59 protein-coding genes (1 of these 59 cut by a window edge) are annotated in these 55693 nt (G+C 56.3%); 32 read left to right on the forward strand and 27 right to left on the reverse strand.

Annotated elements, in window-relative coordinates; all coding sequences use genetic code 11:
• The 3 genes from carB to FOM92_RS03415 all read left to right on the forward strand — a co-directional run.
• A protein-coding gene (gene carB / locus FOM92_RS03405) for a carbamoyl-phosphate synthase large subunit (protein ID WP_143775371.1) crosses the window boundary here: on the forward strand, positions 1 to 485 show its final stretch. 2836 nt of this gene lie to the left of the window's left edge; 485 of the gene's 3321 nt are visible here — the last part of the coding sequence; the start codon falls outside the window, past its left edge; its stop codon occupies positions 483 to 485.
• Positions 486 to 581: 96 nt separating this feature from the next.
• Positions 582 to 1058, forward strand: coding sequence for a transcription elongation factor GreA (gene greA / locus FOM92_RS03410; protein WP_143775372.1), 477 nt, complete (start codon positions 582 to 584; stop codon positions 1056 to 1058).
• A gap of 114 nt (positions 1059 to 1172) precedes the next feature.
• On the forward strand, positions 1173 to 1835 hold the full coding sequence (locus tag FOM92_RS03415; RefSeq protein ID WP_143775373.1) for a rhomboid family intramembrane serine protease: 663 nt from the start codon (positions 1173 to 1175) through the stop codon (positions 1833 to 1835).
• Positions 1836 to 1880: 45 nt separating this feature from the next.
• On the opposite strand, the gene FOM92_RS03420 is transcribed toward FOM92_RS03415, so the two are convergent.
• Genes FOM92_RS03420 through FOM92_RS15905 form a run of 5 tightly spaced genes read right to left on the reverse strand, consistent with a single transcriptional unit; the run spans position 1881 to position 3936 of the window.
• Complete coding sequence (locus FOM92_RS03420) at positions 1881 to 2099, reverse strand: DUF4170 domain-containing protein (RefSeq protein WP_143775374.1); 219 nt, start codon at positions 2097 to 2099, stop codon at positions 1881 to 1883.
• A gap of 11 nt (positions 2100 to 2110) precedes the next feature.
• Positions 2111 to 2617 carry a hypothetical protein gene (locus tag FOM92_RS03425; RefSeq protein ID WP_143775375.1) on the reverse strand — a complete coding sequence of 169 codons (507 nt, stop codon included), beginning with the start codon at positions 2615 to 2617 and terminating at the stop codon, positions 2111 to 2113.
• A 14-nt stretch (positions 2618 to 2631) separates the two neighbouring features.
• Positions 2632 to 2937 (reverse strand): hypothetical protein, encoded by a 306-nt coding sequence (locus tag FOM92_RS03430; protein ID WP_143775376.1) that lies wholly within the window; start codon positions 2935 to 2937, stop codon positions 2632 to 2634.
• Between the two features lie 10 nt (positions 2938 to 2947).
• On the reverse strand, positions 2948 to 3343 hold the full coding sequence (locus FOM92_RS03435) for a phage holin family protein (RefSeq protein ID WP_143775377.1): 396 nt from the start codon (positions 3341 to 3343) through the stop codon (positions 2948 to 2950).
• A 53-nt stretch (positions 3344 to 3396) separates the two neighbouring features.
• Positions 3397 to 3936: a hypothetical protein gene (locus FOM92_RS15905; RefSeq protein ID WP_170226778.1), complete on the reverse strand. Its 540-nt coding sequence runs from the start codon at positions 3934 to 3936 to the stop codon at positions 3397 to 3399.
• Positions 3937 to 4121: 185 nt separating this feature from the next.
• Here FOM92_RS15905 and eno point away from each other — a divergent pair, with 185 nt between their 5' ends.
• The 4 genes from eno to FOM92_RS03465 all read left to right on the forward strand — a co-directional run bounded on the left by eno (position 4122) and on the right by FOM92_RS03465 (position 8313).
• Positions 4122 to 5396: a phosphopyruvate hydratase gene (gene eno, locus FOM92_RS03450; protein WP_143775379.1), complete on the forward strand. Its 1275-nt coding sequence runs from the start codon at positions 4122 to 4124 to the stop codon at positions 5394 to 5396.
• A 44-nt stretch (positions 5397 to 5440) separates the two neighbouring features.
• Complete coding sequence (locus FOM92_RS03455) at positions 5441 to 5752, forward strand: FtsB family cell division protein (RefSeq protein WP_143775380.1); 312 nt, start codon at positions 5441 to 5443, stop codon at positions 5750 to 5752.
• Positions 5753 to 5878: 126 nt separating this feature from the next.
• A complete protein-coding gene (gene pdhA / locus FOM92_RS03460; RefSeq protein WP_143775381.1) occupies positions 5879 to 6949 on the forward strand; it encodes a pyruvate dehydrogenase (acetyl-transferring) E1 component subunit alpha in 1071 nt (356 codons plus the stop codon).
• Positions 6949 to 8313, forward strand: a complete 1365-nt coding sequence (locus FOM92_RS03465; protein WP_143775382.1) for a pyruvate dehydrogenase complex E1 component subunit beta — start codon at positions 6949 to 6951, stop codon at positions 8311 to 8313. Before pdhA ends, FOM92_RS03465 begins: the two co-directional genes overlap by 1 nt.
• Positions 8314 to 8335: 22 nt before the next feature.
• Here the strand turns inward: FOM92_RS03465 and FOM92_RS03470 are convergent, their stop codons facing one another.
• The 3 genes from FOM92_RS03470 to FOM92_RS03480 are packed head-to-tail and all read right to left on the reverse strand — an operon-like array spanning position 8336 to position 12016.
• Complete coding sequence (locus FOM92_RS03470; protein ID WP_170226779.1) at positions 8336 to 9040, reverse strand: TadE/TadG family type IV pilus assembly protein; 705 nt, start codon at positions 9038 to 9040, stop codon at positions 8336 to 8338.
• On the reverse strand, positions 9033 to 9662 hold the full coding sequence (locus tag FOM92_RS03475; RefSeq protein WP_143775384.1) for a TadE/TadG family type IV pilus assembly protein: 630 nt from the start codon (positions 9660 to 9662) through the stop codon (positions 9033 to 9035). Before FOM92_RS03475 ends, FOM92_RS03470 begins: the two co-directional genes overlap by 8 nt.
• Before the next feature lie 2 nt (positions 9663 to 9664).
• Positions 9665 to 12016, reverse strand: coding sequence for a TadE/TadG family type IV pilus assembly protein (locus FOM92_RS03480; protein WP_143775385.1), 2352 nt, complete (start codon positions 12014 to 12016; stop codon positions 9665 to 9667).
• Positions 12017 to 12151: 135 nt separating this feature from the next.
• Between FOM92_RS03480 and FOM92_RS03485 the strand changes: the two genes are divergently transcribed.
• Together FOM92_RS03485 and FOM92_RS03490 are read left to right on the forward strand one after the other, a co-directional pair.
• On the forward strand, positions 12152 to 12751 hold the full coding sequence (locus tag FOM92_RS03485; protein ID WP_170226780.1) for a squalene/phytoene synthase family protein: 600 nt from the start codon (positions 12152 to 12154) through the stop codon (positions 12749 to 12751).
• A gap of 40 nt (positions 12752 to 12791) precedes the next feature.
• Positions 12792 to 13259 carry an EF-hand domain-containing protein gene (locus FOM92_RS03490; RefSeq protein ID WP_143775387.1) on the forward strand — a complete coding sequence of 156 codons (468 nt, stop codon included), beginning with the start codon at positions 12792 to 12794 and terminating at the stop codon, positions 13257 to 13259.
• Positions 13260 to 13269: 10 nt separating this feature from the next.
• On the opposite strand, the gene FOM92_RS03495 is transcribed toward FOM92_RS03490, so the two are convergent.
• Positions 13270 to 13749, reverse strand: coding sequence for a GNAT family N-acetyltransferase (locus FOM92_RS03495; protein ID WP_143775388.1), 480 nt, complete (start codon positions 13747 to 13749; stop codon positions 13270 to 13272).
• 5 nt (positions 13750 to 13754) lie between these two features.
• Positions 13755 to 14990, reverse strand: coding sequence for a TCR/Tet family MFS transporter (locus tag FOM92_RS03500; RefSeq protein ID WP_143775389.1), 1236 nt, complete (start codon positions 14988 to 14990; stop codon positions 13755 to 13757).
• 140 nt (positions 14991 to 15130) lie between these two features.
• On the opposite strand from FOM92_RS03500, the gene FOM92_RS03505 reads away from it, so the two are divergent.
• Positions 15131 to 15988, forward strand: coding sequence for a DUF1499 domain-containing protein (locus tag FOM92_RS03505; protein WP_170226781.1), 858 nt, complete (start codon positions 15131 to 15133; stop codon positions 15986 to 15988).
• A gap of 20 nt (positions 15989 to 16008) precedes the next feature.
• Here FOM92_RS03505 and FOM92_RS03510 read toward each other — a convergent pair whose 3' ends face one another.
• Positions 16009 to 17148 (reverse strand): PQQ-dependent sugar dehydrogenase, encoded by a 1140-nt coding sequence (locus tag FOM92_RS03510; protein WP_143775391.1) that lies wholly within the window; start codon positions 17146 to 17148, stop codon positions 16009 to 16011.
• Positions 17149 to 17329: 181 nt separating this feature from the next.
• Here FOM92_RS03510 and rimP point away from each other — a divergent pair, with 181 nt between their 5' ends.
• The 15 genes from rimP (at position 17330) to FOM92_RS03585 (ending at position 36017) form a co-directional block, all read left to right on the forward strand.
• Entirely contained in the window at positions 17330 to 17908 is a 579-nt protein-coding gene (gene rimP / locus FOM92_RS03515) for a ribosome maturation protein RimP (RefSeq protein WP_425473363.1), read from the forward strand.
• A complete protein-coding gene (gene nusA / locus FOM92_RS03520; RefSeq protein ID WP_143775392.1) occupies positions 17901 to 19511 on the forward strand; it encodes a transcription termination factor NusA in 1611 nt (536 codons plus the stop codon). Before rimP ends, nusA begins: the two co-directional genes overlap by 8 nt.
• Positions 19489 to 20199 carry a DUF448 domain-containing protein gene (locus FOM92_RS03525; protein ID WP_246087135.1) on the forward strand — a complete coding sequence of 237 codons (711 nt, stop codon included), beginning with the start codon at positions 19489 to 19491 and terminating at the stop codon, positions 20197 to 20199. The genes nusA and FOM92_RS03525 overlap by 23 nt, the downstream gene beginning before the upstream one ends.
• Positions 20200 to 20220: 21 nt before the next feature.
• Positions 20221 to 22746: a translation initiation factor IF-2 gene (infB, locus tag FOM92_RS03530; protein ID WP_143775394.1), complete on the forward strand. Its 2526-nt coding sequence runs from the start codon at positions 20221 to 20223 to the stop codon at positions 22744 to 22746.
• 28 nt (positions 22747 to 22774) lie between these two features.
• Positions 22775 to 23179: a 30S ribosome-binding factor RbfA gene (gene rbfA / locus FOM92_RS03535; RefSeq protein ID WP_143775395.1), complete on the forward strand. Its 405-nt coding sequence runs from the start codon at positions 22775 to 22777 to the stop codon at positions 23177 to 23179.
• Positions 23179 to 23760, forward strand: coding sequence for a thymidine kinase (locus tag FOM92_RS03540; RefSeq protein ID WP_143775396.1), 582 nt, complete (start codon positions 23179 to 23181; stop codon positions 23758 to 23760). Before rbfA ends, FOM92_RS03540 begins: the two co-directional genes overlap by 1 nt.
• A gap of 41 nt (positions 23761 to 23801) precedes the next feature.
• The gene (locus FOM92_RS03545; protein ID WP_246087136.1) at positions 23802 to 24230 is read left to right on the forward strand and encodes a DUF6491 family protein; all 429 of its coding nucleotides are present in this window, start codon (positions 23802 to 23804) and stop codon (positions 24228 to 24230) included.
• A gap of 45 nt (positions 24231 to 24275) precedes the next feature.
• Entirely contained in the window at positions 24276 to 25190 is a 915-nt protein-coding gene (truB, locus tag FOM92_RS03550; RefSeq protein ID WP_143775397.1) for a tRNA pseudouridine(55) synthase TruB, read from the forward strand.
• A 24-nt stretch (positions 25191 to 25214) separates the two neighbouring features.
• Positions 25215 to 25484 (forward strand): 30S ribosomal protein S15, encoded by a 270-nt coding sequence (gene rpsO / locus FOM92_RS03555; protein ID WP_143775398.1) that lies wholly within the window; start codon positions 25215 to 25217, stop codon positions 25482 to 25484.
• Between the two features lie 170 nt (positions 25485 to 25654).
• Positions 25655 to 27967 (forward strand): polyribonucleotide nucleotidyltransferase, encoded by a 2313-nt coding sequence (pnp, locus tag FOM92_RS03560; protein WP_143775399.1) that lies wholly within the window; start codon positions 25655 to 25657, stop codon positions 27965 to 27967.
• Positions 27968 to 28300: 333 nt separating this feature from the next.
• On the forward strand, positions 28301 to 30517 hold the full coding sequence (locus FOM92_RS03565; RefSeq protein ID WP_143775400.1) for a M20/M25/M40 family metallo-hydrolase: 2217 nt from the start codon (positions 28301 to 28303) through the stop codon (positions 30515 to 30517).
• Between the two features lie 97 nt (positions 30518 to 30614).
• Complete coding sequence (locus FOM92_RS03570) at positions 30615 to 31409, forward strand: outer membrane protein assembly factor BamD (protein WP_143775401.1); 795 nt, start codon at positions 30615 to 30617, stop codon at positions 31407 to 31409.
• A 4-nt stretch (positions 31410 to 31413) separates the two neighbouring features.
• Complete coding sequence (recN, locus tag FOM92_RS03575; RefSeq protein ID WP_143775402.1) at positions 31414 to 33069, forward strand: DNA repair protein RecN; 1656 nt, start codon at positions 31414 to 31416, stop codon at positions 33067 to 33069.
• 35 nt (positions 33070 to 33104) lie between these two features.
• Positions 33105 to 35120, forward strand: a complete 2016-nt coding sequence (ligA, locus tag FOM92_RS03580; RefSeq protein ID WP_143776299.1) for an NAD-dependent DNA ligase LigA — start codon at positions 33105 to 33107, stop codon at positions 35118 to 35120.
• 39 nt (positions 35121 to 35159) lie between these two features.
• The gene (locus tag FOM92_RS03585; RefSeq protein WP_143775403.1) at positions 35160 to 36017 is read left to right on the forward strand and encodes a Crp/Fnr family transcriptional regulator; all 858 of its coding nucleotides are present in this window, start codon (positions 35160 to 35162) and stop codon (positions 36015 to 36017) included.
• Between the two features lie 12 nt (positions 36018 to 36029).
• On the opposite strand, the gene FOM92_RS03590 is transcribed toward FOM92_RS03585, so the two are convergent.
• The gene (locus FOM92_RS03590) at positions 36030 to 36710 is read right to left on the reverse strand and encodes a DUF2459 domain-containing protein (protein ID WP_143775404.1); all 681 of its coding nucleotides are present in this window, start codon (positions 36708 to 36710) and stop codon (positions 36030 to 36032) included.
• A gap of 16 nt (positions 36711 to 36726) precedes the next feature.
• Here FOM92_RS03590 and phhA point away from each other — a divergent pair, with 16 nt between their 5' ends.
• A complete protein-coding gene (gene phhA, locus FOM92_RS03595) occupies positions 36727 to 37596 on the forward strand; it encodes a phenylalanine 4-monooxygenase (RefSeq protein ID WP_143775405.1) in 870 nt (289 codons plus the stop codon).
• 42 nt (positions 37597 to 37638) lie between these two features.
• Here the strand turns inward: phhA and FOM92_RS03600 are convergent, their stop codons facing one another.
• From FOM92_RS03600 to FOM92_RS16185, 7 genes are all read right to left on the reverse strand, one after another.
• Positions 37639 to 38208: a fasciclin domain-containing protein gene (locus FOM92_RS03600; RefSeq protein ID WP_211347344.1), complete on the reverse strand. Its 570-nt coding sequence runs from the start codon at positions 38206 to 38208 to the stop codon at positions 37639 to 37641.
• A 98-nt stretch (positions 38209 to 38306) separates the two neighbouring features.
• Complete coding sequence (locus FOM92_RS03605) at positions 38307 to 38993, reverse strand: anti-sigma factor (protein WP_143775406.1); 687 nt, start codon at positions 38991 to 38993, stop codon at positions 38307 to 38309.
• Complete coding sequence (locus FOM92_RS03610) at positions 38990 to 39574, reverse strand: sigma-70 family RNA polymerase sigma factor (RefSeq protein WP_143775407.1); 585 nt, start codon at positions 39572 to 39574, stop codon at positions 38990 to 38992. The genes FOM92_RS03605 and FOM92_RS03610 overlap by 4 nt, the downstream gene beginning before the upstream one ends.
• Positions 39575 to 39623: 49 nt before the next feature.
• Positions 39624 to 40541: a 50S ribosomal protein L11 methyltransferase gene (locus FOM92_RS03615; RefSeq protein ID WP_143776301.1), complete on the reverse strand. Its 918-nt coding sequence runs from the start codon at positions 40539 to 40541 to the stop codon at positions 39624 to 39626.
• Positions 40542 to 40594: 53 nt separating this feature from the next.
• The gene (gene bla, locus FOM92_RS03620; protein WP_143775408.1) at positions 40595 to 41497 is read right to left on the reverse strand and encodes a subclass B3 metallo-beta-lactamase; all 903 of its coding nucleotides are present in this window, start codon (positions 41495 to 41497) and stop codon (positions 40595 to 40597) included.
• Positions 41487 to 42179 carry an SDR family NAD(P)-dependent oxidoreductase gene (locus FOM92_RS03625; RefSeq protein WP_143775409.1) on the reverse strand — a complete coding sequence of 231 codons (693 nt, stop codon included), beginning with the start codon at positions 42177 to 42179 and terminating at the stop codon, positions 41487 to 41489. The genes bla and FOM92_RS03625 overlap by 11 nt, the downstream gene beginning before the upstream one ends.
• A gap of 67 nt (positions 42180 to 42246) precedes the next feature.
• Positions 42247 to 43584, reverse strand: a complete 1338-nt coding sequence (locus tag FOM92_RS16185; protein WP_211347345.1) for a methyl-accepting chemotaxis protein — start codon at positions 43582 to 43584, stop codon at positions 42247 to 42249.
• A 195-nt stretch (positions 43585 to 43779) separates the two neighbouring features.
• Here FOM92_RS16185 and sdhC point away from each other — a divergent pair, with 195 nt between their 5' ends.
• From sdhC to sdhA, 3 genes are read left to right on the forward strand one after another with little or no spacing between them, the layout of a single operon-like run.
• Entirely contained in the window at positions 43780 to 44220 is a 441-nt protein-coding gene (sdhC, locus tag FOM92_RS03635) for a succinate dehydrogenase, cytochrome b556 subunit (protein ID WP_143775410.1), read from the forward strand.
• 3 nt (positions 44221 to 44223) lie between these two features.
• Positions 44224 to 44613, forward strand: coding sequence for a succinate dehydrogenase, hydrophobic membrane anchor protein (gene sdhD, locus FOM92_RS03640; RefSeq protein ID WP_143775411.1), 390 nt, complete (start codon positions 44224 to 44226; stop codon positions 44611 to 44613).
• On the forward strand, positions 44613 to 46415 hold the full coding sequence (sdhA, locus tag FOM92_RS03645; protein ID WP_143775412.1) for a succinate dehydrogenase flavoprotein subunit: 1803 nt from the start codon (positions 44613 to 44615) through the stop codon (positions 46413 to 46415). Before sdhD ends, sdhA begins: the two co-directional genes overlap by 1 nt.
• Before the next feature lie 45 nt (positions 46416 to 46460).
• On the opposite strand, the gene FOM92_RS16220 is transcribed toward sdhA, so the two are convergent.
• The 3 genes from FOM92_RS16220 to FOM92_RS03660 are packed head-to-tail and all read right to left on the reverse strand — an operon-like array spanning position 46461 to position 48039.
• Entirely contained in the window at positions 46461 to 46781 is a 321-nt protein-coding gene (locus tag FOM92_RS16220) for a type II toxin-antitoxin system RelE/ParE family toxin (protein WP_143775413.1), read from the reverse strand.
• Entirely contained in the window at positions 46778 to 47020 is a 243-nt protein-coding gene (locus FOM92_RS03655) for a type II toxin-antitoxin system ParD family antitoxin (protein ID WP_143775414.1), read from the reverse strand. The genes FOM92_RS16220 and FOM92_RS03655 overlap by 4 nt, the downstream gene beginning before the upstream one ends.
• 29 nt (positions 47021 to 47049) lie before the next feature.
• Positions 47050 to 48039, reverse strand: coding sequence for an LLM class flavin-dependent oxidoreductase (locus tag FOM92_RS03660; protein WP_143775415.1), 990 nt, complete (start codon positions 48037 to 48039; stop codon positions 47050 to 47052).
• 76 nt (positions 48040 to 48115) lie between these two features.
• Here FOM92_RS03660 and FOM92_RS03665 point away from each other — a divergent pair, with 76 nt between their 5' ends.
• Both FOM92_RS03665 and creD read left to right on the forward strand, forming a co-directional pair.
• Complete coding sequence (locus tag FOM92_RS03665) at positions 48116 to 48730, forward strand: LysE family translocator (protein WP_143775416.1); 615 nt, start codon at positions 48116 to 48118, stop codon at positions 48728 to 48730.
• 107 nt (positions 48731 to 48837) lie between these two features.
• Complete coding sequence (gene creD / locus FOM92_RS03670; RefSeq protein ID WP_143775417.1) at positions 48838 to 50247, forward strand: cell envelope integrity protein CreD; 1410 nt, start codon at positions 48838 to 48840, stop codon at positions 50245 to 50247.
• On the opposite strand, the gene FOM92_RS03675 is transcribed toward creD, so the two are convergent.
• Positions 50228 to 51376, reverse strand: a complete 1149-nt coding sequence (locus FOM92_RS03675) for an alpha-hydroxy acid oxidase (protein ID WP_143775418.1) — start codon at positions 51374 to 51376, stop codon at positions 50228 to 50230. The two genes, creD and FOM92_RS03675, sit on opposite strands and share 20 nt — an antisense overlap.
• Before the next feature lie 5 nt (positions 51377 to 51381).
• Complete coding sequence (gene ypfJ, locus FOM92_RS03680) at positions 51382 to 52269, reverse strand: KPN_02809 family neutral zinc metallopeptidase (RefSeq protein ID WP_143775419.1); 888 nt, start codon at positions 52267 to 52269, stop codon at positions 51382 to 51384.
• A gap of 89 nt (positions 52270 to 52358) precedes the next feature.
• Here ypfJ and FOM92_RS03685 point away from each other — a divergent pair, with 89 nt between their 5' ends.
• Positions 52359 to 53144, forward strand: coding sequence for a 3-hydroxybutyrate dehydrogenase (locus FOM92_RS03685; RefSeq protein WP_143775420.1), 786 nt, complete (start codon positions 52359 to 52361; stop codon positions 53142 to 53144).
• 39 nt (positions 53145 to 53183) lie between these two features.
• Here the strand turns inward: FOM92_RS03685 and FOM92_RS03690 are convergent, their stop codons facing one another.
• From FOM92_RS03690 to FOM92_RS03695, 3 genes are all read right to left on the reverse strand, one after another.
• Complete coding sequence (locus FOM92_RS03690) at positions 53184 to 53618, reverse strand: hypothetical protein (RefSeq protein ID WP_143775421.1); 435 nt, start codon at positions 53616 to 53618, stop codon at positions 53184 to 53186.
• Positions 53619 to 53777: 159 nt separating this feature from the next.
• The gene (locus FOM92_RS15910; protein WP_170226782.1) at positions 53778 to 53936 is read right to left on the reverse strand and encodes a hypothetical protein; all 159 of its coding nucleotides are present in this window, start codon (positions 53934 to 53936) and stop codon (positions 53778 to 53780) included.
• 16 nt (positions 53937 to 53952) lie between these two features.
• Positions 53953 to 55554 (reverse strand): isocitrate lyase, encoded by a 1602-nt coding sequence (locus FOM92_RS03695; protein ID WP_143775422.1) that lies wholly within the window; start codon positions 55552 to 55554, stop codon positions 53953 to 53955.
• Positions 55555 to 55693 lie beyond the last annotated feature (139 nt).

Here is a 55693-nt window from a genome sequence, read left to right on the forward strand (position 1 = left end):
TGAAATCAACCGGCGAAGTCATGGGTATCGACAAGGATTTTGCGACGGCCTTTGCGAAATCGCAGATCGGCGCGAGGATGCCGCCGCCTATGGGCGGAAAATTGTTTGTATCGGTGAAGGACAGTGACAAGCCGGTGATCGTACCGGCGGTCAAACAGGCTATCGAATGCGGATTTTCCGTCTGTGCTACCGGCGGGACTGCCGACTATCTGCGAGCACAGGGAATCGAGGTCGAGCGGGTGAACAAGGTTGCCCAGGGCCGACCCCATATTGTCGACAAGATCAAGGATGGGGAGATCCACCTGATTTTCAACACGACCGAAGGTTGGCAGAGCCTGAAAGACAGCGAAGAAATCCGCCGTTCCGCGCTTGTGAACAAGGTTTCGCAATATACGACAGCCGCAGGAAGTGTCGCCGTGGCACAGGCGATTGCGTCCTTGCAGCAACGGCAACTTGAAGTTCGGCCACTTCAGGACTATTATTAACGGAAGCAGTATCTCTCCTCTAAATTTGAAACTGCATATCGGATGGGTTTGACCGCTCCTCCGATTGGGAAGTTTTTGTGACGAAGGGCAGCCAAAATGGCGAGTTTTGAAAAATATCCGATGTTGGCCGAAGGCTATGAAAAGCTGATGACCGACCTGAAGCGCCTCCGTGACGAGCGCCCGATGATTGTGGATGCAATCGAGGAAGCACGTGCGCATGGCGATTTATCGGAAAATGCCGAATATCACGCTGCCAAGGAACGTCAGGGCCAGGTCGAAGCCGCGATTTCCGAAATCGAGGACAAGATCGGCCGCGCGCAGATTATCGATCCGTCGACACTGTCGGGTGACAAGATTGTCTTTGGTGCCACCGTCACCTTGCTGGATGACGATGACAAGCCCGTGCGTTACCAGTTGGTGGGCGAAACGGAGGCCGATGCCAAGGCTGGCCGGATTTCCTATAATTCGCCGCTGGGCCGGGCCCTGATTGGCCGCGTGGTCGATGACGAAATCGAGCTGACCGTGCCGTCGGGCGACAAATATTATCTCGTGTCGAAGATCGAGTTTATCTGAATTGACCCCGGAAGATCAAAATCATGCCGCCCAATCCGTTGAAGAGCGGATGGGGGTGATTTTGTGCGAAATGTCCGGAACGCTCCGCACTAACTTCCCTATGGGAGGTAAGTGATGCAGTTCCCGCGCGGTCCTGTCACCAACGCACTTGTCGTCATCAATCTGGTGATAGCACTGATCTTGCTAGTCCCCCAATGGTGGGAATATGCTGTCATTTCCGGCGGGCTGTGGCCGATACGGCTCAGCGGTGACAGTTCCCAGTTTGAGGCTATCGGCTTTCTCGTTCCTGCCTTTCTGACACCACTTACCGCTGCATTTCTGCATGGCGGGCTGATGCATGCAATTTTGAACATGGTCATGTTGCTGCTGATCGGCAAAATGGTGGAACGCGTTCTGGGTGGCGGTATCTATCTCTTCCTCTATCTGGTCGGGGCCTATGCGGCCGCAGGTACGGAATGGCTGGCGGCGGTGATGCAATGGCCAATGTCGGCCGATATGATGGCGCCCGCCATCGGTGCAAGCGGCGCGATCTCCGCGATTATCGGTGCCTATGTCCTGCTGTTCCCGAACGCGCAGCCGAAGGCATGGGGACCAATCCCTGCGAACATCGCCAGACCGTTACATCTGACCCTTGCCTGGGTGGCGCTTAATCTTGCTTTGGGATTTGTGGGACCCGGTCTTGGTATCGGCATTGCCATCTGGTCGCATATCGGCGGTTTTGTAGCAGGCCTGTTTCTGGCAAGGCCCTTGCTTTTGTGGCGTTACCGCAAAGCCTGACATACCGCAGGCGGAGCGCCGCATGAAGCGGCGCCCGGCACAGCATTATTCCTGTGGCTGCAGCAACTTGTGCAGATGCACGACCACATATTTCATTTCGGCATCGTCCACCGTCTTTTGCGCTGCCCCGCGCCATGCCTCTTCAGCCGAGGCATAGTCTGGAAACATGCCGACGATGTCGAGCTTGTCGAGATCCGTAAATTCCAGTGTCTGCGGGTCTTTGACCCGGCCCCCGAACACCAGATGCAATTTTGCTTCGGTCAAATTCTTGCCCCTTAATCCTTCTTTTTGGCCGCTTCCGTAGCTGCCGCGCCCGCGGCCTTTACCGCTTCTGCTGCTTTGCTGACAAGGTCCCTAAATTGGTCACGGACTGCATCGCCGTTTAGGCCCAGGCTATCCACCTTTTCCTTGCCGGCCGACTTTGCGGCCTTCGCCATTTCCTTGGCCTTTTTATTCAGCTTCTTGCCCGTCTTGCCCATCAATTTGGTTTCCCGCTCTGTGCGGGGCAGGAGAGCGCCGATAATCGCGCCAATGGCGACACCGCCGAGCACGATGGCAAGCGGATTTTTGTCGATGCCCTGTGATGTTTTCTGGGCTGCCTTCTGCGCATAGTCGCGTGATTGCTTTACGCCGCGGGCGGCGGCTTCGCGGCCCTTTTCATAAGCGTCTGCGGCCTTTTCACGGGCAACCGCGCTTTTCTTGCTTGTCGTGGCCTTGGCCGTTGCCAGACCTTCTTTCGCGTTCTGGGTCGCGGTCTTTATGCTGTCGCCGATCTTGCTCATGGTTCGTTCCTGTTTCAGTTGCCGTCAGGCAAGTTGTTTTTACTCTTTCGCAGCTTTGAAAGCCAATTGGAAATAGGTCGGCGGGCCGCAAATAAAATTGCCCCCAAACCGACTGCACCGATTAGCGGTGCATTTTTGCGGGCAAGTTGCGCGGCGTCTTCGGATACCTTCACCGCTTGCGTTTTTTTCCGGTGCAAAAAGCGCCGGATCTGGTTGCGCGGGTGAAGAATATCCTGCGCAACCTCAACGGTTCCACGCAGCTTGCGCCTCAGATTGCGGCGTTCCGCGTCGGATAATATCACCGACTTCCGGTCAGTCACCTCAGGGTCCTTAGGTAATAGGGTCGTCATCGCGTTCAATCTCCGGGAAGTAAACCTTCCTCAGCCATTTTCGTGCCTTCAACCCGCATATTATTCCGATAAGGATGAACGTCGCCGTAACCGACAAAGTCGCCCATCCCGGACCAATCAGGGGCGACACTGTCAGGACCAGCCCGATGACGAGCGCAATGGCGGCGCCGCTAAATGCGAAGGCCGCTATGGCGCCGAAACGGAAGGACCATCGCAGGACATGGCGGCTATAGTCCAGCCGGGACTGGTAATAATTGACCTCGGCCCGGACAAGTGCACGCAGATCGTCAAGGACCAGCGTGACCTGTTCCACGGGCGATGGTTCGGACTCGATGTCCGAATTGTCCCTGTCTGTGTTCTGATGCTCGTCCGTCATTCCACCCGCTTAACGGCGAATGGCCGTCTATGGCAATGCCACTGTTATGGAAATCAGGTGTTGTCGCTACCTGAACGGAACAGTCGGGCCAGAACAAAGCCGACCGCTGCAGCCGCACCGATCGCAACGGCAGGGCTCTTGCGGACGAACTGGCGTGCATCCTCGGCAAGGGCGTCGACATCCTTGGCGTCGAGCTTGCTGGCGAAACCGTCAACCGCGTCGGCCGCGCCACGGGCGTAATCGCCATATTGCTTGCCCACATTTTCATCGATGGTGGCGGCGCTGTCGCGGATCAGTTTGCCGATGCTGCCAACGGCTTCCGTCGCGCGCTCCTTGCCCTTTTCAGCCGCAGCCTTTGCGCTGCCCGCTGCTTTCGCCTTGAAATCATTCATGTCGGATTTAACCTTCGCGGTTACATTTTCGGTCTTGCCCTTGGGCGGTGCCGCCTTTGCAATCGCCTTGGTCGTCGCGACAGGCTTCTTTGCGGCAGCTGGCTTTGCAGTGGCAGCAGGCTTTGCAGTTGTCTTCTTAGGCGCCGCCTTGGGTTTCGCCGCCGGCTTTGCAGCAGCTTTCGGTTTTGCGGTTTCGGCCATTTCGGAACTCCTTGGGGTTAGGGGTGGGGCGTTACACAGTACAGATATTTGTATTCAAGGTGCCTTAGTCAACTATAGCACCACAAAATAGATTATAAATCTTTATCTCTGCGCAACATTGCCAAATCAAAGGCAGAACGATAGAGGCGCGCATACGTTCCCTCAGCCACCAATTGGAGCCTTTCATGACCGGAATTATCGACATTCACGCCCGCGAGATACTGGACAGCCGGGGCAACCCGACGGTGGAAGTCGATGTACTGCTCGAAGATGGCAGCTTCGGCCGTGCGGCGGTTCCCTCGGGCGCCTCGACCGGTGCTTATGAAGCGGTGGAAAAGCGCGATGGCGACAAGGCGCGCTACATGGGCAAAGGCGTGCTGCAGGCCGTTGAGTCCGTCAACGGACCAATTTCCGAAGCGCTGCTCGACCTGGATGCCGAAGATCAGGAAGATATCGATGCGGTGATGATCGACCTTGATGGCACCGACAACAAGTCCAACCTGGGCGCAAATGCGATTCTGGGTGTGAGCCTTGCGGTGGCGAAGGCCGCTGCGGATGCGCGCGGTTTGCCGCTCTACCGCTATGTCGGCGGTGTGAACGCACATGTGCTGCCCGTGCCGATGATGAACATCATCAACGGCGGCGAACATGCCGACAATCCCATCGATTTTCAGGAATTCATGGTCATGCCGGTAGGCGCCAGCTCCATTGCCGAGGCCGTGCGCTGGGGTTCCGAGATTTTCCACACCTTGAAAAAGGGCCTGCATGAAAAGGGTCTTGCCACGGCGGTCGGCGATGAAGGCGGTTTCGCGCCCAATCTGGCATCGACCCGCGATGCGCTCGATTTCATCATGGCCTCGATTGAAAAGGCTGGCTTCAAGGTTGGCGACGAAGTCGTCCTCGCGCTTGACTGCGCGGCGACCGAATTCTTCAAAAATGGCAAATATGAAATTTCGGGCGAGGGGCTTTCGCTCAGCCCGCATGAAATGGCCGATTATTTGGCCGCCCTGTGCAAGGACTATCCCATTCGTTCGATCGAAGACGGCATGAGCGAAGATGATTTTGAAGGCTGGAAGGCGCTGACCGACAAGATCGGTCATGAGGTACAGCTTGTCGGCGACGACCTTTTTGTGACCAACCCGGATCGCCTGTCGATGGGCATCGGCAAGGGCCTCGCCAATTCTCTGCTGGTGAAGGTCAACCAGATCGGCACATTGACCGAAACGCTCGCCGCCGTATCGATGGCGCATCGCGCGTCCTATACCGCGGTAATGTCGCACCGTTCCGGCGAGACGGAAGACGCAACGATTGCCGACCTCGCCGTTGCAACCAATTGCGGACAGATCAAAACCGGAAGCCTTGCCCGGTCGGACCGGTTGGCAAAGTACAACCAGCTGATCCGTATCGAGGAAGAGCTGGGCGCCGCTGCGCAGTTCGCCGGACGCAGCATTTTCCGCTAATCCACATTCTTGCCTTGGCGCGGAAAATGGTGTTCTAATCCGGCATGGCACAGGGCAAGAAGAATCCGCAATATGTCAAAACGGTCATTGGACCGGGACTGGCGCTTGTCGCTTTGCTGGGGATCGCTTCCTACGCGTTGCTGGGGCCGACGGGCATCATCGCCTGGACCGATTATCGCGCGGCATTGAGCGAGCGGAAAATTGAACTGGCCCAATTGAAAAAGGAACGCGACGCGCTGCGCAACCGGCAACTTTTGCTGGACCGTGATAATGTCGATCCCGATCTTGCCGGCGAATTGATGCGCAAGGAACTTAACGTTGTTGCGCCGGACGAGGTCGTTGTTCCGTTAAAGTAATAGGCCGGAACGCATAATGAATAGCTATGCACCCTGTTTCGTAGCGGAAAACCGCTTTTCACCTCGCGTGAATTTGACTAGGCGGGAAACACTTAAAGCCCGAATATAACAGCAGAGGATTACGCTTTGGCCAAGACCCCCGCGAAGAAATCCGCCCCCAAGAAAGCGAGTGTCAGCGAGGATCTTTCCCGCGCAAACCGGGAGCGTCCTGCAGAGCCTGTTCCTTATAAGGCAACCAAGGAAGAGCTGCTCAAATTCTACCGCGACATGCTGTTGATCCGGCGGTTCGAGGAAAAGGCGGGCCAGCTTTACGGGCTGGGGCTCATCGGAGGCTTCTGCCATTTGTATATCGGTCAGGAAGCGGTTGCCATCGGGCTGCAGTCTGCGCTGACACCCGGCAAGGACAGCGTCATTACCGGATATCGCGATCATGGTCACATGTTGGCCTATGGCATTGATCCCAATATCATCATGGCCGAACTCACCGGCCGGGCCGCGGGCATATCGCGCGGCAAGGGCGGGTCGATGCACATGTTTTCCACCGAACATAAATTTTATGGTGGTCACGGCATCGTCGGTGCGCAGGTGTCGCTCGGCGCGGGGCTTGCCTTCGGGCACAAATATTCGGGCGATGGCGGCGTTTGCCTCGCCTATTTTGGTGATGGTGCCGCCAATCAGGGGCAGGTCTATGAGAGCTTCAACATGGCCGAGTTGTGGAAGTTGCCGATCATTTTCGTGATCGAAAACAACCAATATGCCATGGGCACCAGCGTCAACCGCGCTTCATCGGAAGACCAGTTGTACCGTCGCGGCGAAAGTTTCCGTATTCCGGGTATCCAGGTGGACGGAATGGATGTGCTTGCCGTACGCGGCGCGGCAGAGGTCGCACTGGATTGGGTGCGCGGCGGCAATGGTCCGGTCTTGCTGGAAATGAAAACCTATCGGTATCGCGGCCATTCCATGTCCGATCCGGCCAAATACCGCAGCCGGGACGAAGTGCAATCTGTCCGCGACAACAGCGATCCTATCGAAGGCTGCAAGGCCTATCTCGCAGAAATGGGCGTAGGTGAGGACGAATTGAAAGCGCTGGAAAAGGAAATCCGGACCATCGTGAATGAGTCAGCCGATTTTGCGGAAAGCTCGCCCGAGCCTGAATTGAACGAACTATATACCGACGTACTGGTGGAGCAATATTGATGGCAATCGAACTTAAAATGCCTGCGCTTTCGCCGACGATGGAAGAAGGCACCCTGGCCAAATGGCTCGTGAAAGAAGGCGATAGCGTCAAGTCAGGCGATATCCTGGCCGAGATCGAGACGGACAAGGCGACGATGGAATTTGAGGCTGTCGATGAAGGCGTCATCTCCTCCATCACCGTTCCCGAAGGGACGGATGGTGTGAAGGTTGGTACGGTCATCGCGCTGATTGCTGGTGATGGCGAAGCGGCCGCGCCGCCGCCACCGCCACCGCCCGCGGCGGCTCCGGTTGCTGCAGCACCTGCAGAGGCACCGGCTGCTGCTGTAGCCGCGCCTGTCGCTGTTGTTGCCAAAGCCGACCCTGCGGTGCCTGAGGGAACCGCAATGATTTCACTCACCCTGCGCGAGGCTTTGCGCGACGCGATGGCGGAAGAAATGCGCCGTGACGACCGCGTTTTTGTGATGGGTGAAGAGGTCGCCGAATATCAGGGTGCCTATAAGGTTACCCAAGGTCTGCTCGCCGAATTTGGTGCGCGCCGCGTTATCGACACGCCGATTACCGAATATGGCTTTGCCGGTATCGGCACGGGCGCGGCAATGGGCGGATTGCGGCCTGTTATCGAGTTCATGACCTTCAACTTTGCAATGCAAGCCATTGACCATATTATCAACTCGGCCGCCAAGACCAATTATATGTCGGGTGGCCAGATGCGGTGCCCGATTGTGTTCCGTGGTCCGAATGGCGCCGCGGCGCGTGTCGGGGCGCAGCATAGCCAGAACTACGCCCCTTGGTATGCGAGCGTCCCCGGTCTGATCGTCATCAGTCCCTATGATGCTGCCGATGCCAAAGGTCTTCTGAAGGCCGCAATCCGGTGCGAGGATCCGGTTGTCTTCCTCGAAAATGAACTGCTTTACGGGCGTACATTCGACATCCCCGATCTCGACGACCATGTCCTGCCCATCGGCAAGGCGCGTGTCATGCGGGAAGGGACGGACGTCACCGTCGTCAGCTATTCCATTGGTGTGGGCATGTCCCTGGAAGCGGCGGAAAAGCTTGCTGGCGAAGGCATCAGTGTTGAAGTTATCGACTTGCGCACAATTCGCCCGCTTGACAAGGCGACAATCCTTGCCAGCCTTGCAAAAACCAACCGTCTCGTCATCGCTGAAGAAGGATGGCCGGTCTGCTCGGTCGGCAGCGAAGTGATCGCGATTTGCATGGAGGATGGTTTTGACGACCTCGATGCACCCGTCATCCGCGTCACGAATGAAGATGTGCCGATGCCCTATGCAGCAAATCTGGAAAAGGCGGCGCTCGTCAATGCCGACAAGATTGCCGCAGGGGTTCGCAAGGTGCTGGGTCGTTAAGACCCAGCAGTCCGTCCTTTAATCAGGTGCAGGTTGCCGCAGCGGCACCTTCGGTATTGTAGACCTGTGTCAGGTCACGTGCGTCGCGCACCATCATCGCGGCAATCGCGTTGATATTTTCATAGTCCTTGATGGCAAAGCCGTTCAGGAACAGCGGCTGATAGCGATAATGCACTTCGGCAAACATCACCGGCGTTCCGGCAGGTGCGGTAACCTGACGTCCCGGAGGTCCCATCGCGTCCATATTCTGGCCACTGGGCTGGCCGGCAACACCATATTGCGGCGTATAGCTGGTGGCGAGGCCGCGGCAACGTTGCCAGGCAATTTTGAGCTTTCCGGTCGGATTGGGGTTAGCGACCGTTTCCAAGCTGGAAAGAATGATGCGCCCATTCGGAATGGTGTCTCCATCCTCAGTATGGCTGCCGAAGATGTCGAGATCACCGGCGTGAATTTCGGCACCGGTGAACAGGTCGTTGATCTGGGTTTCGGTAATCTTCTTGTTCGCAAGAGGATCGCCTTCGCCGATACGCGCCGCGTTATCCGCCACCTGTAACGCCAATTGCGAAACCTGCGTCGAGTCATTGGCATAATTGGCCAGTTCCGCCCCGGACGCCACGAACACCATGAACACAGGTGCGATGAAAGCGAACTCGATCAGTGCAAGACCGCTTTCATTTTTGACAATGGAGGGCGAACCGCCCAAAAATTTTCTGAGTTTCTTACGCATCTTCACACTTCCGCGTAATGGCCGCGGCCTTTTGTCCATAGGGCTGGTTCGCAATAACGGTCGATGCCGTCAGCGTTACCCGGTCGCTGACGCCCAGCAATCCGGCCAGCGGAAACAGGCGGTCATAGCTGATCGTCGCCGAATATTTCACCGCGTCGCGGGTGTAACCCTGACCATCGGCGATACCGTCGGCATCGAACGAACTGTTGTTGTTTTCGTCAATGTAATTTTCGTCATTATTACATTCGCCATCGCCGTTGGTATCGTCCCAAACTTCGCTTTCCGGAAAGGCTGCATCGGTGAAGGTGCGGAAATAGGTGCGGCTAAAGCTGTCGGCGTTGAACTCGGCAGTGCGATGGACGGCAGTGACCTGATCGATCACCTTCTGGTCCACAGCCGCCTGGATCTCGGCAACGGTACCGGTTTCAAGTGCGGAGTCGCGTGCTGCCTTGTTGACCGAACCCTGCAACACGGATTGCATGTACAGGGTATGGCCGAAGTCGAAGCCGCCAAATAGCAGCGTGAACATTACCGGTGAAATAACCGCGAACTCGACGATGGACGTGCCTTCGCGGTCATTTACGAACTTCAAAAATGGCTTGTGCAATTTGGTAAGCATCATGATTACCCCGTCAGCTTGAGTTCGGAAATGGATTCAGCGATCTTGTTGAAGGATTCGATCAGCAACTGCGTGTTTGACGCCTGGAAGAAGTGGTTGTTGCGCGATGTTGCGCAGTTCTTCATCCGCTCGGTCGTCGCAAAGTCGGTGGTTCCGTAATAGACAACCCACAAGGTCACACCGTTATTACCCAGATTTTTGATGGCCGTGCAGAGCGCGGTCGTCCGGGCATTCGTAGCGTCGTTCAAATCCCCGAGGTCGGGATTGGTGCCGGCCGGCGTGCGGCGGCGATCCCATCCTTCGATACCATAGGGCGTATAGTTGTTGCCCATGTTGTAGGTTTCGCCGTCGGTCATGAAGATCATGTGCCGCTGGATTTCCTGCCCATCAGGGGTTGTCGCATTTTCATCTGCGTACAGCCCCGTCGGGGATAAAAGACGAGCACCCCAGATCAGGCCGATGTCATGATAGGTGTTTCCACCGGGGGTGAGCGCGTTTACATAGTTTTTGTAATTGGTTGAGCCTGTTGCGTCACGGTAGGTGGCAAGCTTTCGCGCCATAGCCGAAGGGCAGCCAGGGCTGGTATTGCGCGACATGCCCGACGGGTTGGACGTGCTTGTCGATGCACGCCAGACATCGGCAAGTACCGGTTCATAATAGTCGGTACCACCACCGTCGGCGTCAAAACCAACCCAGTTATGGCGTCCCCAGACAGCGTTCTGCAGCTGGAAACCCCAACGGGTTGCTTCATCGCCCGTATCCGGAATCATATCGATGTCGAGGTCGTAAGCCTCATCGGGGATGGGATTGAATTCGTCGCTCGGGTCGCCGTCTTCGTTACGAACGGTCTGCCGTTCTTCGATGCAGCCGCTCCATGCGACAGTGGCATTCGATACGACCTTGATGGTTGACGATGAAGAGTTGCCCGACAGGTTTACCGTCAGGTTGGACTCATTCAAAGGCAGGGCAATTGAGGCATTATATGCAGTGCTCGTATTATCGCCGCCACCCGCTTTCAGTGAAGACACGTTAAACGTGACTGGCTTGTATACCCATCCGGTGATGCGCTGACGTTCCACCCATGTAATCGGACGGCTCGAGGTGCCGCCAGTCTGCGTTTTTGTGTAGGTCGTTGTATGGGCGCGACGCTCCAAAAAACAACTCGTGGTGCCGCTACGGCTTTCCCAGACGTAACGATATTGGGTCACCGTGAACGGACGTGTCTGTTGGTAGGATGTGACTTGTTCCGTCGCCGGATAAACGGGCGGGTTGTTTGTCGTACCGACCGCCGTAGTTGTGGTGCTTCCGCCGCTTTCCGTAAGCCCGGTCAGGTTGTTTCCACTACCCGAAAGGTTATTGAACGCGTTGCAGCTTGTGCTGTTGGTCGCCGAGGTCTGACGGAACGGTTTCGAGCCTTGAAGCGTGGTTACACTGCCCGACGTGATGTCGGTCCAGCCGCTGGTGCTTTGGCGGGTGTTGTAGGGGCTTGATGGCGGGGATGCGGGCGTCCAGTCGTTCAGCCAGCCGGTCGTGGCACTCGCGGTTCCCAAGGTCCACGTCCAGACATCCTCCAGTTCGGCTTCGCGCGACTGGAATGTTTGCGTGTCCTTATAATAGCCGTTTTGCAGGATGTTGCCGATGTTCACCTGCTCGTCAAAAGGCACAAAGCCGAAGCGGAGCTGGGTCAGGGTCGAAAGATCCCCGATCGGGTTAGCCGTCTTGTAGCATTCGGCGGGGGTAACATCGTCGATATTCTGGCGGGCAAGCGCTTCGTAAAAGCATTTTGTCGCACGTTTCAGACCATTGATTTTGGTCAGGCCCGTGGGGTCACCGGGGATGGCGCTGGACATTGAACCGGTGACGTCGAACACGAACATCACATCGGTATGGGGAATTTTCATCTGGCTAGTGCAGGTCACGGTGACGGTGCGCTCTTCTTCGCCCAAAATGCGCATGAGCGTCATGGGAACAACGGCCGATGCCGTGCCCGTTACGGTACCGTTGGCTTCGACAAAATTGCGTGTCCGGTTTTCGGAACCCAGATAGCCATTTTCAAAGTTGAAATCGAACATCTGCAGACCCGACAGATAGGTCGCGTCGTTGGTGCGGTTGCCGTCGTTATTGACGTCCCAGCGGCCATTGCCCATGACCTTGCGCGATGCCAGTGATCCTGCGTCGCAGCCCGCCTGGAGCCGGTTTTTAACGGAATAGAGGCGCGCCATGTCCACCGCGCCACCCACCAAACCGGCCATTGGAAACAGCGCCGCGGCGAAGATCGCAACGGTATTGCCAGACTGGTCTTTGCGCAGACGTGCGAGAAATCCGGTACGCTTTTCAGCGTCGGTCTTTGCAGTCATTGTGGCGTTCCCCTGTTCCACAGATTAAAATTCAATGTTAGTAATTACCAAATCAGAGTAAGTGCTTCTTAAATTTAAATGGTTAGTGGCCCGTTAACTTTGATTTGCCCCGCAGATCTCTTGGGTTTTGGGAAAATGACCGCATCTTTCGAGCAACTTTCACCGCCCCAGCGACTCGCTGTCGTTTATGCGCCTGCAATGGTTAGGAATGCGTTTGCGTTGCTCCTGCAATTTGACGAGCGGCTTTCGGACATTGTCAGCCGGGTGAGCGAGCCCATGATTGGGCAACTCAAACTGGCCTGGTGGCGGGATGCATTGAGGGCGGAGCAGGGGCAGAGGCCGAAAGGGGAGCCGCTGCTTTCGATGCTGGCGGAATGGGAGCAACCGGAACTGACCGCCGCGGCCCTTGCCCTTGTAGATGCATGGGAAATGCTGCTGATGGAGGAGCATTGGTCCGACGCCCTGCTCGATCGTTTCGCCACGGCGCGGGGGGAGGCGGTGTTCGGGGGATATCTGCTGTTGCAGCAAAAGGATGTGCCTGCAGGCGGCATCGCCAGGGAATGGGCCAAGCGGGATCTTGCGGAACGCTATCCGAACGCCATGCCGGACGGATTTTCCGTGGCGACCGAAGCCTTACCCGGCAAGCGCCTGTTTCGGCCGCTGACCCTGCTGGTTATGATGGCACGCGGGGTGTCCGGACCCCGGCTGATCTGGCACGGCTTGACGGGACGCTGATTTTGCGGTCATGACGTCATGTCATGCTAGGGGTTTGGAATTGCAGAGAATTTTAGTTGGAGGACTGGCTGCCTTGCTGTTCATGGCGGGCAGTTTTTGGTTGTGGCAGATCCAGGCGTCGCAGGAAAGTTCGATACCCGCCCCACCGCCGCCGCCTGCCTTGGCTGATGACATGTTGCCCGCTGCCGGACCAGATGCGCCACTTGTAGGACCAGCCCCGCCCGTTCCGCCCGAGGCACCCAAGGCAAGCCGCGAAGAGGTCCGCTTCAACCGCTATGACCGAAACCGTGACGAGCTGATTTCACGGATCGAGATGATGGGCAGTCGGACTAAGGCGTTCCGGCAACTCGACAAGGATGGCAATAATCTACTGACTTTCGAAGAATGGGCGGTGGCAACCGGGGAACGGTTCGCAATGGCCGATATCAACCGCGATAGCCTGCTGACCCGTAAAGAATTTGTCCGCACCCGTCCGAAGCCCGCTGCAAAGCCTGCCTGCCGTTGCTGATCCCCGGGCGTTAGCGCCGCGGACCGAGTGTTGCCTGGACGGGAAGCGCCATGTGGTTGGGGTTGCGCAGTAACAGGCGCCGTGGCTCCCACGGGCCGGGTAGCGACCATTGGCTGGTACCTTCGGCATCAAAACCGAAGCGGCCATAATATTCCGGGTCGCCGATCATCACCATAGGCGGATCGTCGGGCAGGATTGCGGCGAGCATCGCGTTCATGAGCTGATGCCCAAGCCCCCGATTTTGCCATGCGGGCGCCACCGCCACAGGGCCGACCAGCAGGATATGCGTGCTATTCGCGGCGATGGGCCAGCATTGGATACTGCCGATACACTGCCCGTCTTCGACAATGCCGAAGGAAAGATGGTCCACAACCGGCATGCCCTTGCGCAACAGATAGGCTGTGCGCTGGTGCCGGTCTGTCCCGAACGCATCGTCGAGCAGCGCTTCAACCTCCGCAGGCGGGACTTGGTTCAGGGAAATCAGGGGCATTTTCGTCAATTCTGTTCGGGATCAGGTTCGCGTTTCGATACGAGCAACAAGGCCAGCAAAGTCACAATGCTCAATCCTGCCGCAACCAGAAAGGGAGCGCCGGGAAAATAGATGGGGGCCTTGTCCGAGGTGAAGGTTGCGAGAATATTGTTGTACACGAGCTGCGCCATCAAAAAGGAGAGGGCCGACAGACTTCCGTTCATGCCCTGCAATTCACCTTGCTGGTTTGGCGGCGTACGGCGCGACATCATCGCGTTGATGGCGGGCATGGCCATGCCGGAAAATCCGTTCAGCACATTGAGCAGCAAAGCAATCGCGCCATTTGTCAGAAATGCCGTGATCGTGAAACTCGCCAAACCGAAGGCCATACCGATGACGGCGGTGTTTCGTTCGCCAAAGCGCTTGACCGCACGGCCGATGACCATGGACTGGAACAGCAACAACGAAACCCCCACCAGCGTAAGGGAAATGCCGACCATTTTGCTGTCCCAGCCAAATTGGATCGGGGCGAAAAAGGTCCATGACGCGGGGTAGATATTGGTTGCGCACAGCCACAGGAAATAGATGGATGCAATTGGCAAAATGCCCCTGATCTTCGCCAGATTGGCGAGAGCGCCGAGCGGATTGGCGCGCCGCCATTGAAAGGGTCTTTGACGCTCCTTCGGCATGGTTTCGGGAAATACGAAATAGCCATAGATACCGTTGGCGAACGCAAGCCCGGCGGCAATCAGAAAGGGCAGGCGGGTCCCATAGTCGGCCAGCAATCCGCCCAGTGCGGGGCCCAGTATGAAACCCAGACCAAAGGCCGCACCGACCTTGCCAAAGCTTGCCGCCCGGTCCTCTGCGCGAGACATATCGGCCATTGCCGCGTTGGCAGGTCCAAAAATCGCACCAAGCCCACCTGCGATGGACCGGCCGATGAAAAGCCAGATGATCGAGGGCGCCAGTCCCATCAGCAAAAAGTCGGCGCCAAAACCGAACAGGGAAAACAGAAACACGGGCCGGCGTCCGAAACGGTCACCCAGATTGCCCATCATAGGCCCAAGGAGAAACTGGAAAATCGCGTATGCAGCACCGATCCAGGCCCCCAGACGCGTTGCCTCGGACATTCCGAGCCCCGTCAATTCACGGATCAGGTCGGGCAAGACTGGGGTGATAATCCCGAAGCCGACGGCATAAATGAAGACCGTCAACAGGACGAAGCGTTGTGCGCGTTTCTGCAGGACGGGGTCGGTAAACATGCCGCCTACTGTCAGTTAGGTCCCAATTTGTCCAACGGATTGTCACGTGCTTTTTGTAAAAGAGCAGAGCAAAATTGCCTTGGGCGGGAACTTCGATTAGCGTCATGACATTAGTAGCAAAACGAAAAAGGGAGCAGACCTTGAACGATCCGGAAACTCAGGCCGAACAGGTTGATACCGTTGCGGCAGCCCAGCCCGCTCCACCACCCGTTGCTGAAAAGAAGAAATTCGACTTTCAGGGAACGCTGGTTCTCGTTGCCGGCGCGGGCGCCCTGATCTGGGGTCTTGTTTCTGCCGTTGGTACAGGATGGGGTTTCTGGGAATATACCAGCGGCCTAAAGGGCGTCACATGGGCTTTTTTCCTCGGTATCGGCGCGTTGCTGTTCGGTATACTGTTTGGATGGCGTGCGCGTAAATCGATATCGCCACCGCCGCGCACGCGACGCTGGGCCGGTATGCTTATCGCCCTGGTCTATGTGGGATGGGTCGGCACCTTTCTGGTATCGGCGCTGACTGTCCCCGCCATTCATGACATTTCCACCGATCTGGCAGATCCGCCAACATTCCGGACGCTTCAGTTGCGCGCGGACAACCTCGATAACATCCCGGGTGCCGATGATGCGGAAATGAAAGGCCTGACACCGCAGCAGCGCTGGGTCACGGTTCACCAGAAAGCCTATGGCGATATCCGGTCGGTGCGGATTAACGAACCGGTTCCATCGGTTGTGGCCAAGGCTGAACGGCTCGCCAAGGATCGGGGCTGGGATATTGCGGTATCCTTACCCGAAGAAGGCCGGTTAGAAGCCACGGAAACGAGCGCATTCTTTCGTTTCAAGGATGATGTCGTCCTTCGGGTCCGACCGACAGATACAGGTGAGGGCAGCGTGGTCGATATGCGGTCCGTCAGCCGCGTGGGCGTCAGCGACCTTGGCATGAACGCAAAGCGCGTCCGCTCGTTCCTCGCAGATTTGACAGGTACGGTGACGGCAGCGCGCTGAGCGCCGCCGTCACATATGTTTTATTTCTTGGGGGTGAGTTTTAAAAGCCGCCCCTCGGAACCTGCGCGCTGGTCTTCCAGCACCCAGATTGCTCCGTCTGGCCCTTGCTCCACCTCGCGGATGCGGGCGCCCATGTCCCATTGATCAGCCTTTGTTGCGTTTTCCCCGTCCAGTTTCACCCGGACCAGGGCTTTGGCACCAAGGCCGCCAATGAACGCGCTGCCTTTCCAGTCTTTGAACAGATCACCATTGTAAATCATCAGGCCACCGGGGGAGATTGCCGGGTTCCAGAACACCTTGGGCGCCTCAAACCCGTCGCCCGGCGCATGATCGGGCATGTCGTCTGTGGCAGCGCCGTAGTTGCGGCCATTCGACACCTTGGGATAGCCATAATTTGCGGCCTTTTTGACGAGGTTCAATTCATCCCCGCCCTCCGGCCCCATCTCCTGGTTCCAGAGCTGCCCTTGCGTATCGAACGCCAAGCCCAAGGGGTTGCGGTGTCCATAAGACCAGATTTGCGCCTTGATACGGCCCTGATCGTAAAAAGGATTGTCGGACGGGATCATGCCGCCATCGGTCAGACGGACGATCTTGCCCAAATTCTGGTTCAGGTCCTGCGCAGGCTGGAATTTCTGCCGCTCGCCACTGCTGATATACAGCATGCCATCGGGACCGAAGGCCATACGATGGCCGTAATGGCCCTGTCCCGAAACCTTCGGTTCCTGCCGCCAGATCACCTGCACGCCAGTCAGAGCCGGCTTTTCGGCTTTCAGGTCCAGCTTGCCGCGTGCAACCGCTGCGCCAAAACCGCCTTCGCCTGCTTCGGCATAGCTCAGATAGACATAGCCATTGTTCGCAAAATCAGGGTGCAGGATGACGTCGCCCAGACCACCCTGACCGCCATAGGCAACGGTGGGAACGCCCTCTACGTCGACCACGGCGCCTTCATTTTCCCAAAGCTTCAGCTTGCCCTTTTTCTCTGTAATCAGGGCATAGGGTGTGTTGGGTATGAACGTCATCGCCCATGGTTCGTCAAAATCGGCAATGACGGTGGTTTCAAAGGGCTTGTCGCTGCTGCTGGGTGCCGCGGCGTCGCTGACGGATGGCTGGCACGCAGCCGCCAGGAAAGAGGTGCACAAAAGCAGGGGGATTTTCTTCATTGGGGGATGCTCCTTCTCTTCGGATGATCGCAAATTGGGTTGTCGATGTTCCAATAGCAAGAGGGTTGCATAATCCCGATGCGAGATATATACGGGACACATCCTTACATCGCGAGATTTTGGAACGGTTGGCGCCGAACGGGGCCGGCACGCGAAAGCCTTGCATGTTGTAACAGAAAGAATGACGTTGCCTGATCTGGAGAAGTTGACCGCATTGATCGCACCCGAAGCCAAAGCACTTGGCTTTGATGTCGTGCGCGTCGCGTGGTTTGAAAATGGCGCACAGGGCAGTGATGAGCCAACTCTTCAGGTGATGGCCGAGCGCCCCGATACGCGCCAGCTTAACATCGACGATTGCGCTGCGCTGTCGCACCGCATTTCGGATCGATTTGACGAGCTTGACCCGATTGAAGAAGCCTATCGCCTCGAAGTGAGCTCACCCGGCATTGACCGTCCGCTGACGCGCCTTGCCGACTTTGCCGACTGGGCAGGGCACGAGGCCAAGATCGAATTGGCCGAACCCATGGATGGACGCAAGAATATCCGCGGTGATCTGGCGGGCGTTGAAGGCGACATCATATTGGTAGACGACCGCAAGGCGGGACGCCTCACATTTCCCTTTTCCGCACTTGGCCATGCCAAGCTGCTCTTGACAGACCGGCTGATTGCGTCGACTGCCCCCATCAACAGCGATGGGGCCGACGAAGTCGAGGCGGAACCCATTAACGACGAAGCACAGGAAGACGAAGACAATGGCTAATACGATTGCCGCGAACAAGGCTGAATTGCTCGCAATTGCGAATGCGGTCGCCAGTGAGAAGATGATCGACAAGGCGATTGTCGTCGAGGCGCTTGAAGAAGCGATCCAGCGCGCTGCTCGTGCACGCTATGGTGCCGAGAATGACATCCGTGCCAAGCTGGACACCCAGACGGGTGACCTTCGCTTGTGGCGCGTTGTTGAAGTCGTCGAAGAAGTCGAAGACTATTTCAAGCAGGTGGACCTCAAGCAGGCTGAAAAGCTGCAAAAGGGTGCGGCCGTAGGTGACTTTATCGTTGATCCGCTGCCTCCCGTTGATCTGGGTCGCATCGACGCCCAGTCGGCCAAGCAGGTGATCTTCCAGAAGGTCCGCGATGCCGAGCGCGAGCGGCAATATGAAGAGTTCAAGGAGCGTGCAGGCGAAATCATCACCGGCGTGGTGAAGTCGGTCGAATTCGGTCATGTCGTTGTTGACCTTGGCCGTGCCGAAGGCGTGATCCGCCGCGACCAGCAAATCCCGCGCGAAGTCGTCCGCAATGGCGACCGTGTCCGCGCCCTCATCATGAAAGTCCAGCGCGAAAACCGCGGCCCGCAGATCCTGCTGAGCCGCGCGCACCCCGATTTCATGAAGAAGCTGTTTGCGCAGGAAGTACCGGAAATTTACGACGGCGTCATTGAAATCAAGGCCGCTGCGCGTGACCCCGGCAGCCGCGCGAAGATCGGTGTCATCAGCTATGACAGCAGCATCGACCCGGTCGGTGCCTGCGTCGGTATGAAGGGCAGCCGCGTGCAGGCCGTCGTTCAGGAAATGCAGGGCGAGAAAATCGACATCATTCCCTGGTCGGAAGATACCGCGACCTTCATCGTGAACGCGCTGCAGCCCGCAACGGTCAGCCGCGTTGTCATTGACGAAGAAGAAGGCCGTATCGAAGTTGTTGTTCCCGATGACCAGCTGAGCCTTGCCATTGGCCGCCGCGGCCAGAATGTCCGCCTTGCATCGCAACTGACCGGTCGCGGCATCGACATCATGACCGAAGCGGAATCGAGCGAAAAGCGCCAGAAGGAATTTGTCGAGCGTTCCGAAATGTTCCAGCAGGAACTCGACGTCGACGAAACGCTAGCCCAGTTGCTGGTTGCCGAAGGCTTCAGCGAGCTGGAAGAAGTCGCCTATGTCGATCCGTCGGAAATCGCCGCTATCGAAGGGTTTGACGAAGATCTGGCGACAGAATTGCAGAGCCGTGCACAGGAAGCGCTGGAACGCCGCGAAGAAGCCAATCGTGCCGAGCGCCGCGAACTTGGTGTGGAAGATGCGTTGGCCGAACTGCCTGTCCTGACCGAAGCGATGCTGGTTGTGCTGGGCAAGGCAGGGATCAAGACGCTCGACGATCTTGCCGATCTTGCCACGGACGAATTGATCCAGAAGGCCCGCGAACCGCGCCGTAATGAACGGAACGATCGCGAGGCGCGCCGCAACCGCTCCGAAGACAAGGCCGGTATTTTGGCCTCCTTCGGTCTGTCGGAAGAGCAAGGCAATGAAATCATCATGGCCGCGCGCGCGCATTGGTTTGAAGAGGAGGACGCCGTTGCAGCGGAAAACTCCCAATGAGGACCGACACTCCCCAATAAGGAAGTGCATATTATCGGGTGAGCATGGCGAACGTGCCGCGCTCATCCGGCTTGCGCTCGGCCCGGACGGCAGCGTCGCGCCGGATCTGTTCGCCAAGGCCCCCGGCCGCGGCGCGTGGATCGGCGTCGATCATGCCGAATTGTCCAAGGCGCAGGCCAAGGGCAAGTTGGCCGGACTGCTGCGCCGTGCTTTCAAAACGGACAAGATCGAGATTATCGACGACCTCGCCGGACGCATCGACCGGGGGCTGGAAAAGGCTTTTCTTGACCGGCTGGGCTTGGAAGCGAGGGCAGGGCATCTTATCTTGGGTGCCGAGAAGATCGATACCGCATCCCGTAGTGGCCAGGTACGGCTTCTGCTGCACGCATCGGACGCAAGCGCCGATGGCAGCGGCAAGCGCGACCAGGCCTGGCGCGTCGGCGAAGATGCAGAAGGTTCCGGCAAAAGTGGCATAAAGTTGCCGGTGGACCGGGATTCACTATCGGCGGCGCTCGGACGGCAAAATGCCGTGCATGTCGCCTTGATTGACCAAAAAGCAGCAGACAGGGTGATGCATCATCTTGGACGCTGGCTAAATTTCAAAGGATGCAGTAAGGCGCCCCTCGATTCCGCAAGCGATGCTTCGGACGCGCGGGGCCGTGATACTGACATCTCCGCAATTGACTGAGTAAGGACGGGTTCTGTTTCGATGAGTGATGATACCAATAACAAGCCGACATTGACGCGCAAGCCGCTTACCTTGAGCCGCTCGCTCGAGTCGGGTGAAGTCAAACAGACCTTTAGCCATGGCCGCACCAACAAGGTTGTGGTCGAGGTGAAGCGCAAGAAATTGGTCGGCAAACCCGGCTATGCACCCGAGCCCGAGGTAGCCGCCCCTGCGCCGCCTCCGCCGCCGCCTCCGCCACCACCTGCGGCAGCGGCCCCTGCGCCGCGCCTTGCGCCCACCGACATGCTCACCCGTCAAGAGCGTCAGGCCAAGTTGCTGCGCGAGGCAGAGGAAGCCCGCCTGGCGATGCTCGAGGAAAGCCGCCGTCGCGAAGACGAAGCGCGCGCGCGTGCCGCTGAAGAAGAGCGCCGCCGTGCCGAAGAAAACCGCAAGGCCGAAGAAGCATCATCCGCGCCCGCGCCGGAGCCTGTTGTCGAGCAGGAACCTGAACCTGCGGTCAGCAATGACGATGGTGCAGCACCTGCGCCCCGCCGTTTCACACCTGTGGAATCGCCCAAGCGACCTGCAGCGGCTCCGGCTGCGGTCGAACGCGAGCGTGAGGAAGCGAAAAAGGCACCCCATCGTCCGACCCGCGACCGTTCCGCCGATCGCCGCCAGTCCGGCAAGCTGACCGTTACCCGCGCGCTGGATGATGATGAAGGTGCACGCGCCCGCTCGCTCGCCGCGCTGAAGCGTGCCCGCGAAAAGGAAAAGCGCCTGCATGGCGGTGGCAACCGTCAGCAGCAGCCCAAGCAGACCCGCGACGTCGTCGTGCCCGAAACCATTACGGTTCAGGAACTTGCCAACCGTATGGCGGAAAAGGGCAGCGATCTGGTCAAGGCATTGTTCAAGATGGGCATGCCGGTCACGATCAACGAGACGATCGACCAGGATACGGCAGAATTGCTGGTTGAAGAATTCGGCCACAACATCACCCGCGTGTCCGACGCCGATGTCGATATCGTCCATGACGAAGACGTCGATGCACCCGAAACGCAAAAGCCGCGTCCGCCGGTGGTCACGGTCATGGGCCATGTCGATCACGGCAAAACATCGCTGCTCGACGCGTTGCGCGGTGCCAATGTCGCATCCGGCGAAGCCGGCGGCATTACGCAGCATATCGGCGCCTATCAGGTGAAGACAAAGGACGGCGCCGTCATTACCTTCCTCGATACGCCGGGCCACGAAGCCTTCACCCAGATGCGCCGCCGCGGCGCTTCGGTGACCGACATCGTGATCCTGGTGGTCGCCGCCGACGACGGCCTGATGCCGCAAACAATCGAAGCCATCAAACACAGCAAGGAAGCTGGTGTGCCGATGATCGTGGCGATCAACAAGGTCGATAAGGATGGCGCGAACCCGCAAAAGGTCCGCGAACGTCTGCTGGAGCATGAAGTCATCGTCGAACAGATGGGCGGCGACGTGCAGGATGTTGAAGTGTCGGCCCTGAAAAAGACCGGCCTCGACGCACTGCTCGAAAAGCTGGCGCTTCAGGCCGAACTTATGGAGCTCAAGGCCAATCCGGACCGTGCCGCCGAAGCCGTTGTTGTCGAAGCGCAACTCGACAAGGGACGTGGTGCCGTGGCGACCGTGCTCGTCAAGCGCGGTACGCTGAAGCGCGGCGATGTCTTCGTCGTGGGGTCGGAAAGCGGCAAGGTCCGTGCGCTGATCAACGACAAGGGCCAGCAGGTTCCCGAAGCCGGTCCCGCAACACCGGTCGAAGTGCTCGGCCTGACGGGTGTGCCGTCGGCAGGTGACGTATTGACGGTTGTCGAAAACGAGGCACGTGCCCGCGAAGTCGCCCTGTACCGCAAGGAACAGTCGACCAAGGTGCGCACGGCACAGGTCACGCCAAATCTGGAAAACCTGTTCGACAATCTTTCGGCGACCCGTGCAAAGGAATATCCTGTTGTCATCAAGGGCGATGTGCAGGGTTCGGTCGAGGCAATTGTGACCGCGCTCAACAACATTTCGACCGACGAGATCAAGGTCCGCGTGCTGCTGGCAGGTGTTGGCGGTATCACCGAGTCCGACATGCTTCTGGCTGCGGCGTCGAATGCGCCATTAATCGGTTTCAACGTACGTCCGAACAGCAAGGCTGCGGCCTTGGCCAAGCGGGATCGCGTCCGTCTGAAATATTTCGACGTCATCTATCACCTGACCGCCGATATCGCCAAGGAAATGGCGGGCGAGCTTGGGCCGGAGATCATCGAAACCGTCGTCGGCCGTGCCGAAGTCAAGGACGTCTTCTCCGCCGGCAAGCGCGACAAGGCTGCCGGTCTGCTGGTTGTCGAAGGCTATATCCGCAAGGGATTGTCGACACGTCTTACCCGCGACGATGTTATCGTTTCGAAGACCACGATTGCATCGCTGCGCCGTTTCAAGGACAATGTCGACGAAGTCCGCGCCGGTCTCGAATGCGGTGTGGTTCTTGCCGATACCAACGATGTGAAGGCGGGCGACATGCTCGAAATCTTCGAGGTCGAGGAACGCGAACGGACTTTGTAAGTCCGGCGTCGACGCCAAAGGAGGCATTATGGCCAAGCATAACGATGTCTCGCCCGAAGGCCGCTCCGTACGCTTGCTGCGCGTAGGCGAGCAATTCCGTCATATCCTGTCGGAACTGCTCGCGCGTGGCGAGGTGCATGACGATGTCCTGAACAGCCACAGCGTCAGCGTGACCGAGGTGCGGATGTCGCCAGACCTGCGCCACGCCACCGCCTTTATCAAGCCTCTGCTGGGTGCAAATGAGGACGTGGTGCTGAAGGCACTGCGCACCAACACGGCCTTTTTCCAACGGGAGGTCGCCTCGCGCATCAGCATGAAATATGCCGCCAAGCTGAAATTCCTGGCCGATGACAGCTTTGACCAGGCGACCCACATTGAAACCCTGTTAAACGCACCCAAGGTGCAGCAGGATCTGACCGATAAAGACGCCTGATGGCCAAGCTCTATTTCTACTACGCATCCATGAACGCCGGGAAATCGTCCACCTTGTTGCAGGCGGCGTTCAACTATGGCGAACGCGGGATGAAGGTGATGCTGTGGACCGCCGCCATTGACGACCGGCCCGGTTTTGGAGCCATCAGTTCGCGGATTGGTCTAGCGGGCGATGCGAGCCGTTTTGAAGCAGACACCGACATCGAAGCCGCCGTGCTGCGGCAACATCAGGAAAGCCCGCTTGCCTGCATCTTGATTGACGAGGCGCAGTTTCTGTCCAAAGAACAGGCGTGGCAATGTGCGCGTCTTGCGGACAGGGCCAATATCCCGGTGGTATGCTATGGTCTGCGTACCGATTTTCAGGGCGAGCTTTTCCCGGGTTCGGCGGCGCTATTGGGCATCGCAGACAGCCTTGTTGAGTTGAAAGGCGTGTGCGATTGCGGCCGCAAAGCGACCATGAACCTGCGTGTGGACGAATTTGGCAAGGCCGTCATCGATGGCGCCCAGACCGAAATTGGCGGCAATGACCGCTATGTCGCGATGTGCCGGAAGCATTTTATGGAAGCGCGGGCGCGGAGCTGATTTTAATTGGCGGTTCATTTTCGGCATATTAGTGTTGTGCCATGAAAAACACCGTCCTCGTCGCGCTTGGCGCACTCGTCCTTGCTGTTCCCGCACAAGCCAAGAAGCCCGAGCCGCATGTCTGGCCGGAATTGGGCGTAGAAAGCAGTATCGTTTTTCCAAATTACGGCGCGATCCGGAATTTCGAGGCGGATGGCACCGACGGGGTCTGGTTGGAAGACCAGCAGCGGCGCTGGTATTATGCCGAGTTGCAGGGCGGGTGCCAGGACCTGAATTTTACGCAAGCCATCGGCTTTGACACGCGCGGGTCGGCAACATTTGACAAGTTCAGCTCGATCATTGTCCGTGGCTGGAAATGTCCGCTGGTAAGTCTGGTGACATCCGAAAAGCCATTGCCGCGCAAGGAGCGGCAGAAGCTGCGCAAGGCCGTAATTGCTGCGGGCAAAGAGGTCGCAGCACCTTCTAACTGAATTGTGCCAAATTGACTTGCAGCCACGGTGCCCTAAAGGCACGGCATGCACGGCTGGATCATCCTTGATAAACCTTTAGGACTGGGGTCGACCCAGGCGGTCTCCGCAGTAAAGCGCAATTTGCGCGAGGCTGGCTTTGGTAAAGTCAAGGTCGGTCACGGCGGAACGCTGGATCCGCTTGCTACGGGTATCCTGCCCATTGCGCTTGGCGAGGCGACCAAATTGTGCGGACGGATGCTGGATGCCTCCAAGATTTACCAGTTCACTTTGGCTTTCGGTACGCAAACAAATGGCCTTGATGCCGAGGGCGAGGTTGTTGCGACCTCCGCCCACCGACCGGACCGGAATGCGGTGGAGGGCGTGCTTTCGCGCTTTACCGGCCCCATAGAACAGGTGCCGCCCGCCTATTCGGCGATCAAGATCGACGGCAAACGCGCCTATGACCGGGCGAGGGCAGGCGAGGATGTGGAAATGACGGCGCGTCAGATCATCATTCATGACCTGCATATCGTCTCGGTTTCGCCGGTGGATGCCGGTGATGACGATGGGCCGCTATATTCGGTAACCTTGGCGGCTCATGTGTCAAAGGGCACCTATATTCGTTCTCTGGCCCGTGATATCGCGCACGCTGTTGGCACAGTGGGGCATGTAACCATGCTCCGCCGGACCAGATCAGGACCATTTGGCCTTGAAAGCGCGATTTCGCTGGACAAACTGAATGCTTTCGGCCAAGGGGCGCCCCAAGAAGACATTATCTTGCCGATAGAGGCAGGGCTGGTCGACATCCCGGCTCTTGATCTCTCCCCGGAACAGGCAAGGGCGATCCGACAGGGTCGTGTCTTGACCGGGATTGCCATGAAAGATGGTCTACATTGGGCGAGGGACGCGGAATTGCGGCCTGTTGCGCTGGTGGAGAACATCGACGGGGAGTTAAGATCCGTCCGTGGCTTTAACCTCTAAAACCATGATGTTCGAAGGAAAAATATGTCTATTACTGCTGAACGTAAAGCCCAGGTTATCAAAGAGCATGCTCGTGAGCCTAACGATACCGGATCGCCTGAAGTGCAGGTTGCCATTCTGACCGACCGTATCAACACCCTGACCGAACATTTCAAGGATCACCACAAGGACAATCATTCGCGTCGTGGCCTTTTGATGATGGTCAACAAGCGTCGTTCGCTTCTGGACTATTTGAAGAAAGTTGATGCGGATCGTTATGCCGCACTCATCGCGAAGCTCGGTCTTCGCAAGTAATTATGCGAAAAGCGGCCCCCAAATGGGCCGCTTTTTGCTTATGGGGCGATCCGGCAATGAGGCCGGTTTGCCATAGGGGCGCTCTTTAGCCCCACCCGCGGCGGATCGGTATTTCCGCAATCAAGAGGCCTCACGCCGCAATAGGGCGGCGCTGAGTCAAAGGAAAATCTATGTTTAATACGAAATCTGTATCAATCGAGTGGGGCGGACAAACCCTGACACTCGAAACGGGCAAAGTTGCCCGTCAAGCCGACGGTGCTGTCATGGCGTCGCTTGGCGAAACTGTTGTTCTTAGCGCGGTTACCGCTGCAAAGTCGGTGAAAGAAGGTCAGGATTTCTTCCCGTTGACCGTTCACTATCAGGAAAAATATTCCGCTGCCGGACGTATACCCGGTGGCTTTTTCAAGCGCGAACGTGGCGCCACGGAAAAGGAAACGCTGGTTTCGCGTCTGATCGACCGTCCCGTACGTCCGCTTTTCCCAGAAGGTTTCTACAACGAAATCAACGCTATCGCCCAGGTTCTGAGCTATGACGGCGAAAATGAACCCGACATCCTCGCGATGGTTGCAACTTCGGCTGCTCTGACCATTTCGGGCGTACCTTTCATGGGCCCGATCGGCGCAGCACGCGTTGGTTATCTGAACGGCGAATATATTCTGAACCCGACCGACGAACAGGTTGCCGAAGGCGATCTCGATCTGGTGGTTGCGGCAACTTATGACGCCGTGATGATGGTGGAATCCGAAGCCAACGAGCTTTCGGAAGAAATCATGCTTGGCGCCGTCCTGTTTGCGCATGACGCCTGTAAGGAAGTTGTCAAAGCGATCGTGAAGCTGGCTGAACAGGCCGCCAAGGATCCCTGGCCAATGGCCGAGCAGGCCGATCTTTCGGCTGCAAAAGACAAGCTGAAGAAGCTGATCGGCAAAGACATTGCCGCAGCTTACAAGCTGACCGACAAGTCGGCGCGCAGCAACGCCCTGAACGAAGCGCGTGCCAAGGCGAAGGAAGCCTTTGCCGACGCAACCCCGCAGGACCAGATGGCTGCCGGCAAGCTGATGAAGAAGCTGGAAGCCGAAATCGTTCGTGGCGCCATTCTGAAAGATGGCACCCGTATCGACGGACGCACTACCACGCAGATCCGTCCGATCCTCGGTGAAACCCACTTCTTGCCGCGTGCACATGGTTCGGCCCTGTTCACCCGTGGCGAAACCCAGACCATCGCGACCTGCACCTTGGGCACCAAGGACGCAGAGCAGATGATCGATGGCCTGGGTGGTCTGCATTATGAGCATTTCATGCTGCACTATAACTTCCCGCCATACTCGGTGGGTGAAGTTGGCCGCTTCGGCGCGCCGGGCCGTCGTGAAGTCGGCCATGGCAAGCTCGCTTGGCGCGCTCTGCATCCTGTTCTGCCGAGCAAGGACGAATTCCCTTATACCATCCGTCTGACCAGCGACATTACCGAATCCAACGGTTCGTCGTCGATGGCGTCGGTATGCGGTGGCAGCCTTGCCATGATGGATGCCGGCGTACCGATCAAGCGTCCGGTCAGCGGCATTGCCATGGGTCTGATCCTCGAAGGCAAGGATTTCGCAATCCTTTCCGACATTCTGGGTGATGAAGATCATCTGGGCGACATGGACTTCAAGGTTGCCGGTACCTCCGAAGGTATCACCACGATGCAGATGGACATCAAGATTGCCGGGATTACCCGCGAAATCTTTGAAGCTGCATTGAGCCAAGCCAAGGAAGGCCGTGCGCACATCCTGGGCGAAATGGCCAAGGCCTTGGGTGAAGTCCGTGGCGAACTGTCGGCACATGCTCCGCGTATCGAAACGATGCAGATCGACAAGTCGAAGATCCGTGACATCATCGGCACCGGCGGCAAGGTTATCCGCGAAATCGTGGCGACAACCGGTGCCAAGGTGGACATTGATGACGAAGGCCTGATCAAGATTTCGTCGAGCGACCTCAGCCAGATCGAAGCTGCACGCAAGTGGATCAGCGGTATCGTTGAGGAAGCCGAAGTCGGCAAAATCTATGATGGCAAGGTTGTAAACCTCGTCGATTTCGGTGCGTTTGTGAATTTCATGGGCGGCAAGGACGGTCTCGTCCACGTCAGCGAAATGCGCAACGAGCGCGTGGAGAAGGTGACCGACGTTGTCAGCGAAGGCATGGACGTCAAGGTCAAGGTTCTCGAAATCGATCCGCGCGGCAAGGTTCGCCTGTCGATGCGCGTTGTCGACCAGGAAACGGGCGAAGAGCTTGAAGATACCCGTCCGCCGCGTGAAAAGAGCGAGCGCAGCGATCGTGGCCCCCGTCGTGACGGTGGCCGTGGCGACCGCGGTCCCCGCCGGGATGGTGGTCGTGGCGAAGGCCGCGGCGACCGTGGCCCGCGTCGTGAACGCTCCGAAGGTGGCAATGAAGGTGGCAACAATGGCGGGGGCGATCCCGACCATGTTCCGGCCTTCCTGAAAGACTAAGCCTGTAAAGGCAGTTGGAGAGGAAAGGGGTCGCTGCGGCGGCCCCTTTTTTTTATATGTGTTTAATGAACTGCATGCACGATTGATCGCTATTAAAAAAGCTAATGCTATGTGCAACGAATATTGTAACTGACATGGAAATCGCGCGGGTTTCCGCGCTGATGAGACTATTATCCCCCATCAATATTCAATCCAGTCAATTGAAATGTTCCATAATGTGACATTATCTCACATCCGGAACATCAGAATGTTTGTTTTATGGTTAATTTTCTCTATAGGCGACGGGGATAAGACATAATTCGGGTCGTAAGGGGTTGGGGAGACCCTTTCTGAATGCGTGATTATATATTGTTGCCTGTCGTTGTCGCATTGGCAATTGCGATAGCGCTGATTACCCGTGTTGCGCCATTTGGAGATGGCGCGACCGGCTACAACTTGAAAGATGCACAGGCGACTCTTCACGCAATTGCCACCGAGCCTCGTCCCGTGGGTTCAACCGGCCATGCAAAAGCGCAAATCTGGCTATTAAAGCGTTTCAAAGACCTGGGACTGGAAGTCGACACGCAGTCCGGCATCGGCGTCCGACAGGCCAATTTTGACGCACGGCGTAAGGGCGCAATCAGTGTCGCGCCGTTCAACAACATCATCGCGACATTACCGGGGCGTGACCGGAATTCAAAAGCGGTCGCATTGATGGCCCATTATGACAGTGTTTTTGGTGCCAATGGTGCTGCTGATGACGGCGCAGGTATTGCCGCGATGCTGGAAACGGCACGTATCCTTTCAAAAGGACCAAAGCCAGCACGCGACGTCATTTTCATTGCAACGGATTCCGAAGAACTGGGGCTCATTGGCGCACAGGAGTTTTTTGACCGACATCCGCTTGCAAAACGTATCGAAGTCGTCGTCAATGTCGAAGCACGCGGTTCGCGCGGGCGTGCGATCATGTTCCAGACATCTCCCGGAAATGCCGAGCTCATTGAGTTGTGGGCGGCCAATGCAGTCCAGCCCACCGGCAATAGTCTGGCAAACAATGTTTATCAGCTTTTGCCCAATGATACCGATCTTTCGGTGCCACTCGCCAAAGGTGTTTCAGGTATCAATGCGGCCTTTATCGACCGGCTAAAAGATTATCATATGCCAACCGATACCATCGAGAATCTCGATCCGCATGCGTTGAAACATCTCGGTAACTTCGCCGTCACAACAACACGGGCACTCGCCTTTGCCGAGAAACTTCCAGGTCAGGGGATCGAGGCGGCCTATTTTGATTTCTTCGGCCTGTTTGTTGTTCGCTACCCCATGTGGTTCGGTTGGGTGCTTGTCGTGGCCGGATTTGGTTTTCTGTTAACGGCTCCGCTTCAACGGATGGGCGTTGGCTGGCCCCAAGCCGTGGGGGGTGCTTTGGGAGTTTTCGCTCTCATGGCCGGTGCAGGCGCCATCATCCATTTCGTCTCTGCGTGGGCCTATGGCAACGGCATGATACCCATGCGTGAACGTATCAATGAAATGGGTCCGGCGCTCTGGATGTATGTGACATTTGTTGCTGGCGTCGTGCTTTTAGCGCGCCCTAGAGAATCGCTTTGGGTAGGTTCTGTGGTTCTGATGCTATGCTGCGCGCTTGCGGCACAAATCTGGATGCCCGGGGCCAGCTGGCTGTTCGACTGGGGCGGGCTGATTGGCGCGTTGCTGGTGAACCTTGCATCCCGGTCAGGTTGGCAATCTTCTCCGGTCATTTACATTAGCGCCCTGACCGGTGGACTCTGGGGCGCCTTGCTGCTCACCGGCGTGATCGTCACCTATGTCTCGGTCGCACCCATGACGCCTGCGCCGGTAGCTCTGATTATCCCGTTCTCGATCACGCTGATCGGACCCGTAATCATGTCCTATGGACAGTTGCGCAATTCGCGGCGCGTGGGGGTCTGGCTGGTTGCTCTGGCCTCATTGGGTGCAGTATGGTTCGCTCTCGACCCCAGTTTTTCCGAACGCAATCCGCGTCCAGGGGATTTGTTCTATTACCGGGATGGCAATAGCGGGAAAAGTTATTGGGCGACCAGTTCGACTTCGCATGAGCTTCCCGATGGTCCCACCACTAAAATCTCCCCCAAAGGGTTTGACAGTCTGCGTTGGAAAGCGGTTCCCGCCCCGGCGTCGGAAGTTCAATTGCCGGCGGTTCGGTTGCGCGAACAGGGTGATAAGGTCGTCTTGAGCATCGTTAGCAACGTGGCACCCCGTTTGATGAATTTTGTCGTCAAATCGACGGTGCCTTTGTCCAATGTCGATGTGAATGGCAAACCGGTCCGGGTCATACCGGGTAAGGAAATCCGCTTGGGCTGGCGATCGGAAACACCGGACGCCATCTTGCAGATGCGCTTTGACAAGGAAAATGCCGGGGCGCTCGATATCGACTTTGTATATGCCATGGCCGGGATGCCGCAGGGCGCTCCACCGGCAGGCGGCCCGGACACGGACTGGACACGACTCAATGGCGCCAGGGTGGTCAGCGGATCGCTTAACCTGACATATGGGACGCATATGGCGAGCCGATAGGGCAGAAATTCATCTGCGATACAGGCAGAAGCAGGCATCTGGGGACAATATCAGCAAAGCACTTGGCGACGGGGCCAAGATTATCTAGGGAACGTCCATGAACAAAAAATTGCTTGTGCCCGTGGCAGTGCTTGCCGCCTCTTCTCTGTTATCCGGTTGCGCTGCGCTCGGCCTTGGCGGCGGCGATGCGAAGCCTGGAAGCAATACGCGCTATGTCGCGCGTGATGTGAATACGCTTTATGCGGCCGCAAAGGAGAAGCTGGACAATCAGCAATATGTTGTCGCAGCCGCGCTGTTCGATGAAGTCGAGCGCCAGCATCCTTATTCGCCATGGGCGCGGCGCGCGCAGCTGATGAGTGCCTTTAGCTATTATATGGCGCAGAAATATAACGAATCGATCCAGTCTTCGCGTCGCTTTTTGTCGATCCATCCCGGCAACAAGGATGCGGCCTATGCCTATTATCTGATTGCGCTCAATTATTATGAGCAAATCAGCGACGTGACCCGCGACCAGAAGATTTCCGAACAGGCACTGGCCGCATTGGGTGAGGTGCAGCGTCGTTACCCAACGTCGCGCTATGCCGCGGATGCCACATTGAAAATGGACCTCGTGCGCGATCACCTCGCCGGCAAGGAAATGGAAATCGGCCGCTTTTACCAACGGCGTGCCCTGTGGCTTGCGTCGTCGCTGCGCTTCCGTGAGGTCGTCGAGAAATTCGACACGACCACCCACGCGCCCGAGGCTTTGTATCGCCTGACCGAATCCTATCTGGCGATGGGCGTTCCGGAAGAAGCCAAGAAAGCCGCGGCTGTCTTGGGTGCCAACTATCCCGGCAGCGAATGGTACAAACGCGCTTACGACCTGATGCAAAAGCACGCGCCCAGCGTCTGATGCGATGCTAACGGGGCTTTCGATCCGCGATGTGGTGCTGATCGAGGCGCTTGACCTTGAATTTTCGAACGGGTTGGGCGTTCTGACCGGTGAAACCGGCGCGGGTAAATCGATTTTACTGGATGCACTGGGACTGGCGCTTGGCGCACGGGCCGACAGCGGGCTTGTCCGCAACGGTGTCGAACGTGCACAGGTCACGGCAAGCTTCGATGCGCCAGATCACGTTGTGGCGTTGCTGGCGGATAACGATATCGAAATCGACAAAAGGGAGCCTTTGCTGATCCGGCGGTCGGTCCGTGCGGATGGCGGAAGCAAGGCATTTATCAACGATCAGCCTTGTTCGGCTGCGTTGCTGCGCGATGTGGGCACGGCGCTGGTCGAAATTCATGGACAGCATGATGATCGCGGTATGTTCAATCCGCGTGGCCATCGTCTTTTGCTGGACGCCTTTGGTCGTTGTGATACCGCGCTCGTGGCCAGTCACTATACAGCATGGCAAGAGGCGAGGGCCCGGCTCGACGTGGCGCGGGAAGCCCTTGAAAATGCGGCGCGTGACCGCGAGTGGCTGGAACATGCGGTCGCCGAACTGGCGCAGTTCAATCCGCAGCCTGGTGAAGAGGAGCAACTGGCCGGCGAACGTTCGGACATGCAAAAGGGCGAACGTATCGCCGAGGATCTGAAAGCGGTTCTCGAAAGCTTTGATGGTCCGAAAAGCGGGCTGGCGCTGATCCGTTCGGCTGCGCGTAAACTGGACCGCTTGGCCGATGCGCATCCTTTGCTGGCCGAAGCGCTTACGGCGCTAGATCGCGCGGTTATCGAGGCAAGCGAGGCGGAAGACAAATTGAATGCCGCTGCCCGGGCTATTGAATTTGAACCGGCACGGCTGGATGAGATCGAGGAACGCCTTTTCGAATTAAGGGCATTGGCGCGTAAGCATAATGTTGCGCCGGATGCCATTGTGTCGTTGCAGGAAAATCTGACGGCACGGCTGGATTCCATTCAGGCGGGCGGGGAAGGGCTCGCCAAACTCGAAGCCGAAGTGAAGGCAAAGCATGCTGCCTTTGTCGACGTCGCCGAAGCGATGAGCGCCGCGCGGAAGAGCGCTGCTGCAAAGCTGGACGCTGCGGTCAAGGCCGAGCTTGCCCCTTTAAAACTGGATGCGGCGCAGTTTCAGACGGCGGTCGAACGATTGCCGGAGGACCGGTGGAGCATCACCGGCATGGATAGGGTCGAATTTCTTATCTCCACCAATCCCGGCGCACCCTTTGCGCCGCTCGCCAAAATCGCCTCGGGCGGCGAATTGTCGCGCTTCATCCTGGCGTTGAAAGTCGCTCTGGCCGAAGAGGGCGGGGCGGCCACGATCATCTTCGACGAAATTGACCGGGGTGTGGGTGGCGCGGTGGCGGCGGCGATTGGCGAAAGGCTGGCCCGTCTGGCCCGCCATACGCAGTTGTTGGCGGTAACGCATAGTCCGCAGGTCGCGGCCAGGGGGCAGGCGCATTACTTCATCGCCAAGTCCAGCCAGGGCACGGTGACGCGGACAGGCGTTGTCTTGCTGGATGCCGAAGAAAGGCGGCAGGAGATCGCGCGGATGCTTTCGGGTGCCGAAGTGACCGACGAGGCACGGGCGCAGGCCGAACGGTTGCTGGAGGGCGTGTGACAGTTCCGAATGAAGCCGATGCCGCCAATGAACTGATGCGGCTTGCCAAGCAGATTGCCTATCACAACAAGCGCTACCATGCCGAAGATGCGCCGGAGATATCCGACGCGGAATATGACGCTCTGGTCCGTCGTAATAATGAACTTGAAACGGCGTTCCCCCATCTGGTCCGTGCCGACAGCCCGAACCGGCAGGTCGGTGCGGCCGTAGATGGCTCAGGCCTCAAGAAAATCACCCACGCCAAACGCATGATGAGCCTCGACAACGCCTTCAGTGCGGAGGACGTCGAGGACTTTGTAGGACGCGTCCGCCGCTTCCTGAATCTGCCTTCCGAAGCGTCAGTGGAGTTAACAGCCGAAGACAAGATCGACGGACTATCGCTATCGCTGCGCTACGAAAACGGCCTGCTGAAACAGGCAGCGACTAGGGGTGACGGCACAGTCGGCGAAGATGTGACCGCAAATGTAGCCACCATCGGCGAAATTCCGCAGCGTCTTTCCGGCAATCCCCCGGCATTGTTCGAAATCCGCGGTGAAGTTTACATGGCCAAAACAGACTTCGCCGCTCTCAACGCCGAACAGGAAGCCAAAGGCGGAAAGATATTTGCAAATCCAAGAAATGCCGCAGCAGGCTCGCTCCGCCAGAAGGATGCTCGAATTACGGCATCACGTCCTTTGCGTTTCCTTGCCCATGGTTGGGGTGAAGTAAGCTCCTTACCTGCCGAAAGCCAAGCAGACGTTATGGCTGCGATTGCAAATTGGGGCGTTCCTGTGTCTCCGTTCTTGATCAAGGTTTCCGGCGCAACTGAAGCGTTGGTACATTATGCTGAAATTCAACGCCAAAGGGCGGAGATGCCTTATGACATTGACGGCGTGGTGTACAAAGTTGACCGATTGGATTGGCAGGAACGCCTCGGTTTTGTGGCCAAGGCACCACGTTGGGCGATTGCCCACAAGTTTCCGGCAGAACAAGCCGAAACGACCTTGGAATCAGTTGATATTCAGGTCGGACGGACCGGTAAATTAACTCCGGTTGGCCGGTTGCGGCCTGTAACAGTCGGCGGCGTAGTCGTATCGAATGTTACCTTACACAACAGGGATGAAATTACCCGCTTGGGTCTAAGGCCCGGAGATAGGGTCGTAGTTCAGCGAGCCGGTGACGTAATTCCACAGATTGTAGAAAATCTCTCCCGGGACGTTGAACGACCCGTATTTTGTTTCCCGGACCGTTGTCCGGAATGCGGATCGGAGGCGGTGGCGGAAGAGGGAGAAGTTGATGTCCGGTGCACGGGCGGCTTGATTTGTCCAGCCCAACGCGTCCAGCGTTTAATCCACTTCGTCAGCCGTCCCGCACTTGATATCGAAGGACTTGGCGAAAAATCGGTACAAGAATTTTTTGCCGCCGGTTGGCTGGAAAGCCCCGCAGACATCTTTCGGCTCCATACTCGGCGGAAGGACATCCTATTAAGGGAGGGATGGCAGGATAAGTCTGTGGATAACCTGTTGGCTGCTATTGAAGCCAAGCGGACGCCGGACCCTATGAAGTTGCTTTTTGGCCTAGGGATCCGGCACGTCGGTGCGGGAACTTCTAAAGATCTTGTTCGGAACTTTGGATCACTCGATGCCATATTTGAAATCGGGAAACGCATAGCTTCAGGAGATGTTTCAGCGGTAGCCGAAATCACGGCTATTGACGGAATTGGTCCTACCGTCGCGGAGGCGTTAGGTGATTTTTTCCATGAACCGCATAACTGCGAGGTCTGGAATGATTTGCTTCGGGAAGTACACCCGCCTGCCTATATCTCAAACGTTCGCGAAAGTGAATGGACTGGCAAAACCATCGTTTTTACTGGAAAGCTTGAAACGATGAGCCGTGATGAGGCCAAAGCCCAAGCGGAGGCGCTGGGCGCGAAAGCTGCTGGCTCTGTAAGTGCGAAAACAGACTTGGTCGTTGCCGGTCCCGGTGCAGGAACAAAACTCAAACAGGCGAATTCTTTGGGGATTAGGGTAATCGATGAAGCAGAATGGGGAGAGATTGTATCCAGCAGTTAGGGAAGCTTGGCGGCGCATTGACTAGAAAAGGAGCAGTCAATGCGCCGCCAGAACCGCAGCGATCCCCCTCGTGCCGCGCGGTTCAAAGCTTTATCCCCCTCAATTTGGATCGATATTGGCCTTGCGCCTGCTATCTTATCCCGCGACTCCAAAAGGGCTTGCTTCGATGACAATTATATGACGGTTAGGAGCGTGATAATGTCAACAATTATACAATCTCCTGGCCAAACCGAAAATATAGGTCGTTCGATAGGTGCGCCGGCTCTGTTCGCAAGTTTTCCTGCTGAACTGCAGGCGGAATTGAGGAAGAAAGCAGTCCGTCGTCAGTTTCTTTCGGGACAGTTCTTACAACATCGTGGCGATCATGCTGACGGCTTCTGGATCATTGATAAGGGGCAGGTCAAACTTGGGCATCAGGATGCGCAAGGCACCATGCACGTTCTTTTCATTCTTGGTCCGGGAGATAGTTTTGGTGAACTGGCATGTCTAGGCCAGTTTACCCGGGTTCTGGATGCTGAAGCACTTGGTAAAGTAGAACTCACTTGGGTAAGCGATAAAATAATGTCGGAGGTGATAGCTGGTTCTACCGACATCGCGCGGGAAATGCTGAAGATATTGGCTAAGCAACTCCAAGAAGCGCTTGATAACCTGCTCGTCTTTCGCAACATGCCAGCTCCAAAACGGCTGGCCCAACGTTTGCTTGCGTTTGTGGCCGATCGTGAGCCTCCTGTTAAACTGGGTATAAAGCAGCAGGAATTGGCGGAATTGATAGGTGTTTCCCGTATGACAATTGCTTCGGCACTTTCGGATTTGGAAACATTGGGTCTCGTTACCCGACATTATGGCCATTTGGTTATCGAAGACCCGACTGCGCTTCGACATTGGATGAAAACATAAAGGTTCTTCAAATTAAAACCAGCGCATGACGCCACCGGGCAAGGGCGTCCAGATGCCAATTCGTACGCCCGCGTTTTTTAACACCCGCCCCACCCAAGTATTGCAGGTGTTTAAAGCAGAGTAATGTCCCACGCTCTTATAGAACAGATTGTCAGACCCATAAGCCGGATAAGCGATGCTTTGCCCATTGGCATTCCGTCGAAATGACGCTCTTACTTGTCGTATTATCAACCGGTATTGCTTTTCTGACACGCGAAACTGTTTGCGGTTTATTAGGGGCGCTGGATTGGTGACATGATAGACATGCAATAACGTATCGTCCGAACCAAGTATCGCACTCCCAATGTCGCCGCTTTGCACATCAGCCCAAGTTTCAGCATTACGATATACGCGACCATGACCCCAGCCGATCATCGCGTGCGTTCCGTAAAGATTGGGATTGTGCAACTGCTCAAGCCTGATCAAGTCACTCAGATCTTCTCCCGCGATGCGTATGGGTACAATCAAACTAACGTGGATGCCGTTTGTCTCGACAAATATGTCAACTCCTTTTGGCGACGGGGTCCATTCATTGTTCGCCGGAACAAAGCTTCCTATAAATGCGGACGCCATGTAAATGCCCAGCAATAATGCCGGCCACGCGATGACTGCTCGGATTGCCCTCCACACGCTGTTGATGCGAAACAGTTTCAAGTGTAACCACTTCCTTATGGCCGACTTTCAACACGTGTATGATACGCCGCCCGAAGGCGCAAATGCCGACTGGACGATTCCTCAAAACTGGGAACATTTCAGCGCGGATGAACACCGAATGTGGGATAGACTATTTGCACGGCAATCTGGAATGCTCCCCGGTCGGGCTGCAGACGCGTTTCTTCGTGGATTGGATGTACTCAAGCTATCAAAGCCTGGAATTCCGGATTATCGGGAACTGAACGCGCGGTTAAATGCTGCAACTGGTTGGGAAGTCGTCGCTGTCCCCGGACTTGTACCCGATGATGTTTTTTTTGATCATCTTGCAAACCGTCGCTTTCCGGCCGGGAACTTTATCCGAAACCCGGAGCAACTCGATTATCTGCAAGAGCCCGATGTTTTCCATGATGTTTTTGGGCATGTTCCAATGCTCGCTGACCCTGTTTTTGCGGATTATATGGTTGCGTATGGAAAAGGCGGATTGCGATCATTAGGGTTTAACGCTCTCGATCATTTGGCTCGACTTTATTGGTACACCGTAGAATTTGGGTTAATAGAACAGTCCGACGGTCTTCGCATTTACGGGGCGGGCATTGTCTCAAGTTATGCCGAGAGCATTTTTGCGCTCGAAGATCCTAGTCCAAACAGGATCGCTTTTGACCTTCTGCGTGTAATGAGGACTGAGTATCGCATTGATGATTTTCAACAGAATTATTTTGTCATTTCAGGGCTGAATGACCTTCTGCAAGTCACCGTTGAAACGGACTTCGCACCACTATATGAAAAACTCGAAACTTTGCCGGATATCGCCATTGCTGACATTTTGCAGACAGATAGAGTGTTGACTCATGGTACCCAAAAACATGCGCAAGAGGCCGGTCGCTAAAAAGGGAGGGGAAAAGCGACCGGCCTCCGCATTCACCACCAGTTAGGGCAGCAAAACAGAGTCAATAACGTGCACCACACCATTTGATTGTATTACGTCTACGGTCGTAACCGCGGACTGACCGCCTTTCGCATCGGTAATAACAACGCTTTTGCCGGACATGCGCGCCGTAATTTTTTCGCCAGCAACAGTGGTCAACGAAGCTTTGCCGCCACCTGCCTTGATTGCAGAAATGATATCGTTCGCTGTCAGTTTGCCCGCGACAACATGATAGGTCAGTATCTTGGTAAGCGTTGCTTTGTTCTCAGGCTTCAATAGGGTGGGAACGGTGCCCTCAGGTAGCTTTTCAAAGGCAGCATTTGTAGGCGCAAACACAGTAAATGGTCCAGGGCTGGCTAATGTTTCGACCAGACCCGCCGCTTTTACGGCGGCGACGAGGGTGGTCAAATTCGGTGCAGTGGAAGCGTTTTCAGCGATTGTTTTTGCCGGATACATAGCCGCTCCGCCTACGATGGGGTTAGCCATTTTATGATGGTTGGCAAACACAGTTGAGCCGGCAAATGTGGTCGATGCAAGCGCAACGGTAAAAAGTAATTTTTTTGTAATGGTCATGTTTTTAACTTTCCTGTTCTGCGCACTTCCAGACGGGGGAGTGCTATCTTCAGGAACGATCACATTGCTTCGATAGATGCATCACAGATGAGAAAAATTTAGAGTCTCGCTATTTTCCCACTCGCAATGACAGGACCGGTTGCCTTCCCATCAGGCGCTCCACCTGCTCGTTCGGGAGTAATTGCCAAGGTGCCGCCCGATACAAGAAACTCACGCATGTCATTGGGAATGATCACCGCTGTAGGGGATGATTTATCGACGATGCCTAAGGATCGTGCTTTCCCGTCTGCCGGTATTATCCAAAGCTCGGGGTATAATTTGCCCGTATCCAGCGAAACAGGTAAAACAATCAATCGTCCGGAGATTTCATCGTAACTTGCGGTTAAAGAAGTTGTCCGGTTTTCGTTAGACAATGCCGCTATCAGTGGTTTGGCGGGCGTGGGCGCGGATTCAATACCGGGTTTTTGCAAAAACAATATACCTAATATGACGGCAGCGCTGACGGACATTCCTGTCAGGGTTCGCCAAAACGCTAACTTGCCAAGTCCAAGGTCTTGGATCGCTACGGGTGGTATTGATTTTTCTATAGAATCCCAAAGCCGATCAGGTGGATCGACATCACCTGCCAGCATGGGTTGCAGACGAACTCGCCAAGCCTCTACTTCCTTCGCGAAGGCGGCGTCGGTAGCGATGCGAGCTTCAGCCATCGCATTGCCCGCGACATCCAAAAGCCCAAGCACATACTCGCCAGCTAACGCAATGTCCTCTTCAGTGGGTTGTATCATGACGCGCCCTCCATGCAGGTGCGTAGTTTAACTAGTGCACGACGGATGCGACTTTTGACCGTGCCTAAAGGTTCGCCGTCGCAAGCTGCGATATCTGCATATGTTGCTCCGCCTAAAAAAGCGCTTTTTATAAAATGGGCATCGCGTCGGTCGAGGCCATCGATGCAACTATAAAGTAGTTTGTCATCGCCAATCGCCATAAGTTGCGCCTCGGCTAGAGGGGAAGGGTCCTCTATTTCTGACGCTTCGTCGAGTGAAGTGAAACCCGCTTTGCCTTTTGAGCGCAGTCTATCAATCGCACGATTGCGCGTAACGGTAACGAGCCAGCTTATTGGGCTCGCTCGACCAGCCTCGAAAGTGGCAGCTCGATTCCAGATTGTGATATAGGCGTCTTGCAATGCTTCTTCCGCTTCGTTTCTATCGCCGAAGATACGCAGGCAAACGCCAAATAGTTTCGCCGAAGTGGCCCTATAAACCGCCTCAAATGCAGATCGATCCCCTTTGCCCGTGCGCAGCAGTGCTTCCGTGAGCGAAGCCCTTCGCGCTGCTTCTAAATCCACAATACCAGAGTCTGTTGCCATCAGTTTAGGATATGACCCAAGCCAAAGCTTGTTGCAATTGATCGTTGAATCACCATGTGCCGAAATCTCCAGGCGGCTGGGATGTCCGACCATCCGCACGAATTGGGCGTTGCCAACCAAAACGCTTACGTTTTACTAGCAATAAGCAGGGCCAGTCGCCGGTATCCCGACGAACTTCGAGACGGAATCCGAGTTTGCGATATGCTCCTATGACCGATTCGGCCTGCGTGTTTAACAGCCCTGCCAAAATCAATGCGCCGCCACCACGAATGATCCGCGCAAGGGAAGGAGCCAACTCAATCAGAGGCCCTGCGAGTATGTTTGCAATTATCAAATCATACGGGGCGCGTTGTTGAATGATCGGATGGTCGGTCCCTGCCGCCACGCAGAGTGCAATTTGGCCTGGTCCCGAACCTAACGCGTAGCCATTTAATAAAGCGTTATCTCTCGTAACGTCGATGCTAACGGGATCTATGTCTGATGCAGTAAGGTAGGCGCGAGGCCAAAGATGACTTGCGGCAAAAGTCAGCAGGCCGGTGCCAGTGCCTATGTCGGCAATTAGATTGAACCTTTTGCCCATACACTTCAACTTATCCAGCATCGATAAACATCCGCTCGTCGTCTCGTGGCCGCCTGTTCCAAAAGCGCGGCTGGCTTCGATATTTATCGGAACGGAGCCTTTCGGAACTTCATCTTTATTAGCACTCGTATGAACATAAAAGCGTCCGGCATGGACCGGTTTGAGGCCTTGTTGACTCATCACAACCCAATCTTCGTCAGGTAGTTTTGTAATCAGTGGCTTTGCTTTTGAGGCGCTCGGTAGCCGGCTCTGAATTAATTCGACAGCTGCTTTGTCAGGCTCCTCTGGAAAATAGGCTTCAATTCGCCATTTGGTATCATTAAACGCTTCCATCTCATCTGCGACGATTGACGGGATTGGGTCGAGAAACGCCAGCCACTCATCCATGTCATGCAATGCTTCGGCTTCTTGCCGGGTGCAGGGTAATGTTACTTTCCAGCTCACTGCGAAACCTCTTTAGCGAGACGTTGATTCAGCCTCGTGCTCGCGTTAGTCCCATACGCCCTGCATCCGCTGGAATTCAAAAGTGCCTCTTGGCCAGCGAGGCGTTCAAAAAAAACACTCTGCGATGGGTGAGGAGTGATAAGTAAATCGCAGGACTCAAGTGACGCGATTTTTTGAATTGTTTTGCGCAAAATGGCTACATATTCAGGATGTTCTGTAAATTTGTACGCTTCAGATGAGACGGCACTTAAGCTATCGGCATATACAAATTGCAAACACTTGCCATCTTCACAAGATTTCCATGTCCAACTCGTACCGCCCGGCGAATGCCCCGGAGTTGATATTGCTCTTATTTTAAGGCTGCCAAGCGTAACCAATTCTCCATCCATGATTGTTTGATCGACCTTGACTCCCGGAAATGACGGTAAAACATCTTTCTGCGGATCAGTTACATCAGGTCTGCCAGTTTCCAAGCTGACTAATGCTTCGGGGCGGGCGATCACTTGAGCGTTAGTGACACGTTTTAACTCTGAAAGCCCGCCGACGTGATCGAGATGTTCGTGGCTACTAAGAAGATACTTTACGTCCGAAAGCTTGAAACCAAGTATGACAATATTATCTATGATAGATGTAGCGGCGTTTTGAGTGGCACCGTCGATCAGGATGTGGCCCTCTTTAGAAGTTATCAGTAGGACGGTGATTCCGCAGGTTCCCACTGTGTAAACATTACCATAAACATGTGCGGGAGGGGCGGGGTCGTCCCAGCCGGTGCGGCCTTCGCATGCTTTGGCCAGTGCGCGGCCATCATAGGAGGCGGTGGCGGGCGGTGGTGCGTCTACCTTTGCAGGCGCGCATCCGGCCAGCAAAAGGGCGCAAAGCGCGGTTTTTCTAACGGACATAGCTTGCACCATTTACGTCAACGACGGCCCCCGTCATGGAGGCTGGAGCATCCGTGGCGCAGAATTTGGCGATAGCGGCCACTTCCTCCGGATCGGCGACTTTGCCCAACGGGATGTCCGCAAGCAGCTTCGCCCCGCCACGGCTTTCCAGATAATCCTCCGCCATACCCGTCATGGTAAAGCCCGGGCAGATCGCAAAAGCCAAAATGCCGTCCGACGCATAACCGCGTGCAATGGTTTTCGTCATCGCCACCATTCCCGCCTTGGATGCCGCATAATGCCAGTGCGCCGGACTATCCCCGCGATAGGCGGCGCGACTGGCCACATTGACTATGCGGCCCGTGCGCCTAGCCTCTTTCCAGTGCAGTACCGCCTGACGGCAAAAAGCGGCGCTCGCCGTCAGGTTGACCTGCATCGTCCTGTTCCAGCTTTCCAGCCAGTCCGCCTCGCTCGAATCGAGCGGGTTCGCCTCGAAAATGCCGGCATTGTTGATGAGGACATCGACATGCCCGCCAAGGCGATCCAGTGTCGTGCGCCATATCTGCGACGGCACAGAGGGATCCGCAAGATCGCCATCCTGACTGGAGACCCCAACGACATCAAAATGCAAAGGGTCGAAGGTGTCCACAATAGCTGCGCCGATCCCGCGCGAGGCGCCGGTCACTAATATTTTGGTTTTCATCCCCGCTGCTTTTCACAACGGGTGAGGAAATTCAATGTCCTTCATTTCCAATGGCCGCGGCCAGGGGTCATCCCAGGCTGCCGGCAAACTTGCTGGCGTTGTGCCGAAGCGACGAAAGTTTGGAATTCACTTCGTTGAAACCTTGTTCCAGCGCGGTAATTTCGGACACCACATTTTCGGTGTCGGACCGGATGGCGGATATGGTGTTGGACATGAGGTCCGCGGCGAGGGCGGTTTCATCGACCGATGCGGTAATCATCGTCACGGTCTGTGCCTGATCTTCCATGGCGTGCCGGATCCGTTCGGCCGAATGCTGGACTTCGCTGACAATCGACCGAATCGCCGCATTGGATTCGACCGACGCCTTGGTAGCGTTCTGGATGGCGGAGATTTTCTGTGCAATCTCGTCAGTGGCCTGGGCGGTCTGGTTCGCGAGGCTTTTGACCTCCTGGGCAACCACGGCAAAACCCCGGCCAGCATCGCCTGCGCGCGCGGCTTCGATCGTTGCATTCAGCGCCAGCAAATTCGTTTGCCCCGCAATTTCGCGGATCAATGCCAAAATGGAGTCGATCGACTGTGATTGCTCCGACAAAGTGTCTGTGGCGATAACGCTTTGCGATGCTTGCGCAGCAGCACGTGTCGCAACATCGGAGGCGGTTTCCACCTCTGTCCGGGCGTCTTCAATAGCGCGGATCAGGCCTGCGGCCGTCTGGGCCGCTTCCCGCATCGCAACTGCGGATTGTTCCGACGCTGCGGCAACTTCCGATGTCTTTGCCAACATACCATGCGCCATTTGCGAGCTGCTTGCGGCCTGGTGTTTCAACATATTCGTCTGTTCCGAAATGGCGGAGGTAGCGTTCCCGATGTCCGCTTCAAAATTGGCCGAGCTGGCGGCTTTCGCTTCCAGATAGCGTTTCTGTTCATGCTCGCGGTAAATGACGGCGAATGTGGTCAATTCGATCGCGTTGAGTTTCGACATGGTGTCGACAAAAATGCGAATGTCTTCAATGGAAAGTCCCGGGCGTGCCAGAATTTTCGCTATTGTTCGGCTGTTTGCGGTGCCTGTGGCGGCAAGGACCGCATCGAGAGGGATGCCCCGTTCAAACGAGTCGACAATCAAGGCCCGGCTAATACTTAACCACTTGCGCTCTTCGAAGCGGGTAAAGCGCATTTCCATATAGGCGGCGAGCAGATCGCGTGACCTGTCATATGTTTCGCCGCTCAGGCTCGGGCCGAAAACGGGCGAGTTTTTCCAGAATGACCAATAATCCTCACTCAGCTCGACATAGGCATCGGTAAAGAAAACCGCCGCTTTCTTGCAGTTTTCCGCAAGCTGGCGATCAACGTCATAAGGAGCGATAATGGCTTCAATATCCAATGCCTGAACATGATTATGCGGGGTCATTCAAACGCTCCATAAGCTTTACTCGCCACCATTGATTGGCGTTGCACCCTGTCTAACCGTAAAATGGTTAACGGCGCGTTATGGATAGTTGGCGATTTCTACGCGGAATTGAGGTGTCTGAGGCCTTGCGCACAGGCGCTAAAGCGGTAAAGAGCGACACGCATTCGCGAATTTGGTTTTGAAGGACTGCAAATCATGGGGCAGAAAACGACCCGGCCATTGTCGCCGCATCTGCAAGTTTATCGCTGGTCGCCGCAAATGGCGATTTCCATCTTCCACCGCGCCACCGGCTTCGTTCTTGCCACAGCCGGTATGCTGACCCTGCTATGGTGGTTGTCGGCCATTGGAGGCGGCGCGGAAAGCTATGCAGTCTTCCAGAAATATGTCGTTGGCGCTGGCGAAGGTGCGACAAGTGTCGAACTCGGTATTAACTGGTTCTTCCGCTTACTCGCACTGGCCGTGATCTTCAGCTTCTTCCAGCATCTGTTCTCCGGCTTGCGCCATCTGGTTCTGGATATGGGTGCCGGATATGAGCTCAAGACAAACCGGACATGGGCGATCGCTGCATTTGGTGCGTCTATTTTTGCAACTGCATTGGTTGCGCTGGTCGTGGCATCACGCGTTATCGGAGTTTGAGACATGGGTAGCGGAACAAATATCGGTAAAGTGCGGGGCCTCGGTTCCGCGAAACATGGCGGAACGCACTGGATTAACCAGCGCACGACCGCGGTTGGCAATTTGCTGCTGACAACATGGTTGGTCGCATCCCTGCTGTTATTGCCTAATTTCGATCAGGCGACACTGGCGCTGTGGCTTGCAAAGCCACTGGTTGCCGTTCCCATGATCCTCATGCTGGTCAGCATCTTCTGGCACGTTCGCCTCGGCCTTCAGGTGTTGATCGAAGATTATGTCCATGACGACGCCTTGAAGTTCGGTGCCATGACTTTGCTGAATTTCTATGTCGTCGGCGGCGCTGTCTTCGGCATCTTTACCGTCGCTAAACTTGCATTCACCGGAGCTCCCGCCTGATGTCAGACGCATATAAGATTATTGACCACACCTATGACACCGTCGTTGTCGGTGCTGGCGGTTCTGGCCTGCGCGCCACCATGGGAAGCGCAGAAGCCGGTTTGAAAACCGCCTGTATTACCAAGGTTTTTCCGACACGCAGCCACACGGTCGCGGCGCAGGGCGGTATTGCCGCGTCGCTTGGCAATAACAGCCCTGACCATTGGACATGGCATATGTACGATACCGTTAAGGGGTCGGACTGGCTGGGCGATCAGGACGCTATTGAATATATGGTGCGTGAGGCACCGGCCGCTGTGTATGAGCTTGAGCATGCAGGCGTTCCGTTTTCGCGGAACACGGACGGCACAATTTATCAGCGCCCCTTTGGTGGCCATATGCAGAATATGGGCGAGGGACCCCCGGTACAGCGCACCTGCGCTGCTGCTGACCGTACCGGCCATGCGATGTTGCATGCCCTGTACCAGCAAAGCCTGAAATATGACGCCGACTTCTTTATCGAATATTTCGCACTCGATCTGATCATGGAAGACGGCGAATGCCGCGGCGTGATTGCGCTCTGCATGGAAGACGGCAGCATCCACCGGTTTAAAAGCCACGCGGTCGTTCTTGCGACCGGCGGCTATGGCCGTGCCTATTTCTCGGCAACGTCAGCGCATACCTGCACAGGTGATGGCGGCGGCATGGTGTTGCGTGCCGGTCTGCCGTTGCAGGACATGGAATTTGTGCAATTCCATCCGACGGGAATTTATGGTGCCGGCGTACTGATCACCGAAGGCGCGCGCGGCGAGGGCGGTTATCTGACCAACAGCGAAGGCGAACGCTTTATGGAGCGTTACGCACCGTCAGCCAAGGATCTGGCGTCACGCGACGTTGTGAGCCGTTCGATGGCGCTTGAAATGCGCGAAGGACGCGGTGTCGGGCCGAACAAGGACCATATTTACCTGCACCTCGACCATATCGACCCCAAAGTGCTGGGTGAACGATTGCCAGGAATTACCGAAAGCGGAAAGATTTTTGCCGGCGTTGATTTGACGCGGCAACCGCTGCCGGTCTGCCCGACCGTGCACTATAATATGGGCGGGATTCCGTGCAATTATCATGGTCAGGTAGTGACCAAAAAGAATGGCAATGACGATACGGTTGTTCCCGGACTTTATGCCGTGGGCGAAGCCGCATGTGTTTCGGTCCATGGCGCGAACCGTCTGGGCTCCAACTCCCTGATCGATCTTGTTGTGTTTGGCCGTGCAACGGGACTGCATCTGAAAGAGACTTTGAAGCCCGGTGCTTCGCACCGTCCGCTTCCCAAAAGTGCAGTCGACCTGCCGCTGGCGCGTGTGGAAAAATTCCGCAATGCCAAGGGTGGTTCGCCGACGGCCAAAATCCGGTTGGAAATGCAGCAGACAATGCAAAAGCACGCTGCCGTTTTCCGCGATACCGAACTGCTCGCAGAAGGCGTCCAGTTGATGCAGAAGGTCAACAAGCGGATGGAGGATGTCGCTGTTACCGACCGCAGCCTGATCTGGAACACCGACCTCATTGAAACGCTCGAGCTCGACAATCTGATGTCGCAGGCCGTTTGCACGATGGAAAGCGCGAACAACCGCAAGGAAAGCCGCGGCGCCCATGCGCACGAAGATTTCCCGGATCGTGACGACGCAAACTGGATGAAGCATACGGTATCATGGTTTGACGGCTGGGGTGGTTCCGGGGGCAAGGTGACCCTGGATTACCGCGCGGTCCACGATTACACGCTGACCGACGAGGCCGAGTATATCAAGCCGAAGGCTCGGGTTTACTGATTGCTTTCGTAATCGGTCCTGGACATTTGAAGCTGTGTATTTTGTTTACGGCTCGTTCTGCCACGTCTCGACTTTCAAATGTTGGCCGGGATCCCGCTGTACGTGGATTATTTTGAGTATCTCAACACAGTCGTCTGTGGCGAGATAGTAAATGTGGTGCATTCCGCTGCGCTTGCGGCGGAGGCCAGGAAATACGTCGTTAAACATCGAATGTCGAAAAGCTGAAACGCGCAACGCCTTTATATCTGCCACTAGCGCAGTCGCATATCGTTTCGCTTGCGTTCTACCCCATGCTTGTTTCGTATAGGATTCAACTTCGTTAAGGTCAGCGAGCGCATCAGGTCGGTAAATCAGTTCCCGCTTCATTCAGTGCCGAACTTTTCCTCTAACCATGCGTCAATGTCGAACGGTTGGGCCGGCCCGCTGTCGACTGACTTCTGGACCATCGAACGCAAAGCCATAGTCTTTGCATCCTCATGCATATACTGCCGCAGCGCTTCACGCACGACTTCGCTTCCCGTTGCGAATTCGCCGGATTGTACCTTCTCGTAGATAAAATCGGTGTAAGGCTTTCCGAGTACTATCGAGGTGTTCTTGGCAGTCATACGACATGTTACCAATATTTGGTAACATGTCAAACAAGGCTGGCAAAAGCCTCCACCGCAATATCCAAACTGCGCTTACGCTTTTCATGATCGAACACCGAACAGGCGATGATCAGTTCATCCGCTTTTGAGCGCTCGATAAAGGCTGTAACCGCCGTCTTGATCGTGTCGGGCGCACCGATTGCGCTACAGGACAGGACGTGGTCCAGCATACCTTGAAACTGCGGGGGCAGGGACTCGTAATAGCCTTCAACAGGCAGTGGCATTTGCCGCGGATTGCCGGAACGCAGCGATACAAAGCTTTGTTGCATAGAAGAGGCGAGAAACGCAGCCTCTGAATCGGTCGGGGCGGCAATGATGTTGAGCGCGGCCATGATATAGGGGGCCGCCAGAACAGCGCTCGGCTTAAAATGACTGCGGTAAATGTGGAGCGCTTCGTCCAGCATATCGGGCGCAAAATGGCTGGCAAAGGCGAAGGGCAGGCCCAATGCCGCTGCCACTTGCGCTCCATACAGGCTGCTTCCCAGAATATAGAGCTGAACATCCGCTCCTGCGCCAGGTGTAGCCGATATGCCGGTTTGGCCATCATCGGCAAAGTAGCTTTGTAATTCCATGACGTCGCGCGGGAATGCGTTTGGATCACTGTCGAGTGTCCGGCGAATTGCGGTTGCCACCCGCTGATCGCTGCCCGGTGCACGGCCAAGACCGAGGTCGATACGTCCCGGGTACAAGGCGTCCAGCGTTCCAAATTGTTCGGCAATGACCAGAGGCGCGTGGTTGGGCAGCATGATGCCGCCGGACCCGACGCGGATCGACCGCGTTGCGGCTGCGATATGGCCGATGACAACGCTGGTTGCCGCACTGGCGATGCCCCGCATGCCGTGATGTTCGGCGACCCAATAGCGTGTAAATCCAAGCTGCTCGCAATGTTTGGCGAGGTCGGCCGCATTCGCAAAAGCGGTAGCTACATTCCCGCCTTCGACGACGGGCACAAGATCCAGAAGGGAAAATTTGGTCATAGGGTCTACATGGTTATCGGGGCGGCTAAAGCCAAGCGCAATCGACTATCCTTTGGTTGCGTGCCATAGACCCCGAATGCTTACCGCTTTGTACGTCCCATTCCTGATCACCGCATTGCTGATCGAGCTGACCCCGGGACCGAATATGGCGTGGCTTGCGCTGACCAGTGCGAGCAAGGGGCGTAGTTCGGGTTTTGCGGCAGTGGCGGGGATAGCTTCTGGGCTCGCACTTTTAGGAGTCGCCTCTGCATTCGGCTTGTCCGAGCTGGCGGCGAGTTCGCCGGTTTTATTTGGTTTTCTGCGCTATGCGGGTGTAGCCTATTTGTTATGGCTGGCCTGGATGACGTGGTCAAGCGGTTCGGAAACATCCGATCCTGCCATGGATCATAACGGGTTGGTCGACTGGTTCCGGCACGGCCTGTTGCTGAATGTGTTCAATCCGAAGGCGGTCGTCTTCTTCGTCACCGTTCTCCCCGCCTATATCGATGCGGGCTATCCGGTTGGTTCGCAGACCCTTCTTCTGTCGTTCAGCTATGTCGGAATCGCAACGGTCATTCACCTTGCCATTGTTGCTTTGGCCGGATCGGCGCATGAATGGCTTGCGGAAGGTCGCCGCCAACACCTTGTCCGGCGGATGTTTGCGGTAATGCTGGCGGTTATCGCACTCTGGTTTTTACGCAGTACAGCATGAGTGAAGCCGTGTCGGGCGGATTGTTAATCTGGGGTTCATCACATGGCTCATAGACGAAACGTGCTATTTCATAGACAAACCGTTTGACGGTGAAAGGAAAGCATATCATGACAACTGAACGAAGTCCCGGCTGGAAACTCTTCTTTGCCGGTATCATTGGCCTTGTCCTCATCATCCCGTTGATGATGGTCTACGCATTGCTGTGGGATCGGCAGGAGCAATCCAACATTGCCCAAAACGCCATTGCGGCGGGTTGGGGCGGGCCGCAGGTCATTGTCGGGCCCGTGCTTGTCCTTCCCTATACGGCGAGCAGCGTGGAAACCGTCGACGAGAATGGACGGCAAACCACGCGGACGGTTCAGGTGAAGAAAGAGCTTTATCTCTCGCCCGAAACCAATGCGATCCGGACCGAGCTGAAACCGGACCGGAAAAAGAAATCCATCTATGAAAGCGTATTGTTCGTTGCCGCGAACAGCGGCCGGGCGCGCTTTGCGTTGCCGGATGATTTTGCCCGTTACGGCATTCCGCGCGAGAATATCGACTTCGCCGGCGCCGAATTGCGCTTCGGCGTGTCCGATGCGCGCGGGCTTCAGAAGGACAGCAAGGTTCAGGTGAACGGGGCCACGCTGGGACTGCAACCGGGCAAAGGTCTGGCGGCGTCCAACAATTCGGGCTTTTTCAGCTTCGTCGACTGGACCGGCGCCGCGCCGCTGGAGGTGGAATATAGCTTCGCCATACGCGGCAACAAGTCGCTGACGATGGTACCGCGCGGGGGCGAGACGACGTGGGACGTGAAGTCCACCTGGCCCAGCCCAAGCTTTGCGGGTGATTTTCTGCCCGTGAAGCGGGACGTGAAATCCAGCGGGTTCACGTCGACCCATGCGGTGACCAATCTGGCGCTGGGGCAGGCGATTGTCGCGACCGACGACAACGCACCGCCTTTGACGGCCGAGCAGTATAACAGCGTGGCGCTATCGTCGGCGCGGGATGTCCCCGCGGTGGGCGGGCCGAGCCAGGCGGCGACGATTGGCCTCATTGAGCCTGTTGATTTATACAGCCAGGTCGACCGGTCGGTAAAATACGGCTTCCTGTTCATCGGCTTCACCTTCCTTGCCTATCTAATGTTCGATGTGATCGCAGGGGCCCGCGTTGCGGCGGCGGAGTATTTGCTGACCGGGGCAGGGCTCGTGCTGTTCTTCGTGCTTTTATTGGCCTTTGCCGAGGTGGTGGGCTTCATGTGGGCCTATCTCATCGCCGCGGGTGCGATAACCGGGTTGTTGACGGCCTATTCCGCTGCGGTCCTGAAAAGCTGGCTGCGCGCGCGGTTTATTGGCGGGCTGCTCGTGGGGCTCTATGCAACGCTTTATGTGCTGCTGAACCTGGAAGCCTATTCGCTGATCATCGGATCGCTGCTGCTCTTCGTAGCCCTGGCGGTTGTCATGTGGGCCACACGCGCCATCGACTGGGGTGCCCGACGTGAAACGAAAGAAGAGGCGCCTAGCGCCAGCGCAGCTTAGACGCATCGAGTTCCGAGACGGATCGGACGCCCATGAGTTTCATGTCGCGTTCGATTTCGTCCCGTAACTTCCCGACCACGCGCTGCACGCCCGCTTCGCCCGCTGCGGCCAGTGCGTAAAGATACAATCGCCCGCCGGAGCAAGCCGTTGCTCCGGCGGCGATTGCTTTAAGGACATGGCTGCCTCGCCGGACCCCGCCGTCGCAGATGATGTCGATCTTGCCGCCGACCGCATCGGCGATTTCCGATATCTGGTCAAAAGGTGCCCGCGAGCCGTCAAGTTGCCGCCCGCCATGGTTGGACACCATGATCGCCGTGGCACCAATATCGACCGCGCGTCTGGCATCCTCAACCGACATGATCCCTTTCAGGCAGAATTCACCACCCCAGTCCGACCGGACTTTTTCGGCCATGGCCCAGTCCATCGATGTGTCGAGCATCGTGTTGAAATATTCGGCCACGGAAACAGCCACATTGGTGCCCGCATCCACATGCGTCTGAAGATTGGGCAGCGCGAATTTCTCGCGAAACAGATAGTTCAGCGCCCACATCGGGTGGATAGCGTAACTGAGCACAGACGATGGCGTAAAGCGTGGCGGGGACGTGAAGCCGCTGCGCAAGCAGCGTTCGCGGTTACCCGAAACAATGGTATCTACGGTCAGGGCAATGGCATCAAACTTCGCCGCTTTGCAGCGTTCGATCATCGACCGGTTGAGGCCCTTATCCTTGTGTATATAGAGCTGGAACATCTTCGGCGACGATATGGTCTCCCCGATTTCCTCAATGCTTACCGTGGCGAGGGAGGAAATACCGAACCATGTGCCGAATGTCTGCGCCGTTGCGGCCACCGCACGTTCGCCTTGCCAGTGAAAAAGCCGCTGCAACGCCGTCGGCGACAGCATCAACGGCATGGTAATGGGTTTGCCCATCACGGTCACATCCATGTCGATGTCTGAAACTCCGGCAAGGACATTGGGTACCAGATCGCAATCGTCGAACGCCGATGTGTTGCGGTCTTTGGTCCGCTCGTCATCCGCAGCGCCGTCTATATAGTTGAAGATCGGTGACGGCAGGCGTGCCTTTGCGAGACGCCGGAAATCTTCGACATTATGGCAATCGCTCAACTGCATGAGGGTTACTGCAGGCCTTGAAGATAATTGCAGGCATTGGGGTTCTTGCTACGGATACCCCGTTGCAGCGCCTCCATGCGCTGTTCCGACGTGCCGTGCGTGAACATGCTTTCGACGGGCGCACGCCCTGCCTGCTGCATGAGGGTATCGTCGCCAATGGCATTGGCTGCACGCATTCCTTCTTCTATGTCGCCTGGCTCGATCCGGTCGGAGTTAATCCCGGCCCATACGCCGGCAAAGCAATCTGCCTGCAATTCCATCCCGACTTGCAGGCGGTTCCCGTCTGTCTGGCTTGATTGCGCCTGAAGCTTCCGCACCTGGTCAGCAATGCCGGCCAGATTCTGGACATGGTGTCCAACCTCATGTGCAACGACATAGGCATAGGCAAAGTCGCCACCCGCACCCATCTGCTTGTCCATCTGTTCAAAGAAGCTTGTGTCCAGATAGATGCCTTCATCGGTCGGGCAATAAAAGGGTCCCATTGCCGATTGTGCCGCGCCGCAGCCGGATTGGCCGCCGCCCTGATAGAAAGTCAGCTTCGCAGGTCGATAGTCACGCAACAATTTGCCCCAGGTGTCTTCCGTCGATTTGAGGACACGGCAAGCAAACAGCTCTTCCTGTGTATCGCATGCCACATTGCCCGCGCTCGATTGCTGGCTGGTGCCGGGTGCTGACACGGGTCCGCCCATCGTCAGCATACCGCTGGAAATGACAAAATACCCCACGACCGCGATCAGCAGGACCGAGCCGCAGCCCATTTTGCGGCCAAGCAACATGGGCAACAAGCTGAACACAAGCCCAAGCATGCCACCCCCGCCACCGCCGCCAAAGCCGCCGCCTCCCGATCCTTGATCGCTGACATTTCCGCTCGGGTCCAGATCATCGAGGCGCATGTGATTCTCCGTTATTGCCGTCCGCCAACATTGCGGTTAGCGGGGTAAAGCGCAAGTAAAGTTCCCGTTCCATACAAAGGTTATCGTTTATGTTTCTCAAGGGTAAAACCGCTCTCATCACCGGATCCACTTCGGGAATTGGTCTCGGATATGCGAAAGCTTTGGCGACCGAAGGCGCGCAGGTCATGATCAACGGATTTGGTGATCAGGCGGCCATTGACGGTCATGTATCCGACTTGACGGCACTGAGCGGGGCAGGGGCGCTCCATTCGGCTGCGGACATGACGAAGCCTGATGAAATCCGGGCGATGGTTGCCGATTGCACCGAAAAGCTGGGCACCCCCGACATTCTGATAAATAATGCGGGCATCCAGCATGTGGCACCGGTCGATGAATTTCCGGAAGACAAATGGGATGCCATTCTTGCCATCATCCTGTCTTCGGCCTTTCACACGACCAAGGCGGCTTTGCCCGGTATGAAGTCAAAGGGATGGGGGCGCGTTATCAATACCGGATCAATGCACAGTCTGGTCGCGTCACCCTATAAATCCGCCTATAATGCGGCCAAGCATGGACTGTCCGGTTTTACGAAAACAGTTGCGCTTGAGGTTGCGACCCAAGGCATCACGGTCAATTGCATCTGTCCGGGTTATGTCTGGACACCTCTGGTCGAAGGGCAGATTCCCGATACGATGAAGACCCGAAACCTGACCCGGGAACAGGTCATCAATGATGTACTGTTGGCCAACCAGCCCCAGAAGCAGTTCGTGCAGGTCGATCAACTGGCCGCCCTGGCTCTCTTTCTCTGCCGCGATGAAGCCAGCGCGATTACAGGCGCGAATCTGTCCGTGGATGGAGGCTGGACCGCCCAATAGGAGGGCGTGCCGCGCGAAACAGCAAGTCTGCGCCCGAGGTTACTGGGCGTAATTGCCTTGCGCTAAATCGGCAGGATTTGCCTGCTGCATATTTACCTGCGGGATGTTGTAACCTGGCATCGGTGCCTGGGCATAATTATTTGGCGCGTTGGGGGCCTGTTCCTGCGGGTACTGCATTTCATTCTGCAGGTTCTGCTGCTGCTGTTGCATGCCGCTACCATATGGATTTCCGTCAATAACGGGTTCACCCACAGCGAGCATATCTTCGCCATCCTCTTCCGGAGAGCCTTCGTCGACGGCTTCTTCGTCGGAAATGTCGGTATTGCCTTCGTTGGCAGGAGGCGCGACAGGTGCTGCCGGGGCTGTTTGGGCGACGGTAACCGGTTCGCTGTCGAAGGTCAGGTTGGCGGTGACGAATGTGATGAGCGCAGCAACCCCAAGGACGCCCAGCAGCAGTTTCAGAATATTATCCATTATCGTTCCCGACCTGTTTTGCACAGGCGTGTTACCGCAAGGCTGTTAATAATATATTAGCGATGCAAATAACGGGTGGCGAAGAAAAAGGCCGCCGACATGGCTGTCGGCGGCTTAGTTGTTTTCCTCCCCAGGAAAATCGTTGAAGTGGGCGGACTTTTACTTGCCGCCGGCACTGCCTAAGCGGTGGTAAAGCCGAGCGAATTTTACCGATTCCGGCTTGTCCTTGATCTCTTCCAGGTAAAATACCAGAGCTTGGCGGAGCAAGGTCAAATCTTCGGTCGACAGCACCGCCCTTGCACGTTGTGGTTCGCCCATAATATCTCTCCTTGCGTCAGGCTGCGTTTGCAAACTGGTTCATGGTGTTGTCTTTACCGCCTGCTTTCAGTGCGGCTTCACCGGCGAAATATTCCTTGTGATCATCGCCGATGTCGGAACCCGACATATTCTGGTGTTTGACACAGGCGATACCCTGACGGATTTCCTTGCGCTGGACGCCGGCAACATAACCGAGCATGCCCATTTCGCCGAAATAATCCTTGGCAAGATTATCGGTGCTGAGCGCCGCTGTATGGTAGGTCGGCAGCGTAATCAGATGGTGGAAGATACCGGCGCGCTTGGCCGAGTCGCGCTGGAAGTTCTGGATACGGTTATCGGCTTCCTGGCTGAGCTCGGTTTCGTCATAGGATGCGCTCATCAGATTGGCGCGGTCATAGGCCGAAACATCCTTGCCTTCTGCGCTCCAGGCATCGAACACCTGCTGACGGAAGTTGAGGGTCCAGTTGAAGCTGGGCGAGTTGTTATAGGCCAGCTTCGCATTGGGAACGACTTCGCGGATACGGTCCACCATGCCGGCAATCTGTTCGATATGGGGCTTTTCCGTTTCGATCCAGATCAGGTCTGCGCCGTTCTGCAGGCTGGTGATGCAGTCCAGAACGCAACGGTCTTCACCAGTGCCCGAGCGGAACTGGAACAGGTTCGATGGCAGGCGCTTCGGACGCAACAGCTTTCCATTGCGGTTCAGAATGACGTCGCCATTGCGTGCCGTTGCCGGATCGATTTCCTCGCAATCAAGGAAGCTGTTATACTGGTCGCCAAGGTCACCGGGTTCTTTCGACACCGCGATCTGCTTGGTCAGACCTGCGCCAAGCGAGTCGGTGCGTGCAACGATGATGCCATCGGGTACGCCGAGTTCGAGGAACGCGTAGCGGCATGCACGGATTTTCTGCAGAAAGTCTTCGTGCGGCACGGTGACTTTTCCGTCCTGATGGCCACATTGCTTTTCATCCGACACCTGGTTCTCGATCTGAAGGGCGCATGCGCCTGCTTCGATCATCTTCTTTGCAAGCAGATAGGTGGCTTCTGCATTGCCGAAACCGGCGTCGATGTCCGCGATGATCGGAACGACATGGGTTTCGTAATTATCGATCTTGGCGAGCAGTTCGGCCTCTTTGGCGGTTTCGCCATTTTCGCGCGCCTTGTCGAGGTCGCGGAACAACAGGTTGAGTTCGCGGCTGTCGGCCTGGCGCAGGAAGGTGTAGAGTTCCTCAATCAGCGCGGGAACGCTCGTCTTTTCGTGCATCGACTGGTCGGGAAGGGGGCCGAATTCGCTGCGCAATGCGGCGATCATCCAGCCGGACAAATAGAGGTAGCGTTTTTTGGTAGTGCCAAAATGCTTCTTGACCGAAATCATCTTCTGCTGGGCAATGAACCCGTGCCAGCAGCCCAGCGACTGGGTGTAGTTGGCGGGATCGGCGTCATATTCGGCCATATCCTGCCGCATGATCTTGGCGGTGTAGCGGGCAATGTCGAGACCTGTCTGGAAACGGTTCTGCAATTGCATTCTGGCGACGGATTCGGGGCTGATGGAGTCCCAGGTTCCGTTCTGTGATGCGATCAGCTTGCTGTTTTCGGTGATGAAGTTTTTGTACGACATTTACAATTCCTCGGGATTTATTAATTCGGCTGATGCTTGGTCTGCCCAATTCGGGCCGGGAGGGCGAGTCAGAATTGTAATATTTGTTGTGTGTGCGTCGCACAAAACGTGATTAACGTTGTAATGTTGTAAATATTGT

Source organism: Sphingorhabdus contaminans, from assembly GCF_007280415.1.
In the GTDB taxonomy this organism is placed as follows: domain Bacteria; phylum Pseudomonadota; class Alphaproteobacteria; order Sphingomonadales; family Sphingomonadaceae; genus Sphingorhabdus_B; species Sphingorhabdus_B contaminans.

Excerpts from the sequence above, each read along its gene's own strand:
- FOM92_RS03415 (WP_143775373.1), top strand. The coding sequence starts at position 1,173 with ATGCAGTTCCCGCGCGGTCCTGTCACCAACGCACTTGTCGTCATCAAT.
- FOM92_RS03660 (WP_143775415.1), bottom strand. The coding sequence starts at position 48,039 with ATGACCAAATTTTCCCTTCTGGATCTTGTGCCCGTCGTCGAAGGCGGG.
- FOM92_RS03665 (WP_143775416.1), top strand. The coding sequence starts at position 48,116 with ATGCTTACCGCTTTGTACGTCCCATTCCTGATCACCGCATTGCTGATC.
- phhA (WP_143775405.1), top strand. The coding sequence starts at position 36,727 with ATGGCCGACTTTCAACACGTGTATGATACGCCGCCCGAAGGCGCAAAT.
- FOM92_RS15910 (WP_170226782.1), bottom strand. The coding sequence starts at position 53,936 with ATGGGCGAACCACAACGTGCAAGGGCGGTGCTGTCGACCGAAGATTTG.
- FOM92_RS16220 (WP_143775413.1), bottom strand. The coding sequence starts at position 46,781 with ATGAAGCGGGAACTGATTTACCGACCTGATGCGCTCGCTGACCTTAAC.
- FOM92_RS03655 (WP_143775414.1), bottom strand. The coding sequence starts at position 47,020 with ATGACTGCCAAGAACACCTCGATAGTACTCGGAAAGCCTTACACCGAT.
- FOM92_RS03675 (WP_143775418.1), bottom strand. The coding sequence starts at position 51,376 with ATGCAGTTGAGCGATTGCCATAATGTCGAAGATTTCCGGCGTCTCGCA.
- FOM92_RS03435 (WP_143775377.1), bottom strand. The coding sequence starts at position 3,343 with ATGACGGACGAGCATCAGAACACAGACAGGGACAATTCGGACATCGAG.
- FOM92_RS03610 (WP_143775407.1), bottom strand. The coding sequence starts at position 39,574 with ATGGCAACAGACTCTGGTATTGTGGATTTAGAAGCAGCGCGAAGGGCT.
- sdhA (WP_143775412.1), top strand. The coding sequence starts at position 44,613 with ATGTCAGACGCATATAAGATTATTGACCACACCTATGACACCGTCGTT.
- bla (WP_143775408.1), bottom strand. The coding sequence starts at position 41,497 with ATGTCCGTTAGAAAAACCGCGCTTTGCGCCCTTTTGCTGGCCGGATGC.
- pnp (WP_143775399.1), top strand. The coding sequence starts at position 25,655 with ATGTTTAATACGAAATCTGTATCAATCGAGTGGGGCGGACAAACCCTG.
- FOM92_RS03485 (WP_170226780.1), top strand. The coding sequence starts at position 12,152 with ATGACCGCATCTTTCGAGCAACTTTCACCGCCCCAGCGACTCGCTGTC.
- rbfA (WP_143775395.1), top strand. The coding sequence starts at position 22,775 with ATGGCCAAGCATAACGATGTCTCGCCCGAAGGCCGCTCCGTACGCTTG.
- FOM92_RS03470 (WP_170226779.1), bottom strand. The coding sequence starts at position 9,040 with ATGCGTAAGAAACTCAGAAAATTTTTGGGCGGTTCGCCCTCCATTGTC.
- FOM92_RS03455 (WP_143775380.1), top strand. The coding sequence starts at position 5,441 with ATGGCACAGGGCAAGAAGAATCCGCAATATGTCAAAACGGTCATTGGA.
- FOM92_RS03625 (WP_143775409.1), bottom strand. The coding sequence starts at position 42,179 with ATGAAAACCAAAATATTAGTGACCGGCGCCTCGCGCGGGATCGGCGCA.
- FOM92_RS03540 (WP_143775396.1), top strand. The coding sequence starts at position 23,179 with ATGGCCAAGCTCTATTTCTACTACGCATCCATGAACGCCGGGAAATCG.
- FOM92_RS03500 (WP_143775389.1), bottom strand. The coding sequence starts at position 14,990 with ATGTTTACCGACCCCGTCCTGCAGAAACGCGCACAACGCTTCGTCCTG.
- FOM92_RS03565 (WP_143775400.1), top strand. The coding sequence starts at position 28,301 with ATGCGTGATTATATATTGTTGCCTGTCGTTGTCGCATTGGCAATTGCG.
- FOM92_RS03475 (WP_143775384.1), bottom strand. The coding sequence starts at position 9,662 with ATGATGCTTACCAAATTGCACAAGCCATTTTTGAAGTTCGTAAATGAC.
- ypfJ (WP_143775419.1), bottom strand. The coding sequence starts at position 52,269 with ATGCGCCTCGATGATCTGGACCCGAGCGGAAATGTCAGCGATCAAGGA.
- sdhC (WP_143775410.1), top strand. The coding sequence starts at position 43,780 with ATGGGGCAGAAAACGACCCGGCCATTGTCGCCGCATCTGCAAGTTTAT.
- sdhD (WP_143775411.1), top strand. The coding sequence starts at position 44,224 with ATGGGTAGCGGAACAAATATCGGTAAAGTGCGGGGCCTCGGTTCCGCG.
- ligA (WP_143776299.1), top strand. The coding sequence starts at position 33,105 with ATGCGGCTTGCCAAGCAGATTGCCTATCACAACAAGCGCTACCATGCC.
- FOM92_RS15905 (WP_170226778.1), bottom strand. The coding sequence starts at position 3,936 with ATGGCCGAAACCGCAAAACCGAAAGCTGCTGCAAAGCCGGCGGCGAAA.
- FOM92_RS03685 (WP_143775420.1), top strand. The coding sequence starts at position 52,359 with ATGTTTCTCAAGGGTAAAACCGCTCTCATCACCGGATCCACTTCGGGA.
- FOM92_RS03480 (WP_143775385.1), bottom strand. The coding sequence starts at position 12,016 with ATGACTGCAAAGACCGACGCTGAAAAGCGTACCGGATTTCTCGCACGT.
- FOM92_RS03510 (WP_143775391.1), bottom strand. The coding sequence starts at position 17,148 with ATGAAGAAAATCCCCCTGCTTTTGTGCACCTCTTTCCTGGCGGCTGCG.
- FOM92_RS03585 (WP_143775403.1), top strand. The coding sequence starts at position 35,160 with ATGCGCCGCCAGAACCGCAGCGATCCCCCTCGTGCCGCGCGGTTCAAA.
- infB (WP_143775394.1), top strand. The coding sequence starts at position 20,221 with ATGAGTGATGATACCAATAACAAGCCGACATTGACGCGCAAGCCGCTT.
- FOM92_RS03615 (WP_143776301.1), bottom strand. The coding sequence starts at position 40,541 with ATGGATGAGTGGCTGGCGTTTCTCGACCCAATCCCGTCAATCGTCGCA.
- recN (WP_143775402.1), top strand. The coding sequence starts at position 31,414 with ATGCTAACGGGGCTTTCGATCCGCGATGTGGTGCTGATCGAGGCGCTT.
- FOM92_RS03425 (WP_143775375.1), bottom strand. The coding sequence starts at position 2,617 with ATGAGCAAGATCGGCGACAGCATAAAGACCGCGACCCAGAACGCGAAA.
- rpsO (WP_143775398.1), top strand. The coding sequence starts at position 25,215 with ATGTCTATTACTGCTGAACGTAAAGCCCAGGTTATCAAAGAGCATGCT.
- FOM92_RS03495 (WP_143775388.1), bottom strand. The coding sequence starts at position 13,749 with ATGCCCCTGATTTCCCTGAACCAAGTCCCGCCTGCGGAGGTTGAAGCG.
- creD (WP_143775417.1), top strand. The coding sequence starts at position 48,838 with ATGACAACTGAACGAAGTCCCGGCTGGAAACTCTTCTTTGCCGGTATC.
- eno (WP_143775379.1), top strand. The coding sequence starts at position 4,122 with ATGACCGGAATTATCGACATTCACGCCCGCGAGATACTGGACAGCCGG.
- truB (WP_143775397.1), top strand. The coding sequence starts at position 24,276 with ATGCACGGCTGGATCATCCTTGATAAACCTTTAGGACTGGGGTCGACC.
- FOM92_RS03600 (WP_211347344.1), bottom strand. The coding sequence starts at position 38,208 with ATGACCATTACAAAAAAATTACTTTTTACCGTTGCGCTTGCATCGACC.
- FOM92_RS03605 (WP_143775406.1), bottom strand. The coding sequence starts at position 38,993 with ATGATACAACCCACTGAAGAGGACATTGCGTTAGCTGGCGAGTATGTG.
- FOM92_RS16185 (WP_211347345.1), bottom strand. The coding sequence starts at position 43,584 with ATGACCCCGCATAATCATGTTCAGGCATTGGATATTGAAGCCATTATC.
- FOM92_RS03570 (WP_143775401.1), top strand. The coding sequence starts at position 30,615 with ATGAACAAAAAATTGCTTGTGCCCGTGGCAGTGCTTGCCGCCTCTTCT.
- FOM92_RS03465 (WP_143775382.1), top strand. The coding sequence starts at position 6,949 with ATGGCAATCGAACTTAAAATGCCTGCGCTTTCGCCGACGATGGAAGAA.
- rimP (WP_425473363.1), top strand. The coding sequence starts at position 17,330 with ATGACGTTGCCTGATCTGGAGAAGTTGACCGCATTGATCGCACCCGAA.
- nusA (WP_143775392.1), top strand. The coding sequence starts at position 17,901 with ATGGCTAATACGATTGCCGCGAACAAGGCTGAATTGCTCGCAATTGCG.
- greA (WP_143775372.1), top strand. The coding sequence starts at position 582 with ATGGCGAGTTTTGAAAAATATCCGATGTTGGCCGAAGGCTATGAAAAG.
- FOM92_RS03695 (WP_143775422.1), bottom strand. The coding sequence starts at position 55,554 with ATGTCGTACAAAAACTTCATCACCGAAAACAGCAAGCTGATCGCATCA.
- FOM92_RS03690 (WP_143775421.1), bottom strand. The coding sequence starts at position 53,618 with ATGGATAATATTCTGAAACTGCTGCTGGGCGTCCTTGGGGTTGCTGCG.
- FOM92_RS03545 (WP_246087136.1), top strand. The coding sequence starts at position 23,802 with ATGAAAAACACCGTCCTCGTCGCGCTTGGCGCACTCGTCCTTGCTGTT.